The sequence below is a fragment of the Paenibacillus sp. JT22N12 genome, from assembly GCF_056269365.1.
Genome location: NZ_JBWDNU010000008.1, coordinates 230686 through 288356, shown reverse-complemented (window position 1 = coordinate 288356; position 57671 = coordinate 230686). Strand labels below are relative to the sequence as shown.

Below are 57671 nucleotides of genomic sequence, written 5' to 3'. Positions count from 1 at the left end.
GACGATATTCAGTGGTTTGAGGGGGCTGCCGCCGATGAGGCCTTTCTCGAGAATGAACCTGATTCCGGAATGGACGGCGCGCTGGATGGCTATTATATTGTCAATTCCGATAATCAAACCAAAGCGGTCGAGATCGATCCAGACGCGCAGGTAGAGATGCAGATATATGATCAGGATGGTGTGCTGGAAGATCTTCAGCCCGTCTTTAATCAGGCAATTCCGCTCGAGAAGTTTAATGCCATTTTTGGAGATAAGCATATCGTGGATTTGAGCGCTTTTCCTTATCATTTGACGATTAAGGACGGGAAGGTTGTCCGCATCGTTCAGCAGTATATCCCTTAATTGTTAGCTTGCGGCTATACATAGGCCCGCTCGGTTACCGAGCGGGTCTTTTTTTGCCTTATAGAATGTGTAAGTTTCACTTTTATCGATTTGGGCCGGGTGTGAAAGGCCTACGGCTAATCAGGAGAAAATGCAAGGTCCTGCTGCTTCCGAATAGACAATGCCGAGCAATTACCTATACAATGGAAACAGGGCCGTTATCCGGTCCTGTTTTTTCCTCAGTTAGATGAATTATGGGCAGAATAGCATTTTATCTGAACGAAGCAGGTTTTGCGGCGTAAAACTTAAAGCTTCTGTTTGTGAAGCCAGTTTTACTGCACAAAACATACAGGAGGTAACCGTTATGAAAGCACTTGTATGGAACAGACCGGGAAAGCCGGAATCCCTGGAAATGACGGAGCTGCCGGTTCCGGCGGCCGGACCGGGTGAAATCCGGGTCAAGGTAATCGCGGCCGGATTGAATCCGGTTGATTACAAGCTCGCTTTGAACGGCCATCCCGCATGGGTGTACCCTTTTGTCCCTGGCGTGGATGTTGCGGGCGAAGTAGTGGAGATTGGGGATGGCGTGACGAAGTGGCAGATTGGCGACCGCGTTGTTTATCATGGCGATTTTACCAAGCCGGGCGGATATGCTGAATTCAGCGTGACCACCGCACATACGGCTGCGCGAATTCCTGAAGGCGTCTCCTTCGTCGAGGCAGCGGCTTTTCCATGCGCTGGCCTGACCGCTTATCAGGTGTTATTTCGCAAAATGCATATGCAAGCGGGTCAATCGATCCTGATTCATGCTGGCGGAGGAGGCGTAGGCGGATATGCCATTCAGCTTGCCAGACTTGCCGGAGCATCATTGATCCTGACAACGGCTTCCCAGAAAAGCATGGAGCATGTGAGGGCGCTTGGTGCCGACGTTGGGATTGATTATAATAAGGAGGATACGTACAGCCGGATCAGAGAGCTTACTGACGGGGCCGGCGTGGATCTAATCCTGAATTCCGTCAACCGCGCAACCGCGCAGGAGGATCTGTCCGCTTTGAAATTCGGGGGGCAATTAGCCTGCATCGCGGGGGCTCCGGAAACCGTAGCGGATTTTCAGCCCTCCTCCAAGACGTTCACGCTGCACAAAATCATGTTAAGCGGGGCCCATGGATCTGGAAACCGGGAGGCCGAGGAGGATCTGGCAGCCATGGCGGACGAGTTTATGGCCTTGATGCTGGGGAAGAAGATCAAATCGATGGTCAGTGAGATTATCTCGCTGGAGCAGGTGCCGGAAGCGCTGACCCGATTATCGCAAAGACATGTCACTGGGAAAATAGTTCTTCTCCTTCAATAGGAGCAAGGAGCTCCAATACAGCAGGGGGTGCCGGTACGAGCCATTTGATTATGTTTACATCAGCTGATTTGAACCATCCGTTATGGCCAGAGGCGCTGCGGATTTATCACGGAGCTTTTGCGCAGGAAGGCCGGAAATCCGATGCGGTGATCAAGCGGATGTTCGACAAGCATTTGTGTTTCCTGCACATCGGATCGATTAATCAGGAAGCGGCCGCTATGGCGATATCTGCCAGAAGCGATGACGGCAGGGTGCTGGTTATCGATTATCTTGCCGTTCGGGAAGACCTGCGGGGTCAAGGTGCGGGTGCGGACTTCGTCCGGGCCATTTCCCGTTGGGCGCAGGAGGAGCAGGCTCTGGAGGGAATCGTTATTGAGGCGGAAGCGGATGAGACGGCCGTGAACGCCAGCCGGATCCGCTTTTGGGAAAAATGCGGATTTACCTTAACGGATTATGTCCATCAATACAGATGGGTCCCTGAGCCTTACAGGGCCATGTTCAACTGGTTTGAGCCTGGCAGCGGTCTGCCTGTTGATGGAGAAGCTTTATTCCGCTATATCGTTTCATTTCACCAGAAGGCTTATGCCAAATGAATACGAATATATAACGGACTGCCGCGAGGCAGTCTTTTGTCTGATCAGGCCAACCGGCGGTTTCCGGTTGGCCTTTTTTTCTGCCTCACAGCGTTACAGGCCCGCATGCATAATCGAATGAAATAATTGGAAGCCTATCAGGGAGAAGAATATCGATAATGAGCAAGCTTTCTATTCCGGTATGTGAGGGGGAACGGATATGTCCGTCTGGAGATCCATGATTAATAGATCCAAGCAAAAGTCAAATCATATCCAAAGGTCTGATCAGTCACGAAGGAAAATAGAGACGCCCAACAAGATTATGGAGAAGCTGGGGGATGAGCCTACTCATCGGTCAATTGATGAAACGGTTCTTTTCTTGCAGGAATTGCTTAAAGACAGCGATGACTTCATTATCCGTGAATTCGATATTCACGGCCATTATCCGGCGGTTTTGTTCTATTACTTCAGTTTGGCCGACAAAACGCAAATCAATGAGGACGTGCTGCGGCCTTTAATGAGGATTGTGGAGACGCCAGAGGAGGAACGCAAAACCCCCAAACAGCTCGCAAACATGATTAAGCGGCAGACGCTGACTTACAGTCCCATCAAGACGACCTCCAAGATCAGCGAGTTGGTGGATGGCATCTCGAGAGGATCAACGGTCCTTGCCATAGAAGGTCTGGATGAAGTGCTCATTATGGGCTGCAGGGATATTGGCAAGAGAGCGATCGAGCAGCCGCCGACCGAGCAGGTGATTCAAGGCCCCAGGGAAGGGTTCATCGAACATCTGGACGACAACCTGGGCTTGATCCGTTACCGGCTGATGACCCCGGATTTGCGGGTAAAGGTGATTACGCTTGGACGGGTGACCAAAACCGATGTCGCGATTACGTATCTGGACGGGATTGTAAATCCGGAGCTGGTTCAGGAAGTGGAAAAGCGGCTGTCCAATATCGATATCGATGGAATTATGGATGCCGGCTATTTGGAGCAGTTCATCGAAGACAACTATCTGTCCCCGTTCCCTCAGGTGCAGAATACCGAGAAGCCCGATAAAGTCGTTGCCAATCTGCTGGAAGGAAGGGTTTCCATTCTGGTGGACGGAACGCCCTTCGCGCTTATAGTGCCGGCGGTGTTCAACCAGTTCTACCAGGTAACCGAGGATTATACATCGCGTTTTCTGCAGGGCAGCTTCATCAGGGTGGTGCGTGTCATAGCGTTGGTTTTTTCTCTCATATTTCCATCGTTATATGTTGCCATCATCTCCTTCAATCCCGAACTGATTCCTACGGAGTTCGCCGTTGCCGTAGCCGGGGGGAGAGCGGGAGTACCGTTCCCGTCTTTTTTTGAGGTGCTTATTGTCGAGATATCCATGGAGGTGCTGCGGGAAGCTACCATCAGGCTGCCGCAGCAGGTCGGGGGTGCATTATCCATCGTAGGCGTGCTTGTTATCGGCCAAGCGGCGGTTGCGGCCGGATTCGCAAGCCCTATTACCGTTGTCGTTATCGCGCTGACGACAATCGGATCGTTCGCAACGCCCGCCTATAACTCAGCCTTCGCGCTGCGTATGCTTCGGTTTCCGCTTATCATCATGGCCGGTATGTTTGGTTTGTATGGCGTCGTGATTGGCTTGATCGTGATCGGGAATCATATGCTTTCCCTGAAATCCTTCGGTATTCCGTATATGAGCCCGGCAGTTCCGGTTGATATGCAAGGCTTCAAGGATTTGGTTACGCGTGCTCCGATCTGGTCGATGAAGCTGAGGCCCGCGATGCTCCATTCTCCTGATCCGACCCGGGTAGGGGAGAAGTCGCAGCCCAACCACGAACAGCAATCCAATGTGCTTGATCCGATGCAGAATACCGAATCGGAGGAAGGAGGGAATCAGGATGGAAGCTCGTCAGATAACGATGGTTCAGGCGGCAGCAGTTATCGCTAGCACCATCATTGGGGTCGGTGTGCTTGAACTGCCCCGTCTGTCCGTTAATGCCATGGATTCGGGAGCTCCGTTGTTTACGCTTATCGGAGCTCTTATCGGACTAGTCGGATTGATACTGACAACCGTGCTTGGCGTGCGTTTTCCCAGAAAGTCGTTGATTCAATACAGTGAAGATATTTTAGGCAGATGGCTTGCCCTGGTTATCAATATGGCACTCGTCGTTTTCTTCGCCATCCTGACCGCTCTGGCCTCACGCGAGTTTGGAGAGGTGGTCGTGACCTCCGTATTGAAGCGCACTCCGCTGGAAGTGACGGTGATCATGATGCTGCTGCTGGCAGCGGTGATTGTAAGAACGGATATCGCCACATTTACCAGCGTCCATCTGTTCTATTTGCCTTTCATGTTTGTTCCGGGAATTGCCATCGTTATTTTTTCGCTCAAAAATGGTTTTGCCTTAAACCTGCTTCCGATATGGGGAAACGAGCACCATCAGATATTCAGCGGCCTGCTGACGATTGCGGCGCTGTTCCAGTGTTCCTTCGTCATAACGTTGATTATTCCCTTCATGCGTTCCCCCAAAAGAGCCTACGTTTCAATGCTATGGGGATGGGGAATATCTGGCGTGTTATATCTGCTGATTGTGATTGCGGCAGTTGCCGTATTCGGTCCTGAAGAAATAAAAGTATTGATGTGGCCAACACTGGAGCTGGCCAAAACGACTGCTCTTCCCGCCAATATCCTGGAAAGACTGGATGCGGCATTTTTGGCTGTTTGGGTAACCGCGGTTTTCACGACGCTGTTCTCGACCTATTATTTGACGATAAAATCCATTACGCAAATGTTCCGTCTCCGCGATCACAAGATGTTCTCTTATTTTCTGCTGCCATTTATCTTCTTGAGTGCCATGCTGCCGCAAAGCGTGCTGCAAATGTATGATTTTATTGATATTGTTGGCCAAACCGGACTCATCCTTACGATCGGGTATCCGTGTCTGCTATTGATGCTGGCCATGATCCGCAAGAAAAGGGGCGAAGAGAATGTCGGTTCAGAGCATCAAAAGAACCTGTAGCTCAATTCTGCTTGTGAGCATCTTCGTTCCTTTGCTGACGGGCTGCTGGGACCGTCTGGAAATCGAAGAGCGGGCAGTTGTGCTAGCTATAGCGATTGATGTTGCAACTCCCCAAGGGGAGGAGGAGGAACCGGAGGTGGCGCATGTCAAGGACTCCATCCCGGAGCCGGAGGGCATCGGGTACCAGCTTACTGCGCAAATCGCTGTGCCGGGACGTATTCCGCTGGGGCCAAGCAGCGAAGGAGGAGGCGGGTCCGGGGCTTCGCAGAAGCCGGTCTGGATTTTGTCGGCAAGCGGACATACCATGGATGATGCCATGAGTGTGCTGCAGCAGCAGCTGGCGGATAAGCTGTTCCTTGGCCATCTTCGCGTCATTATCGTATCCGAGAAGGTAGCCCGCGTGGGACTTGAGAATTTGAATGATTATCTGAGAAGAAATGCGGAGGTGCGAAGACTCGCATGGCTCAGTATATCCAAAGGCAGAGCCGAGAAGGTGGTAAGGGCGGCTCCGCAGCTGGAAAGGGTTCCTGCGCTTTATTTGCTGGCCATGTTTGATCATGCTGTGGAGATGGGCAAATACCCTAATGAATTTATCGGCATATTCTGGAGCAAGAGTACGAGCAAAGGGGTAGAGCCGATCCTGCCGCTGCTCGATATGAACAGGGAAGGAAGCATTGAAGTCGCAGGACTTGCCTATTTTAAAGGGGATAAAATGGTTGGAAGCACCAAGCCGCTTGAAATCGGGTTTTATATGGCTTTGACCGGCAGGAAGCGGGGAGGTTATACAGCCTTTATTCCAAGGCGCGAGGGGAGCCAGGACTTGATTATGATCAGAGCCACGCAGCGAAGAACCAGAACACAGGTATCTGTGAAGGATGGGAAGCCGCATGTACAGGTGCATGTGCTCCTGGAAGAGGTAATTGAGGAGAATGCGAACGAGAACTCCAGAATCGACAAACAAGCGAGCCTGGAGGAGCTTGCTGTCACCTCGGCTTCCATGACTGTGAAGGGAACCACGGCATTTGTTAAGCAATTGCAGGCAGCAGAGTCGGATATATTCGGCTTTGGCGAACAGTTTCGGGCGAAGATGCCGGGTTACTGGAATCGCAATATCCGGACGGATGAGAAATGGACGGAGACCTTCAAGACCTTGTCCGTCGATATTCAATGCCAGGTGCGGATGCGGAGGGTCGGGATGAAGGCAAGCTGATTTTTATCAAATGAGGTGATGAATTGCTTCAAAATGTGGGGTATGTCAATTTTATTATTTTGACTTTTATTGGCTCGGGTTACTTGATTCTTCGCTTCGATGGAAGAAAGCAGGCCAAGGACAAGCTGCAAAAGGAGCATAAAATTGCACATGTGCTGGGATGGGTAAATATCGGTCTGGGCAGCTTGACGCTTGTTATTAATATTGTCACGGCTATCGTGACCTGAGCGGATTATCACAGGCGGCACGGCCGATCCAGACTGTGAACGAGGGTATTCATGGAGGGAAGGGACTCGGGGATCTGCATGATCCCCGGTCCTTTTTAATGAAATTGCTTTTGAATTCCTTGTGTTAGGTTTATAGTGGATACATCGGAACATCTGTTTTTTGCTGGAAACACAATATGGAAGGATGCGAAAGCCCTTATGACTTATCGGTTATCAAAGCAAGATTATGACCCCTATTTTGGTACGTACATAAGCTTAGTGCCGGATGGGAGTGTCACGAAAATTCTTGAACAGCAGCTGGGGGAAACGCTGGAGCAGTTCAGGAATTTGTCTGAGGATCAGGGGAGTTTCAGATATGCGCCGGGTAAATGGAGTCTGAATGAAGTCATCGGCCACATCTCGGATACCGAAAGAATCATGAGCTACCGGCTGCTGCGGATTGCCAGAGGTGACAAGACGCCGCTCCCCGGCTTCGAGCAGGACGATTACGTGGAGGCAGCAGATTTTGATTCGCGTTTATTGTCTGAATTAATGGAGGAATACACTCTGGTGCGGCGGTCCACTTTATGTCTGCTGAAGGGGTTGTCCGGGGATGCCCCGACCAGAAGGGGGATTGTCAACGGGAAGGAAATCAATGTTCTCGCATTGGCTTATATCATTGCCGGTCATGAGCTTCATCACAGGAAGATCATTAACGAGAGATATGGAATCGAATAGGAGGAAACACGAATGAGCCGAATCACGATCAAGGGAACCGATCTCTCCCTGCTTCCTGTCGCGCTGGGCACGGCGGATTATGGAACGGCTGTAACCCGGGAGCAGTCCTTCCGTCTCCTCGACCAGTTTGTTGATGGCGGAGGCAGCGTAGTGGACAGCGCCCGTGTCTATGCGGACTGGCTGCCTGACGGTCACGGGATGAGCGAGAAAACGGTCGGAGCCTGGCTGAAAGCCTCCGGCAAGCGGCAGCAAATTCAGATCTCCACCAAGGGCGCCCATCCCGATCTGTCGACCATGAACATATCCAGGCTGTCGCCACGGGATATTGTTTCCGATCTGGATGAGAGCCTGGCCGCTCTGGGCGTCGATGAGATTGATCTGTACTGGCTGCACCGGGATGAACGGAACAGACCGGCCGGCGAAATTCTGGAAACCTTGAACCGGCTTGTGCGGGAGGGTAAAATCCGTTATTTTGGCTGCTCCAACTGGCGTTCCGACCGTATAGAGGAAGCTAATGCCTATGCGAGGGATAAAGGAATTCAAGCTTTTTTTGCCAGTCAAATTCAATGGAGCCTCGCCGAAGTCAATGAGGAGGCTATTGGCGACCGCACGATGGTGGTAATGGACAGGGCGGAGCTGAATTTTCATAAGCGATCGGAAATGGCTCTTTTCGCCTTCACGTCGCAGGCCAAAGGTTTTTTTTCAAAAATGGCGGCAGGCGGAGCAGAGTCTCTGCGGGATTCCACAAAACAAACCTATTATAACGATATCAATTTGGGCAGGCTCGGGAGAGCGTTGGAGCTGTCCGGGCAGCTGTCGGTTCCGGTATCCGCCATTGCCCTTGCTTATCTGATCAGCCAGCCATTCCCGGTTATTCCAGTCATCGGCAGCCATACCCAGACCCAGATTGAAGAGGCTCTGCAGGCGGCAGAAGTCAGGCTGACACCCCAAATGGTCAAATATCTGGAAGAAGGCTGCACCAGCTCTGCTCTTGACGGCGGGCTCAAATAAAAGCAAAAACACCTCTTTCAGCAAGAGGTGTTTTTGCTTTTTTTTAGAAGCTTTACAAGCTTAGTAAGCGGTCCAGCCTGCGTCCGCAGTCACCACGGTGCCGTTAATGTAGCTGGCATCATCGGAGGCGAGGAACAGGGCGACGCGGGCAATTTGAGCGGGGTCAGCTGGCTCGGCCCTGTTCAGGCCCATACCGGCCATGGCGTTTTCCATACCATAAGGATCCGGGGTTTGCATGGTGGTGCCGATGTTGGTTGCGACAGAACCGGGAGCAATGGCGTTGCAGCGGATTCCGGCTTTGGCGTATTGGAAGCCGACGTTTTTGGTCAGACCGACGACGCCGTGCTTGGAGGCGGTATAAGCGAGTCCCGCTCTTGAACCAAACAGCCCGCCGATTGAGGCCGTATTGACGATGACCCCTTTGCCTTGCTTGATCATGATGGGCAGCGCCTTGCGGATCGCTCTCATCGGGCCGGTAAGGTTAATATCGAGGACACGGTTCCACAGCTCGTCCGTCAAATTTCCGGCAGCAACCATATTGTCCATAATGCCTGCGTTGTTTACCAGAATATCGAGAGAACCGAAGCTGTCTACTGCCTGATCGATCATCCGCTGTACGTCCTCTTCCTTGGACACATTTGAAATGACCCCGACAGCTTTGCCGCCTGCAGCCGTAATTTCCTGCACAACGCTGTCTACCGCAGCGCCGTTCACATCAGCGACAATGACGCTGGCCCCCTCCTGGGCAAACAAAATCGCCATAGCCCGTCCCATTCCTGACCCAGCGCCTGTGATGACGGCTGATTTGGATTGAAGCTTCATCTAAATCCCATCCCTTCGATTTCAAAAGTTGTTTGTGTTAAGGGTGTTATCTATAATGATAGCAACAGCTTTCAAATGGTCAATGACACAACAAGCGATTCAGTCGTTTTTACGACAGAAGCCGGAAATCTGTCAATTAATGTTTACGGGTGGTTATAGAATGTTGAAGCACGGGAGTGTTTATCCGGATATCCGCGTTATGCGGACGCGCGCGCTGCTAATAGAAGCCCTGCTGGGTTTGATGATGGAAAAAGGATTTCATGAGCTGAAAACAAAGGAAATTGCCGATCGTGCCGGTATCAACCGGGTCACATTTTATGATCATTTCTCCTCCAAAGAGGAGCTGCTGTCAGAGGTAATGGACGGAACTCTGAACGAATACGCGGCAATAATTGATCAAATGTCCGCCATTTCGGCTCCATCCCCGACGGATTTGTTCCTTGCCGTCCAGCTGTCAGTCAGGCATATCAAGGATAATGCGCCTTTCTACAAAGTCATGCTCCTGACGCAGGGGGTCCCGGAGTTTGCATCCAGGTTCCATGAGCGCATCTATCAGGCCATGTACAACAGCTACCGGAAAGCAGCCCCGGTTAATACCAAGGTAAACCCCGAGCTTTATATCAACTGGATTATTGGCGGGGCTATCGGCGTATTTACGTATTGGCTCAAAAATGATCTGCAGCCCTCGGAAGAAGAGATAATGGAGCAAATTCTGATGATTGCCGAATCGACGAGCAGGCTTCTGCTGTAGAATTGCTTATTTCTCGGAGGATGACTGGACCCCTTTCTTCCTGCCGTGAGAAGGTATGGCAACGAAAGGCAGATATAGAATCAGGAACAGCACCAAAGCCACGCCCTCCAGCGAAAGCAGGTACCAGGGATAGGGGCCAAGGAAATCGAGGAGCGACGCGGAATCGGGCTTTCTGGAGAGAAACATGTAATTCCCCCCGGTTGCGGCATTAACGAACAGGACAACAACAAGCAGAGCATTCAGAACGATCATGGTAAGCCCTATGGATTTCAGTGTCGGCCGGAACCGCTCAACCCATACCATATAGAGAACGGCCAGAATAATGGCAATATGGGCGGTGAAAAATTCAATGAAGCGAAAATGGGGGTAGCCGTAATCAAGAGCCGGCGTAAGCAAGGCCTGAATGGCTCCGCCGATTCCCGTAAAATAAGCGATTTGAAAAAGCATGCGGTTTCGGGTCAGCAGCATCAAGATGCACAGATACAAGGTGATGCTGCACAGCTCAAGCGGCAGAGAGCTTTTCACCTGATAAACGGATTCCGCGGTATACCAGATATTCAGCGATGCCTCGCAGATCACTAATACAGCCGCCAGGAAATACCGGCCGTTCCGGCTTCGGCTGCCCTTCTGAAGCCAGCCGCGGAACAGATACAGCAGGATAACGGCCAGGCCGAAAATAAGAAGAGCGAACAGATGCGGCGGAGAGTAGGCCGTGAAGGCCGCTGCCTGTTTGACATCAAGAAATCGATCCATTGGCTTTTCCTCCTGGTTTGAAAAATGTTCCATTACTTTATATTATCTTATGGACGCGGAGAATAGCATCGGGAAACGGTATACTTTTTTCGGCGAAGGGCAGAATGTTAGCGGCAGTATTAATGAAGGAATAACGGATATACAGGCAATGGAGAAGGAGTGGTGGAAAAATGGCGGATAATCAAGATCTGAGGATTCGCAGCATCGTGATCAGCGAAGGCGTCAACCGGGTTCCAAACCGTGCGATGCTCCGTGCTGTGGGATTTAATGATGACGATTTCAAAAAGCCGATGATCGGCGTTGCCAGCACCTGGAGTGAAGTGACGCCCTGCAATATGCATATCGACCATTTGGCCAGGGAAGCCAAGAAGGGCGTCCAGGCCCACGGCGGCGCTCCGTTGATCTTTAATACGATCACCGTGTCAGACGGAATATCGATGGGGCATGAGGGGATGCTGTTCTCGCTGCCCAGCCGGGAAGTGATTGCCGATTCCATTGAAATTGTAACCCAGGCGGAGCGTTTTGACGCGCTGGTTGCCATCGGAGGCTGCGACAAGAATACCCCGGCCTGCCTCATGGCGATCGGGCGCATGAATTTGCCTGCCGTCTATGTATATGGGGGGACGATTCAGCCCGGCAAGCTTGACGGCAAAGACGTCGATATCGTTACGGCCTTTGAAGCGGTAGGACAGCATCAGAACGGTCAAATCAACGATGAGCAGCTGCATCAGGTGGAATGCCGGGTATGCCCGGGTCCTGGCGCTTGCGGGGGCATGTATACCGCCAATACGATGGCATCGGCTGTCGAAGCCATGGGTATGAGTCTGCCCGGATCGTCTTCCACGCCCGCGATTTCGCCCGATAAAGCCCTGGAATGCGCGGAAGCGGGCAAAGCGGTGCTCAAGCTGCTGAAGAAGAATATCCGTCCGCGCGATATCATGACCAAAAAAGCTTTTGAGAATGCGATCACGGTCGTGATGGCGCTTGGCGGCTCGACGAATGCCTTCCTGCATTTGATTGCAATGGCGCATTCCGTCGGGGTTGATTTGAAGCTTGACGACTTTGAGCGCATCCGCTTGAAGGTGCCGCATCTGGCGGATTTGAAGCCAAGCGGCAAATATGTCATGCAGGATCTCAATGACGTGGGCGGCGTCGCCGGCGTCATGAAGCTGCTGCTGGCTGAAGGACTGCTCCATGGCGATTGTTTGACTGTCACGGGAAGAACCTTGGCTGAGAATTTGGCGGATGCCCGGCCATTGGCTGACGGACAAGCCGTCATCCGGCCTTTCGATAATCCGCTTAAGGCGAGCGGTCCGCTCGTCGTACTCCGGGGCAATCTGGCTCCCGAGGGTGCCGTAGCCAAGATGTCGGGACTGAAGAATCTCCGCTTCTCCGGACCTGCGCGCGTGTTTGACAGCGAAGAAGAGACGACGCAGGCCATTATGAATGATGAAATTCTGAAGGGGGACGTCGTGGTCATCCGTTATGTCGGTCCCAAGGGAGGCCCCGGCATGCCGGAGATGCTCTCTGTAACAGCTATGATCGTTGGGAAAGGACTGGGCGGGGAAGTAGCCTTGATGACAGACGGAAGGTTCTCGGGAGGCTCGCACGGTTTCGTTGTCGGGCACGTCTCTCCCGAGGCCCAGGTTGGCGGCCCCATCGGTTTATTGCGGGATGGGGATATGATTACAATCGACAGCGAAACCCGGGAGATTTCGTTTGCGGTTTCCAACGAGGAATTGGAACGACGCGCGCTGACCTGGACCAGGCCCGTACCCAGATTCACCACAGGCGTTCTGGCCAAGTACGCACGCCTTGTTTCGTCCGCTTCGACCGGGGCTGTGACCGATTTGAATCTGGATTAACCAATAGGAAAAGCACATCCTTGCCAACAAGAGCCTTTGGTCCAGTGGACCAGAGGCTCTTGTTATGCCGGGGCTGTCTCTAAGGGCGAAGAGAGGCCATACCGATGCAGGCTTGTTTCCATGAACGGGAACGTGTTACGATTTTGCATATGAAAAGTTTGCGGGGAAGGGGAATTGAGCGTGACCACTTATATTGCTTTGCTGCGCGGCATTAATGTCGGGAAGAAACAGATCAAGATGGATGTACTGAAAAGCATTATGGAATCCCTGCCTGTCCAGAAGGTGCAAACCTATATCCAAAGCGGAAACGTGGTCTTTCAGGCACAAAAGAAGCAGACGAAGCTATTGTCCGAAGAGATCGGGAACAAGCTTGCGGACTCGCTCTCATTCGATGTGCCGGTGATCGTGCGTACCATCGATGAGCTGGACGAGGTCATCGGCAGCAATCCATTTGCCTCCTACGGCAATGACGACGGGGGGAAGCTGTATATTGCATTTCTTGCCAATGAACCGGCTGCAGAGTCCATTCAGCATTTGCTTTCCTTCCAGAACGGGACCGACGAGCTCCGCGTCCAGGGAAAGGAAGTTTACCTCTGGTGCCGCACCAACTATGGAACTACCCAATTCTCCAATATCTTTCTCGAGAAGAAGCTCAAGGTGACCGCAACGACCCGCAACTGGCAAACCGTAAACAAGCTGGCGGCAATGTGCAGAGCTTGATTGGATACCCGTGAATAGGTGGCCTCCGCATGCGCAGGCATGCCGGGATGCCAATAAAGACGGCAAATTGATAGTAAAGGTCCTCTCTTAGAGGATCGCCTCAGAGAACGGAGAATGCCGATGTTCAAGTTATTTATTGTTGAAGATGACAAGGGACTGGTGGGCTTGCTGCAGGAGCATTTGCATAATTTCGGTTACGAGACCAGGGCCGTAATGAATTTTGAAGCGGTTCTGGCTGAATTCGAGCAGTTCGAGCCGCATCTTGTGCTTATGGATGTGAATTTGCCCAAATTCGACGGTTACTATTGGTGCAGGCAGATCCGCAGCAGCTCGACATGTCCCATTCTGTTCATCTCCGCCCGTGAGAGCAAGATGGATCAGGTGATGGCCCTGGAGAACGGTGCGGACGACTATATTACCAAGCCCTTCGATTATGAACTCGCAACCGCCAAGATCCGTAGTCTGCTCCGCCGGGCTTACGGCTCCTATGCCGTTGCCGCTAACGAGCGGACCATTTCCGTTGCCGGACTTACGCTGGATGTAGAGCGGCTGCTGCTTTCCCTGCATGATGTGAAAATCGAGCTCAGCCATACGGAAGCGAAGATCATGGATGAGCTGATGAAGAAAGCGGAGAAAGTAGTCAGCCGGGACCGGCTGCTGGACAAAATATGGGATGAGCAAACTTTTGTGGACGATAATACGTTGAATGTATATGTGAACCGTGTCCGCAAGAAGCTCACGGCTCTGAATATTCACGATTCGCTTCAGACGATTCGCGGCCAGGGGTATCGGCTTTACCCGAACTGGGGGAGTGAGTAAGGCATGAAGCTATTCTTCCGTGAGCAGCTGCCCTTTATCTATTTGTATTTCTCGCAGCTGCTTGTTATCGGTTTTATCTATTGGCTGGACGGTTACCGTCATACGGCTGTCAGCTTATATGCGGGCCTGCTGGGCACCTGCATGCTGATTGGCTATCTGGCTTTCCGGTATATCACAAACCGCAGTTTCTATGAGCGGCTCGAGCAGCCGCTCGCCTCGAATGAAGATTTGTTCAAAGCCCGCCATCAAACCCCTCTGACTGAAAGCCTGCAGGCTCTGCTCAAGAGCCAATTCCGGCACTACCAAACGGATCTGCTGCAGTATAAGCAGCGGATTGAGGATCATATTCAATTCATCAACCAGTGGGTTCATCAAATGAAAACGCCGGTGTCGGTCATTCATTTGATGATCCAAAACGAGGATGAGCCCCGTTTTACAGCTATCGGCGACGAGATGGACAAGCTCAAAAAAGGTCTTGAGATGGTCCTGTACACCGCCCGTCTGGACATGTTCGAGCATGATTTTTATGTGGAGCAGCTTGATCTGGAAGCCGTCGTGCGTGCGGCGGCCAGCAGCCAGAAGCGCTTGTTTATCCGCCGGCGTATTTTTCCGGTCATTCATATCGAGGGGAAGCTTGCAGTCGCCTCGGATGACAAGTGGCTGTCCTTTGTCATCAATCAGATCATTACGAATGCTGTCCGCTATACGGCACAGGACAACCGTCATCTTTATTTTCGGGGCTTTTCCGGCACGGAAGGAACAGTTCTGGAAATACGCGATGAAGGGGTAGGCATAGCCGAAAGCGATCTGCCGCGTGTCTTCGATCCCTATTTCACCGGGGAGAACGGGAGGCAGTTCCAGGAGTCGACGGGAATGGGACTCTATCTGGTGAAGCAAATCTGTGAAAAGCTGGGCCATGACGTGAAGCTTGAATCCACAGTCGGGCTGGGAACGACCGTCCGGATTCTTTTCAAGTCTTACAAAGCTGTAAGCTAATGTAATCTTGAACGATAGCAGTGACTCTCCTGCCTTTATATAATAAGGACATTCCACTGCGCAAGGAGTTATGCCCATTGTCTATTTTGAAGGTTCGTAATCTGTCGAAGCTGTATGAGGGCAAGGTGGCGTACAGGGCATTGGATAATATCCAGTTCGACGTTCAGACCGGCGAATTCGTTGGGATCATGGGCCCGTCGGGCAGCGGAAAAACGACCTTGCTGAATCTTCTGGCGACCATCGACGAGCCGACATCAGGAGAAATCATCATCAACGGCAAGGATCCGCAGCAGCTGAACAAGCAGGAGACCGCCCTTTTTCGCCGACATGAATTGGGTTTTGTCTTTCAGTATTACAATCTGCTCGATTCGCTGACAGTGGAAGAAAATATTCTGCTGACACTGACCCTCGATGGCGTGGCTGTGCCGGAGATGGACCGCAGGCTCCAAGAAGTGGCCGCGAAGCTTGGGATTCAGGCCATATTGAAAAAACGGACCTATGAAATCTCGGGCGGACAGATGCAGCGGACTGCGATAGCAAGGGCGATCATCCATGCCCCTTCGCTTATTCTGGCGGACGAACCGACGGGCAATCTGGATTCCAAGGCTTCCAGGGATGTGATGGAGACCTTCTCGGCTGTTAACGAGCAGGATGGAGCCACAATTCTGATGGTCACTCATGATGTGCTGGCCGCCAGCTTTTGCCGCCGGGTCATCTTCATCAAGGACGGCAGGTTCTACAACGAAATTTACCGCGGGAACAATCGTCAGGCTTTTTTTCAAAAAATCATCGATATGCTGTCGCTGTTAGGGGGGGACAGCCATGACCTTTCGTCAGTTCGCTTATAGGAATGTAATGCGGAACAAGCGGACCTACGCGGCTTATTTTCTGAGCAGCTCCTTCTCGGTGATGATCTTTTGCATCTGCGCGCTGTTCATCTTTAATCCGGGCATTCAGGAGGGCATGATCTTCAATGCCGCGATACAGGCGCTTGTGGCAGCGGAAGGCATTATGTATGTGTTCTCATTTTTCTTTGTTCTGTATTCTGTCAGTTCTTTTCTGAAAATGCGCAAGCGTGAATTCGGCATATTGATGATGCATGGCATGACCAAAGGACAGCTCAACCGGATGATTTTCTTTGAGAATATGCTGATTGGCCTGGGAGCGATTGCCGCGGGGATTGCAGCGGGGCTGCTGACGGGGAAGCTGTTCCTGATGATCGGCTCGAAATTCGTAGGCTTGTCGTCGCTGCCGTTCTATCTGTCGGGTAAGGCTCTCGCGCTCACGGCGCTGTCCTTCATCGTCTTGTTTCTGTTGATTTCCTTATGTACCGCGGTCCTGATCCGCACCAACAAATTAATTGAATTGTTTCAATCCGGCCAGAAGCCCAAAGCGCAGCCGAAGAGCTCTGTTCTGCTGTCTCTGCTTGCCGTCGTCCTGCTTACCGCAAGCTATTATTTATCGGCGTCCGCGAGCGTGTCCACGGTGATCCTGAGGATGATTCCGGTTATCGTGATGACGATAACCGGCACCTATTTCTTCTACACGCAGCTAAGTGTATACACGATCAAGCTGCTGCAGAAGAAGCGTTCCTTTTTCCTGCGGAAAACGAACATTATAACGGTTTCCAGCCTGGCTTACCGGGTGAAGGACAATGCCCGGATGTTCTTTATGGTTACCATCATCTCGACTGTTTCGTTCTGCAGCGTCGGCGCATTCACCTCCCTGCAAACCCTGACCAGTCAATTCGCCGATGATTATCCGGCCGCCATCGGCTACGTGGCCAAGGATGGAAGCGGGCTTGAGGAAGGGCATCTGCAGCAGATCAGGGATGAATTAGCCGACAAAGCTATTCCCTATGAAAGCTACCGCATGCCGGTCAAATATGTCGCGGTTCAGACCCATTCGGCAGCGGATTCCGCTCAAGAAAGAGAGCTGCATCTGATCTCATTCTCGGATTACAGGGAAGTGACCCTTCTGGCGGGCGTGCCCACGGCGGAACAGGCTTTAAGCGGCAATGAAGCCTTGGTTCTGATGAGCTCGCTGCGGGATAAAGCCTATATCCAGGTTCGGGAGCCCTTGACATATACCCTTAAGGACAGCGGTATAAGCCTTCGCGAGACCGGCTACACCAAGCGGGTTGCCATACCGGATTATCTGATGACGGATCTCGACGATGATCGGGATTTGGCCGAGCTGGAGGAGGATATCGATACAGAATTCAGCGGAATGGTCGTAAGCGATCAGCTTTTCAACCAAATCACCGCCTCGGTCCAAACCGATTACTATACCGGTTTCTATGTCAAGGATATTGAACAAACGATCGGGATGCTGGAAGGTCTGGCGGACTTCGGGGTGATGCGCTATGACATGGGCCAGTCTTATGCAATTACAGTAAGCGGAACGCTGCAGGCCGCGCAAAACAGCCTGTACAGCATTATGCTGTTCGTTGCCCTTCTCGTCGGCACTGTGTTCTTTATTGCCGCCGGCAGCTTCCTGTACTTTCGTCTTTATGCGGATCTGGATTATGACCGCCGCCAATTTCTCACCATGGTCAAGATTGGACTCACGGAAAAAGAGCTGTCGAGGATGGTTACGAGGCAGCTTGCCCTGCTGTTCTTCGTTCCGATTATGTTTGCGGTTGTGCACAGCATATTCGCGTTTATTGCTCTACAGAAGTTTTTCTTTCTGTCGATCGCAAATCAAATGGGGATCGTGCTGATCAGCTTTTTCATGGCGCAGATATTATATTTCTTCTTCATCCGCAACCGCTACTTGCGGAACCTGAAGAAGACGCTTGTTTAAAGGCAGGTGAATAACTGGCGGAGCAGGCGGAAATAGTCTGGAGAAGCGTAAGCGTTCGCCTTTGTACCCCGAATTTAACCGATACAGGTATCCACAATAAAAAAATTCAGAGGTACAACAGCGATCGGAAGACGTTTCCACCTGCGCAGCCTGGCTTTCACCTGACTAGTGAGGAGGCTTAAAGAAGATGCAGAACTGGATAACTGATTTTATGGAGCAGTTTGGTTATTGGGGAATCTTGCTGATGATCGCCCTGGAGAATGTCTTTCCTCCCATTCCTTCGGAAGTCATTCTTACCTTTGGCGGGTTTATGACGACCAACACGAGTCTGACAGTACCCGGCGTCATCGCTTTTGCTACGGTGGGATCTGTGCTGGGAGCCGTTGTCCTGTATGGCATCGGGCTGCTGCTTCACGTGGAAAGACTGGAGAAAATCGTCGAACGCTGGGGTCATGTTCTGAGGCTCAGGAAGGCAGATATCCATAAAGCGAATACCTGGTTCGAAAAATATGGATATTGGACCGTGCTATTTTGCAGGATGATTCCGCTAATACGAAGTCTGATTTCCATTCCGGCGGGCATGTCGCGGATGAAATTTTGGCTGTTCCTTCTTTTCACTACCCTGGGGACGTTGATCTGGAACATTATTCTGGTGCTGATTGGAGCAGCTCTGGGAGAGAATTGGGCGGATATTCTCCATTTCATGGACTTGTATTCCCATGCAGCATATGCGGCAATCGGTGCCGGAATGATCGTGTTCATTTTCTTGTTTATCCGCAGACAGAGAAAAGCTAAAGCTTAAGCAGGACGGGAGAGGTGCCAGGAATGGATTTTTTTGAATTGTTGAAAGCACTGCTGCTGGGCCTTGTGGAAGGCGTAACGGAATTCGCCCCCGTCTCATCGACAGGACATATGATTATCGTGGATGATATGTGGCTGCAGTCCGAACAATTTCTGACCAAATATGTGGCGAATACGTTCAAGGTTGTTATACAGTTGGGCTCCGTATTAGCCGTCGTTATTATTTTCTGGAAACGGTTCATGGATCTGCTTGGGCTGCGGCGGCGCATCGAGGGTCAAGCTGCCGTTCCGGGACAGCGTCTGAGACTGTCGCAGGTCATTGTTGGCTTGCTTCCAGCCGGCGTGCTTGGAGTATTGACGGAAAGTTATATTGACGATCATCTGTTCTCCACGGGAACAGTGCTGATCGGACTTGTGCTTGGTGCGGTTCTGATGATTGCAGCCGACCGGTTCGCTCCGGCTGTTCCGAGTATTCAAACTGTTGATCAGATTACCTACAGACAAGCCATCATGATCGGTCTTTTTCAATGCCTGTCGCTTTGGCCGGGATTCTCCAGATCGGGCTCCACGATCTCCGGCGGTGTGCTCCTCGGGATGAGCCACAGGGCGGCAGCCGATTTCACCTTCATTATGGCAGTGCCGATTATGCTGGGGGCGAGCATGGTCTCGCTGGTCAAGAACTGGGAGTATTTCACCATGGATTCCCTGCCGTTCTTTATTGTCGGCTTCGTGAGCGCCTTCGTCTTCGCCCTCATTTCCATCCGCTTCTTCCTGAAGCTGATCAATCGCGTCAAGCTTGTTCCATTTGCAATATACCGGATCGTGCTTGCCGTCATTGTGTATGTTGTTTATTTTTAAATCCAGCTCAGGCCGGATCATCGAGGCGCTAAGGCGCAGGTGGTTCGGCTTTTCTTTCGCAACCTTAAGCGGAGCAATATCGTCTAGAACAGAGAAACACCCTCTCTCGGTGCATCGTCTCATTCAACATGATATAATCGTGTCAGAAACGGATTTTGGAATAAGCAGGACGACCGGCAGACCTGGAGTTGAGAGGACAATCGTGAAAAAGCTATTGATTTCGTTGGTTATTTTCGTCATTAACATAGCTCTGGCGGTCACCGGTGCTATATGGTATGTCTCCCCAAGCCAGAAGCTCGATTTGGCTTATGAGGAAGTGCCGCTCTTGGACAGGGCTATGAGCATGGTCAGACGGTTATCTACGGAATTAATGCTGTCAGAGACGGATATTAACAATTTTGGAAAACAGGCGCTTGCGCAAGCACCCCGGTACGGCAGCGGAATTGTAGTAACGGGTGCAAAATTTCAACTGGCCGGGGACAGGCTGATCGCCGATCTGAACATTCGTGTCAAGGACCGGGTTCCCGCGGCACTGAAGCTGACCTACCGGCTGGAGTGGCGGAATCCGGACCTGACAGCTGTCATCGAAGAGGCCCGGATGAGAGATATCACCCTGCCCATCCGTTACTTCGGGAATGTCGTGATTCCAATCGGGGAAGAACTGCCGGAAGTTCTGGTTGTCCGAAACATCAGGATTCATAATGGAAGCCTTGTCGTAGAGTTCCAGAAACCCAAGCTGGAGGATTTAAGCGGGCTGCTGCCATAGCAGCGCGTCAAGTCGAAACGATATGAAGAGGTTGATACTATGAAGGTTTATGAATTTATTATCCATTCCGAGATTCAACGCGAGGATTTGATTGCGGTTTTTCAGAAGGCTGCACAGTTCACCTCCGACATCCATATTTATTTTGACCATCATTATATCGAGCATGCGGTGGATGCCAAAAGCCTTGTTGGCGTCATGCTGGTGCCAGTTGATTCGGGTACGAAGATCCGGATTGAAACAAAAGGAAATGACGAGGAAGAAGCGATGGCCTTCATTGTCGGTTTACTGGAAGAGCGATAGTGCCTCCATTCGCATGCGGAGCCATATTCTTCACAGGATATCCCTTTTCGGATAAGGAAACAAAAAAAAGGGGACGATCCGATAGGATATCGGATAATCCCCTTTGCGGTACGTGGATTACAGTACGCGGCGTGCAGTTGCGTAGTGATCTTTCCACCAGCCGGAGTTGATGCTGGAGATAGTAACTCCCGGGGCTCCATATGTATGGATGATTTTACCGTCCCCAATGTAAATGCCTACATGGTGGATGGGGGAGTAGAAGAAGACCAGATCGCCGACTTTAAGGTTGCTTTTCGAGACATATTTACCGGCTTTGGACTGGGCTTTTGATGTGCGCGGAATAGTCACGCCGACAGTCGACAATACGCGTTTGGTGAAAGATGAGCAGTCAAAGCGTTTCGTTGTGCTTGTCGAAGCACCAAACTGATATTTTACGCCCAGATACTTTTTGGCGTTTGCGATGATTTTGGATGAAGTTGAGCTTGTGGTAGCGGATGCCGCTGCAACCGGTTTTGGCGGTGCTGCCAATGTGCTGCTTGCCAGGACTGCCAAGCTCAATGTGATGCCGACGATGCTTTTCCGAAACAGGTTTTTCTTATTCAATTTGTTCTGCCTCCCAAGGATGTAATGGATGAATCAAGAATGTAAAGGATTGCATAAACCACTATAACACGTTAATCTTTTCCACTATTTACATAGTGTTATAGATTTTGAGCGATTCTGCGGCTTTTAGGAGTTTATGAGATTTTGATTAGAAAATCTTCATGGTTTGGGTGTGGACAAGGCAGGAAACTATCATTAAAATAATAGATTTATTATGACTGCATGGGATGAAAGCTCCAGGAAATATAATGTTTTGGTTAAATGCGAATGAATGGGAAAATGGAATAATAGAATACATAGAATAAGGGTTATCTGTTTATGAAAGGGGAAAGTTCATCGACATGCATAACGACAAAATTCTGATTTTGACCGGCAATTACGGAGATGGCCATCAACAGGCGGCAGCCGCTGTCAGCCATTCCTTAAAGCTCGGCTATCCGCAGGCCGAAACCGTCATTGTCGATGTGATGGATTTGACGCACCCCTATTTTCATTCCATTGGCCGTTATCTTTTTCTGCAAAGCTTGAAGAAAGTGCCTTCTATGTACGGATATTTGTACCGCAAAACGAGGCATGTGAACTCTTTGTCGGATTTTCTCAAAAAGCTCAACCGGTTCGGCGAGGAGAAGCTGCTGGATTTGATTGAGAGCATGCGTCCATCCGTCGTGGTCTCCACATTCCCCGGTGCTGCCGGTCTAATGTCGCTGCTCAAGTCTCACGGTCTGACGGATGTTCCGACCGTAACGGTGATGACCGATTATACCGTTCACAGTTATTGGGTTTATCCGTTTACGGATCTTTATATTGTGGGCTCCGATGAGGTCAAGCAGGGGCTGATCCGCCATCATATACCGGGTGAAAGCATATCTGTAACAGGAATACCCCTTCGGCTGGAATTCAGCCAAAGGGGTAATTTGGAACTGCTGAGGAGCAAGCATCATCTGGATGCCGGCCGGCCAACGCTGCTGCTTATGGGAGGCGGAGACGGTTTTTTCGGCGAGGGTCCCCATCAGATCGAAGCGCTGGAATCGCTTGCGGATCCCATTCAGGTCATTATTATTTGCGGGCATAACCATAAACTGAAGCAGCAATTAACCGAGAAATTCAAATCTTCCAGCCACAAGGTGCTTATTCTGGGTTATATCGATTATGTACATGAATTGATGGCGATTGCCGATTTATTGGTGACCAAGGCAGGCGGGCTGACAATTTCGGAAGCCTTGAACATGGAGCTGCCGATGATTGTCTTCAAGCCGCTTCCCGGCCAGGAGGAAGACAACGTCAACTACTTGCTCCGATCGGGTACGGCGCAGCTGGCAAACAGTACCAGGGATTTAGGCAGCAAAATCAGGGAATGCTTCAGTCAGCCCTCCATTTTGGGGAGGATGAGGGAGCAGGCAAGACAAATTGCCAAAAGGCAGGCGGCGATGGATGCTGCCGACATGATTTGGAAATTGCACTACCAAAGCATCCAGGTCCAGCACGGATAACGACTGTTAATCCGTACGGGACTTGGACTTGGAATATCAGAAAGTCATACGGTGGCCATTGATTATTGCCCGGTAACGAGCACCGCCCCGTCTCCGTATTTGTCCATATACTGCTCCAGTGTCAAATCCTCGGACGCGACCACTTTGGCTATTTCTTTACCCACGTAGCGGATATGCCAAGGCTCATATTTGTAGCCGGTAATGTCTTCTTTTCCTTCGGGATAGCGAATGATAAATCCATATTCATCTGCATGCTCGGCTAACCATTTGGCTTCGGGCGTACCGCCAAAGCAGTCGGATGCGGCACATTTGCCGTCGCTGCCGGACACGTCGATGGCAAGACCGGTCTGATGCTCGCTTGTCCCCGGCACCGCACTGTAGGTGCGGGCTTTTTCCAATCCGTCTTCGCGGACATAATTATCAAATAGCGTTTTTTGTCTGGAATAGGACCGGTAGGCGGATACGCCGGCCAGCGGAACGCCGTCTTCCTTGGCTCCCGCAAACAATTGAACCAGCGCGTCGGCTGCGACCTGGCGGATTTTGCGTTTTTCGATTTTCTCCGAGAATGTGAACGGAACATCCGGATAGACCAGATCGGCCGGTTCATAGTCCTCGGGCAGCGCAAAGTGTTTGTTTATGAGTGCGGTGACGCTATCGGGCTGTGCAACGACAACGATGGAGTCATCATCGTTAGTTGAATCAGACACAGGCGGCTTGGCCGGAGTCTGGTTCGCGTCAGCAGGCTGCTGATCATCTGCTGGCGGCTCTTCCTGACCTGTATTGGAGGGCTCGTCCGTGCCCGATTGCACGGGTTCGCCGGAGGTGCTGCTGTCCGATGAGCCGGCAGCAGCATTCTCATTCTGGCCCGGGCTCTCATTTGCCGATTGGCCGGTTTTGGCTGAATCCGAGCCTGCTTTAATTTCCTGAATAGTGACAACTGCGATAACCGCACAAATCAGCACAATCAGGACAGCTATACGGCCGCCGGATTTTTTTCTCGTTCTTTTTCTCATCTGTCGATACCTCCCGAATGATCTGTACCCATTATATAAGCCAGATGTTTCGAGACTGGCGAGTAATGTTTCGAGCTTGTAAACATTTGAGCACAAGGATATGAGCAGGATAACGGGCTTATACAACCGCCATCCAATAGAATAGACGCATTATTAATAGAGAAGGTTTCGACCTGATAGAAAAAATCGGGAAAATCATTTTGTGCAAACAGCGGGCACTTCATGAATGGTCCGCAGCTGTAAAGGAGCATATAATAATACAAGTAGAAAAATGGTTTATCTATCCTATAAAGTGGAGGCGGTTGTCATGAATCTGACAGGAATGCCGGAGCTATCCTCTATCAGGCCGATTCCGGTACAAGATCGCTGGTGCGTGCATGCCTACTACACGATTAGTCCGTATGCGCCGGACGGCTCGGGATTGTTATTGCTGGCCGGAGGAGATTTGGACAATGGGCTTGGAGAGGTGCTTGTCGTATCTTCGGATGGAGAGGTAGTCGACAGATTCGGACAAACTGCGCTGCATGCCGGCTTTTTCCATACGGGTCTATGGCAATCCTGGAGCCCCGACGGGAGATATGTATATTATCAGAGCGGCACATTAAACCGGCCCCTTATTGTCAGGCGCGAATTGAAAACGGGAGAAGAGCGAATTCTGGAGGGCGATATGGAAGGAGTTCCGCCGCGCGGCGAGCCGATTATTTCCGGCTTGATGGGGATGCTGTATGCGGCTGGGTACGGAACTGGCGTTTATGAGCCTGGTCTTAGTCCGGTTCCTTTTCAGCGGCGCGGTGAGCATGGACTTTTTCGGTTCTCGTTCGATCCAGACCGGGCATCGCTGGTGATGAGCACGGCCGATATACTCAAGAAGCATCCCCGGCTGGATCGTCTGATGCATTCAGAGCTTGAGCTTAGACAGAAGCTGGGGGACGAAGAAGGATTGACGCTGATGTGCTACTGCGTCCGATGGAATGCGGACAGCAGCCGGTTTTTATTTTATTTTGGCAATCATTGCGTGGACGCGGGCAGGGAAGAGCCACGGCTGGCTTATGTATTTACTTCGGATCAAGATATGAGGGATGTTCATCTGGCTCTCGATTTAAGCTATGACAGATCGGGCGTTCACTGGTCCTGGCATCCTGACGGGGAGCATCTGATCGGATACGGGCAGGACCCGGATGACAGGACGAAGCTGTGCGTGGCTCAGGTCCGATATGATGGGAGCGGTTACAGGAAAATAAGCAAACATAACAGCGGAGGGCATCCGAGCATATCGCCAACGGATTATAATCTGCTTGTTACCGATACAGGAGGAATTCCGGGGGAAGTGGTGTTCATAGATTTGCAGATCGACACGGTTGTGAAAAGTCTATTCCTTCCCCGTACCCTGGGAGAGTCCGAAATCAGCGGCAGAAATCCTCATCGGGTATGCCATCATCCCGTTTTCTCCCGGGACGGCAGCAGGGTTCTGGTCAACACGCTGCCCGGCCGATTGGCGGTTGCCGGCGAAATCGACGTGGCTCGCTTGCTTGGATAAGTCCATAGCATCCAGGGAGAACGATATATACTACACTCATAGGGGCTGCCGCATGGCAGCCCTTGCGTATTAACGATACTTTGTTCCATAACCTATAGAAATTTATCGGGATGAAAGGTCATAAGGCTCCGCCAATACCCAGAATACATAATTTTTGGTCTTGCTGGTCTTGTACGGATAATCCCATTCCGTTACACCGCGCACAATCGTTTGCCCCGGAGACAAATAGCTGATGTAGCGGCGATATTGGCCAATGCGCTCTGAATCGCCTCTGGGCCGGTATGCCCCCTCGAGAAACTCATAGTCATATCCTGCCGGCACATACAGCCAGCTTTCCACGCGTTGATAGCGGTCCGTCGTATTCGTATAGCTGTACCAGTCAAAATCCCATCCCGCAGGATCATCGCTGTTGCCGATATAGCCCATATTAAATTGATTCGATAAAGTGGAACGGACGGCGCCCAGCTCAAATTCATTGCCATAGTCCACCGTTTCCAGAAAGGATTTCGGAATTACGGGGGCCGCAGCCGCGGTTTGTGCCGTCATAAGAACTGCTCCTGTCAAGGCAGCAAGAAGAACGCTTTTGAGCTTCAAAATAATTCCTCCTTCATACTCATGATCAGCTGGCCAGCCTCTTAACAACAGCATGCCATTACATCCATATTTTGTTAATCGGACTAAAGCCTTATTCTTTTGTCGTAATTTACAACTGCACTTTCATGCACAGCCAGCCCTATGGCAAAAAAGTGCAGTGGGGGAGCAGTGAACATTTTTGCCGAAGGAGTTCGTCAGCTCTTGCAACCAGCGGAAAACAAGGGTTTTCTCCTTCAGCACCAGGGCAAAAAAGTCGTCTAGACGGTGAGCTTATCCATCAAGTAAATTGGGTTTACCAAACGTCCGAGCCAGATTCCGCAGCAGAGACCGAACAAGAACAGGAGGACCAATGCTCATGGGTAAAACGCTGGCAACTACAAATTTGGGCAATAAAGGCCATTCACGAATGAAGGTGTTGTTCCGGGACCGTTATTTATATCTGCTGGCTCTGCCCGGATTATTGTTTTTTCTCATTTTCAAATATGTCCCCATGTGGGGCCTGGTCATTGCGTTCCAGAATTACTCGCCATACGCCGGAATTCTGGGCAGCGAATGGGTGGGGCTGGATCATTTTATCCGCTTCTTCAGCAATTCGGACTTCTATATCCTGCTGCGAAATACATTAGCGATCAGTTTCCTGAACCTGCTGCTGTTTTTCCCGGCGCCGATTGTCATCTCCATTATGCTCAATGAAGTACGGCAGGTGATACTGAAGCGTCTGATCCAGACCGTTATTTATTTCCCTCATTTTCTCTCCTGGGTCATCATTGCCGGGATCAGCTTCATTATGCTGGGGCAGTCGGAAGGGGTTATTAACAGCATCCTGGCGCTATTGGGGATTGATAAAATAGCCTTCCTGACCTCGCCCAATCTGTTCTGGCCCATGCTGACCCTGCAAAATATATGGAAGGACGCCGGTTGGGGGACGGTCATTTTCCTGGCGGCGGTCTCCGGAATCGATCCTACCTTGTATGAAGCAGCGAAGATGGACGGCGCCGGCAAATGGAAACAGATCTGGCATGTCACGCTTCCCGGTATCCGGAATGTCATATTTGTACTGCTGATTCTGAAGCTTGGAGATGTGATGGACGTCGGGTTCGAACAGGTATTCCTGATGGGCAGCGCTGCCGTATCGAATGTATCCGACGTATTCGACACCTATGTATACCGCAATGGCGTACTGAACGGGGAGTTCAGCTATACCGCATCAGTCGGTTTGTTCAAATCGATTGTCGGTTTAATCATGGTGATGGCAGCCAATAAATGTGCCAAATTATTCGGTCAGGATGGCCTCTATTAAGAGGATGGGCTCTTGCCTGGCTCAAGCAAATCCATAAGGGGAGAAATCATGATTAAAGAAACCTTTGCCGAAAAAATATATTCCCGGCTTAATGTGCTGCTGCTTCTCCTGCTCAGTCTGGTTATGGTGTTTCCGTTGTATTACGTGCTCAGCGTATCCTTCACGGATCCGAGGGAGTATCTGAAGGGCGGAATCATCTGGTATCCACGCGGGTTCACATTGGAGAATTACCGGTATTTGTTTTCTACACCGCTGTTTATCCGCTCCATCGGCGTATCGACCTTTCTGGCCGTAGCCGGTACGGTGCTTGGGCTGATCGTCACATCGGCCCTTGCTTATACGTTATCGAGAAAGCGCTTACTGGGAAGGAAAACAATTCTCATGGTGATTTTGATTACGATTTTGTTTCATCCCGGCATTATCCCGAACTATTTGCTGATACGGGATCTGAATCTGATGAACTCCTTGTGGGCGCTCATTCTTCCCGCGCTCAGCAGCGGTTGGAATGTGTTTTTGATGAAAAGCTTCTTTGACAGCATTCCCGCAAGCCTTGAGGAGGCTGCTGTCATAGACGGCTGCAATGATCTGCATGTATGGTGGCGCATTATTCTGCCATTGTCTCTGCCGGCCCTGGCGACATTCGGCCTGTTCTTCGCCGTTGCCCACTGGAATGTGTTCTTTAATGCGGTGCTGTATATTAATGATTTCCGCAAATGGCCGCTGCAGCTTGTATTGAGGCAGATGCTGATTGATTCCAACACATCGGCGGGCGGGGGCAATGTGCTCCAGGAAGGGCAAATCATTAATCCCCAATCAATCAAAATGGCAGCCGTCATTATTGCGACTGTTCCCATCATGATGGTATATCCATTCCTGCAAAAGCATTTTACCAAGGGAGTTATGGTAGGATCTGTGAAGGAATGATGACATACAGATAGAATATAATTCAAAGGGAGGAAGCAAATTGAAGAAAAAGAATCGATTATCGATGCGGTCTATGGCTGCGGTGCTTCTGGTTTTTACACTTGCCGGCATGACTCTGCTCAGCGCCTGCAGCAGCGGCAGCAACAGCCCATCGAACAACACACCAAGCACCGGCAATACGGATCAAACGGACAACAACACCGCCAGCCAAACGGATAACCAGACCGGCAATCAAACCAATGAGCCCGCCGTGGAACCCGAGAAGCAGGAAGAGCCAACAAGCATCAGCATTATGACCCAGTTCTTTGGCGAGGAGCCGCCGGGTCCGGATAATGTGGTGATTAAGGAAGTCGAAAAACGGACCAATACCAAGCTGACCATTACATGGGTATCCCCCAACAGCTACAATGAGAAGGTGAATGTCACGCTTGCCTCCGGGGACATGCCGGATCTTACGCTGATCGGGGACAATTTTGCCCAGAATGTCAGAACAATGGTAACCCAGGGTGCTTTTTGGGAGCTTGGCTCATATATTAAAGATTATCCGAACCTTAATGCCTATCCCAAGGAGGCTTGGGAAAATACCAAGTACCAGGATGGTAAAATCTATGCGATTCCCCGGGTCAGGGGGCTGGACGGAGGGATTGCTTCCATCCGCAAAGACTGGCTGGATAAGCTGAACCTGCCCGTACCGCAAACAACCGATGATCTGTATAAAGTGATGCAGGCCTTCACCAACGACGATCCGGATGGCAACGGCAAGAAGGATACCGTGGGACTTGTCGGAAGCATCGGCTCCGATGGCTTGAATCTGGGAAGCTTCGCACCGATCCTGAACGCGTTCCAAGGCGCCAATGACGGCTGGAAGGTCGACGACAGCGGGAATTTGGTGAATATGGTAGGGGATAAATCAACCAAGGATGCGCTTGCCTGGCTGAGCAAGGCCTATAAGGAAGGACTAATCCATAGCGATTTTGCCACCTTGAAGAATACCCAGGCCAGGGAAGCTGTCATGACCAGCAAAGCGGGCATTGCCTTTGAAGCCGTGTCGGCGGCGTGGGTAATGACCGAAGGAATCCGCACCACCAATCCCGCGGGCGATATGCTTCCACTGGTTTCCTTAACCGGACCAGGAGGCACGCCGTATGTGGGCAAAGGCGTTGGATTCAACGGCGTTTTCGCGATTCCGAAGTCTGTGCCCGAAGAGAAAATGAAAAAAATTCTCGCGTTCCTCGATTTTGGTGCGTCGGAGGAAGGGTATGAGCTTGGCGCTTACGGCTTCAAGGATGTGCATTTTACGAAGGACGGGGACTTCTACGTGCAGACGGAGCAGGCAAAGAAGGATATCGTCTCCACCTCCGCATTCGGTCAAGTATTTACCCGCTATGATCAATATGCCTATGCGAAAGCACCGAATATTCCGGCTGATTATTACAACCGCAACAAAGGCATCATTGACGAAATCGGCAAGGTCAGCGTCTCCAATCCAAGCTTTGGGCTGTACTCCGAAACCTGGACCAAGTACCGCAACGATTTTCTCAAGAAGATTACCGATCTGCAGGTGAAAATCATGCTGGGCACGGAGCCGCTGGACAAATGGGATGCCTTAACGGCTGAACTGCTTGCGGATCCGAACTGGAAAAAATCGCTGGAAGAATTAAATGACGCTTACCATAAAAAAGCAGGCAAATAGATAGGCAAGGTTTGATATAATGGGAATATTATGAAGTTGATTAAAGGATGGACGGATTGCCATGAGGAAGCTTAACCTGAATTTTTTCTACAAGAATTTGATCATTGTGTTCATGGTTACCTGCCTTCCCATGGCAATCATTGCGGCAAGCAATTATTTTATCGGGGTCAAACAGATTGAGGCTGAAGTGAAGCGGAATCACCGGCTGCAGCTGGATGAAATATACCAAAGCATGGAGAAGCAGCTGTCCCAGCTTGAGATCATCGGCAATCAATGGGTATTCAATCCGGTATTCAATCAGGAGCTGCTTGAAGGCGATCTGAGGCAGAAGCCGAATACGACACGGGAGCTGCTCGTATCGCTGCGGATCTTGAAGGAATCGAATCCGCTCATCGGCAATGCCGTGCTTTATCTGAACAAGGAACAGCTGCTTGTTTCGGAAGAAGAAGGCATCTACACCATCACAGACGAGGCAGTCAAGCGGACATTCCAGGATTTGCAAAGCGGAAAATCCTCCTTGATGTGGTGGAATGAGCCCATTAGTCCGCTAAAGTATAAAAACAATGTGAACGCTGCGCTTGTCCACAAGGTTCTCGGCGCGGGTGAAGAACCTCTGGGAACGATCATTTTGTACCTCGACAAAAGCCAAATTGACGATTTCCTGTACCCGCTGAATCCTGACGGGGAGGGTGTAGCCTATATCCTCCGGCAGGACGGCGATTGGATCACAAAGGGCAGAAATCAAGGCGCGAAGGCCGTCGATCTGGACGAAGCCGTCCGCAGCGAGGTCATTGACCGCAAGCTTGAAGTAGGCGATTTTATCTTCAACCGCAAAGGTATCAGTTATTCTGTCACAGTAGGCGCATTATCGCGGAACGAATGGAAGTATGTCGTGGCCACTCCGCTCTCCAAACTAACATCCCCTGTCATTCTGGTATCCAAGCTGGGCCTTGTCTTCAGTCTAATAGGCCTTGCGGTTGCCGTCATCCTCTCCTGGCTCGCATCAAGACGTATATACAGACCGGTTAAACATCTTGTCGGTTTGTTTAAGGACACAGTTGGAATACCCTCCACATCCGATAAAAGCGACGAGTTTCAATTTATTGCCGGCAGGTGGCGCAAGCTCATCGATGAAAGCCATCAGCTGGAGACAAAGCTTGAACAAAACAGGCAGTCTCTGAAGGAAGGTTTCCTGCTTCAATTGGTGCAAGGACATCTCTACTTCTTCACCGAAATGGAGCTCAAAGAAAAAATGACGTTTCACGGCTGGAAGGCGAGCGATAAAATCTTCGCCATTCTGCTGGTGCGCATGGACAGATTCGCCCATAACAAAGGAAAGTTTAATGAAGGCGACGAACAGCTGGCAACCTTCGCAGCCGCCAATATCACACAGGAAGTGCTGCAAAGCAGCCGGCAGGACGCCGAAGTGATTAATTTTCATGATCTGTCCCTCGCTGTCATATTTGCCTTTCCGGCAGAGCGGACCAGGGAGCAGGTCAAAAGCGATTTGTTTCACTTCTCCAGCGAGCTCATTCAGATGCTGACTCAATATACGACGATGCGGATAACGGTAGGGGTCGGAAAACTGGTAGATGATCCGCGGGATATTCACAAGTCCCTGGAGGAAACGCGGGCCGCTCTCCAGTTCAGGGATCTGGACAAAAACGAAGAGATTCTGGATATGGACGATCTGCTGCCCCGGCAAACCATTCAAGTAAACTATCCGTTCAACCTTGAGAATGCCATCATCCAATCCATGAAAATGGGGCTCAGAGATGAGGCGGTCAGGGAGCTGGGCCATTTTGCCGAACAAATAAAGCATAATCATTCTAGGGAAATGCAGTTTCAGCAGGGGATGCTGCAGCTGCTTGGAAGCATCATACACGAGCTGCTGAGGTCTGGAGTATACTCGTCCGTTATGCAGAGCGGCAATCTCTATGAACAATTGAGCGGAATCAAGGATCAGGATGAAATGCTTGGCTGGCTGCGCTTTACCATTATCGAACCTTATATCGAGGAGCTATCGGAGACCAGGGAGACGATATTGGAGCAGATTGTCAGCAAGGTGACGGAAGCGATTCAGGTCGATTTTCACACATCGATATCTCTGGAATCATGCGCGGATCAGCACGGTGTTACATCCTATAATCTAAGCAAGGCATTCAAGCAATATACAGGAACGAATTTCATTGATTATTTGACTATTACCAGATTGGAAAAGGCAAAGGAACTTCTGAGCGGCACGGATCTGAAAATAAATACAATTGCAGAGAAAGTGGGCTATCAGCCAACCTACTTCATACGAATTTTTAAAAAAGTCGAAGGAATTACGCCGGGACGCTACAGAGAAACAATGCGAACATGAGAGATGCCTGATGAGATTCCTTCTTCTTTCTTTAAGACAATGTAAGCGCAATCAATACTATAAAAACAAAAATATGGATATTTAAATTGATCAGGACAACAATGATATTTCATGAGGAGTGATCAGTATGTTATTTAAAGGGATAAGCTTACGCAGCACGCAAAAGCTGAAATGGCTGTTGTTAATTGGATTGACCTGTTTGTTTGGGATAATATTATCACCAGGAAACACGCGTGCAGAGGATCCGGTACCCGACATCGTACCGGGAGCAATTCACGTTTCTCCGCAAGGATCCGATTCGGGGGATGGATCGGAGGCGGCGCCTTTTCAGACACTTGAGAAAGCGCGAGATGAAGTAAGGTCTATCCTGGCATCTGGCGATCAGACAGCTGATATTGTGGTCTATCTTCATGGTGGAACGTATAACTTGACCCAGACGCTGCTTTTCACCAGCGAGGACTCCGGAAAAAACGGTCATCAGGTCATCTATCAGGCTTACCCGGGAGAACATCCCATCCTTAGCGGCGGCCAGGAAATTACAGGCTGGGAATCGGTTGGCAGCGGTGTTTTCAAGGCTCCTGTTGGAAATTTGGAATTCCGCCAGCTGTATGTCAATGACAACAGGGCGGTCCGGGCCCGAACGCCAAATATAGGCGAATTCTTCAGGGTCAAGCGGTGGGATAAAACTAACCGGGATATTATCATTAATGCATCGGAAGCGGCCAATCTCCAACATCCGCTCCAAACGGAGATGGTGATCCAGACCTATTGGTCCGATCAGCATATGCTTATTGAATCCCTGAACGTAAACGGCGACGAAGCATCGATCAAGCCAACTAATCCGGGCAGGGACATTATCTTTGACCGGACGGCGCCGCAGTTGGATCCTAAACAGTCCTATCATTTTGAAAATGCGATGGAATTTATGGATACTGCGGGTGAGTTTTATCTGGATGATGAAAATAACATGCTGTATTACAGACCGCGCAACGGCGAGGACATGGCCCGGGCCTATGTTGTGGCCCCTGTCCTGGAAACCTTGATGAAAGTAACGGGAACGCTTGAGCAGCCCGTGAAAAATATAAAGTTTACCGGGCTTTCGTTTGAGCATAGCGGGTGGAATCTACCGACACATCAGGGCTATACGAATACACAAGCGAGCTTCTACCCGATCCTCAGAATCGACGACGGCAAAGTTCCCGCCGCTGTATCGCTTGAGGCTGTAGAGGGCATACGCTTCGAACGGAATTATTTTCAGCATTTGGGCGGAGCTGGACTGGATCTGATCTCAGCCACCAACATGGTGGATATTATCGGTAATGTATTCCGGGATATTTCGGCAAACGGTCTGAATGTGGAGAGCGGATTGGCCGCCCTGAGGCAAATGCCGCTGGACCCGAGAATCATCGTCAAACAAACCAATGTCTCCAATAATTTCATTTCCCGGATCGGGCAGGATTATTATGGCTCCGTCGGAATATTTGCCGGGTTCACACAGGCCCTGACCGTGGAGCATAACGAATTAATGGACCTCCCATACAGCGCCATCTCTGTAGGCTGGGGCTGGACGCATCTTACGACACAGCTCCAGGACAATGTTATTCGTTACAATAATATCCATCATATTATGCAGCAGCTGGTAGATGGAGGCGGTATTTATACCATGTCCAAACAGCCGAACTCCCGGATCAGCGAAAACTTTATCCATGATTACGGGCGGTCGCCCTGGTCCGCTCCACCGCTCGACCCTACGAAGAACTGGTTCCCGGTAGGGGGCGTCTACCTCGATCAGGATTCAGAAGGCTTCACCGTGGAAAAAAATGTTGTCGTTAATGTTCCCACACCTTTGTTCGTGAATCAGTTTAAGCTGGGAGCCAACAGCTTTACCGAAAACTATGGAGATTCAGAAGCAGTGAAAGCAAATGCGGGTTTAACGGCTCCGTACAAGGATTTGGCTAATCTCGTTAAGGAATATGATCCGGTGCGACCAGAACTGCTGCAGGCGATCACAGATGAAGAGGGAACGAGAATTGATTTGACCTTTAGCGAGGCAATTGATCCGTCCTCGCTGCTTCCGGAACGCTTTGTACTAGGTGGAACGGCGGCAACTATCGCTTCGGTTGAGTTTGACACCGCCTATCCCAATAATCGCGTTGTCCATATTCATGTGAATGGTGTGCTCGAATATTTGCATCCTATAACGCTTTCGCTGCTGGAGGGGGCTGTTCAGGATGCCGCATCCAATGACATCCCGCCGCTTGAGCAATTCTCGATTACGAACCAGGTGCAAAATCCATTCCTGATCGATCTGGATCTTAGCGGATCGACGATACTTGGTGTCGGAGAAACGCTTGATCTTCATCCATTCGTCAAGACCCGCGATAATGTCCCCGTAGAAGCGGGACCTGTAGAATGGCTGTATGAGTCCGGCAATCCGGCAATAGCGACTGTGGATGCAGAAACAGGAACCGTTCAAGCGATCGGCGCTGGTGAAACCATCATTACGATTACGACCGTGCATGATGATATTACGGTTACCGGCAAGCTTAATCTGTATATTTCCGCCCTGGGCCAAACGAAACCTGCATTCGTCAATATTGCCAAGCTGAAGCAAACCTTCATAACCGGTACACTAGCAGGTGCGAGTTACGGACCGGAAAAAGCGCTGGATGGCAATAATCAGACATTTTGGGCGATAAATGGGGCAGGAACGCTTACCGTAAATCTGGGTGACTTGTATCATCTTTACAAAATTCAACGGATTGAAGTCGTGACCAGGCAGGATGTGGATCAGCCTGCAACAAGAAGAAATTTCGAAATTCAAGGCTCCAACGCTAAGGATTTTGCGACCTATGAAATACTGGGAAGCCAGGGGCCGATTGCGCTGGCCCATCGCGCTACATTCACGGCAAGTGTAGAACAGCCTGAATCTTATCAATTTATTCGTTTCGTCAAGCCCGTTGAATTTGCTGCGGTTGCAGAAATTCGGATCTGGGCCGAATTTGATACGGGCGAGGATTTATCCTTGAGCTGGCCCGAAGGAAGCGCATTGCAGGCATTCAAGGAGGATGATCCCGGAAAAGTCCGTTTGGAATGGACTCCGCTGCCTTCTGCACTGAATATTGCTTCCTATACGGTAAATGTCGGGGGCCTTGCGCCTGTTACAGTAGCCGGGAGCGTATATTCGGCAACGATAAGCAATTGGCCAGGCGATATTCCTGTAACTGCGAAGGTCGAAGCAGTGGACACCTCCGGCCGTTTCAGCCGGAATGGTCCGTCCGCCACTTTAATGGCCAGTTGGGCTCCTTACCATGTTGAACTTGATATGACAGGATCACCGATTATGAACGTGGGAGATACGCTGCAATTGCAGCCGTCTCTGATGCACAATGATGGAACCGCGATCGAATGGGGAACGGGCACATGGCAGTACGAATCGCTGAATCCGGCAATAGCGGCGGTAGATCCGCTTACCGGAACTGTGACCGCCACCGGCAGCGGCGATACGCAAATAAAAATAACCGGTATTCACGATGACGGCAATTTTATAACGAGGCTTGATGTGTTCATCGTTCCGGCCGGGCAGACAAAGCCCGAGACTGTTAATCTCGCCAAACGAAAACCGGCAACGGCGACTTCAGTAGTAAGCGCTTCGTATGCAGCAGAAAAAGCGGTCGACGGAAATAATGGCACGCTTTGGACGACCAGCATTCCCGGGTCATTGACAGTGGATCTTGGAGAATCCTATCGTCATTATGATATTGCCCGTCTTGAAGTCGTGACGCGGCAGGATACGGATCAGCCGGGAACGCGCAAATTGTTCTCGGTGCAGGGCTCCAATCAAAGCAGCTTCACCGATTTCACAGTTCTAGGCTCCCAGAGTGAAGAAATATTACCCTATCGGTCGACCTGGTCCGCAGATTTGTCTCCAGGGCAGTCATTCCGGTATATCCGGTTCGTCAAACCGGTGAGCTTCGCGGCTGTGGTTGAATTGCGCGTGCTGGTAAAGCCTAAGCAGCAGCTGGAAGCTCTGCAGATGCCGGAGGAGCAGATTGTAGAGGAGAAGCCGACACAAGACCAGCCGGCGCAAAATGAACCGGCGCAGAATGAACCGGTGCAAAATGAACCGACGGAGAATGAACCGCCGCAGAATGATCCGGCGCAGAATGAACCGCCGCAAAATGATCCGGCTCAAAATGAGCCAACGGAGAATGAACCGCCGCAAAATGATCCGGCTCAGAATGAGCCAACGGAGAATGAACCGCCGCAAAATGATCCGGCTCAGAATGAGCCAACGGAGAATGAACCGCCGCAAAATGATCCGGCTCAGAATGAACCGCCGCAAGATGGACCTTCACAGGATCAGCCGGTAAGTACAGTATAGAACCGAATTCTTGCGTAAGGAGAGGAGCCGATGCGGCTCCTCTCCTTACGCTGTGAGTAGGCTTTTGAAATCAATATTTACACAAATGCTACAAGATTGATTACAGAAAGTATGAAACAAATTGTATCCAAAAGTTTAATTTAATGCTACAATTCGATACATAAAAAGCGATAAATTACCAATGTCTTCTTATTGAATGATAGCCGCTCACTGATAAGACTTTGATACATATTTGGATTTGTAAACAGATTAATTTCATAGATCACAATCTTTGATGATTTGAGGGATGCGTATGAAAAGGAAAGCAGCTATATTTTTTCAAAAATGCCGTGGATATTTCCGATTTGGTGGTCTTGGTTATTCCTTTCGAGAAATGCCTAGCATAACAGGTAAAATCTTTCTCAATAAATCGGGAACGCTATCGGTGGGAAAACGATTAAAAGTGCTGGGGAGGCCTTGGGCGACGCAGCTCACGGTTGAGAAAGGGGCGCTGCTTGCACTGGGCGATCATGTTTTTATTAACTCCGGCTGCGGGATCGCGGCTTCGAGTGAAATTAAAATCGGAAACAATGTCTCCATCGGTCCCCGGACGAGCATCCTGGACAGCAATTATCACCGTCTGGATGCGGACGTTCCCTATGATGATCTGAAACGTCCGATTGTGATCGAAGACAATGTTTGGATTGGAACAAGATGCACGATTCTCCCGGGTGTTACAATAGGCAGAAATTCCGTTATTGCCGCCGGCAGCATTGTAAATAAGGATATTCCGCCAAATGTGGTTGCAGGAGGGAATCCGGCCAAGATCATTCGTGAGCTTAATGTTCCTGAGGGCTGGATCAGAAATTAGTGGCGTCATGAAAAAATACATAGAATCAGTTATTCTGATTATCGAAAAGGGGCCCCTCGTGGGCTCCTTTTCTTATCCGGAGATTCAGCGAATGAGACAAAAATTAGTTGTTTCCTTCATGTTCCCGTGCGCCCTGAAATTATAGAATGGGGTTGTAATTCAATCCGGATTGCCAAGGAGGCTAATGATTCGTGAATCCGCTTTATATTTCACAAAAGCTGTATGAACACTATGAGCATGTCGAAGAGGTCAAACACTATTACGGGTTATTGGCCATCTACGCACTGCTGCTGACCGCTGAAGAAAAGCAGGATCCCGTTTTACTCGAAAAGTGCAAAACGGTTCTGTCCCGTTTTCCCGACCGTATTGAACATCCCGCTTATAACTTTCCAAGCTACCGGATCGGGGGAATCCCAAAGGCTTATGCACTGATGAAAGGCCATATGCCTGAAGCGGAGGATCAGGTCAGGCAGTATGCGGAGGAGATGATGACGGCAGCCAGGGATCGCAGCGGCATCATGTCATACCCCTACGCGCCCGAGCGCGAAATGATCTGGATTGACGTTGCGATGGCGGTAACGCCGTATTTGCTTTTCGCTGGCTTGTCGCTTGGCGAAGAGCGATTGATCGATGAGGCGGCCAATCAAAGCTTTCTCATGTATGAGGAGTTTCTTGACCCCGAGAATGGCCTGCTCCATCAGAGCAAAAACTTCGCAGGACCCGGCAAATACTCGCAGGATCATTGGGGAAGAGGCAATGGCTGGGGATTTCTTCCTCTTGCGGAGCTTGTACAGCATCTGCCGCAGCATTCCCGCCACAGGCCGAAGGCGGAGAAATATTTCAGGGATTTGGCCGCTGCCCTCCTTCCTCATCAGTCGGAGAGAGGATTGTGGAGACAGGAAATTCCTTTTGAATATTCTTATGAAGAAACGTCAGGCACCGGGTTGTTCCTTTATGGTATTGGTGTGGGCATGCGATGCGGACTGTTGGACAGGGATACCTATTCGCCCGCCTTCCGCAAGGGAATCGAGGGCTTGAATCAGATCAGCATTAACGCTGACTTCTCAACGGAGCGAAGCTGCCCGGGCTGTCTGTGTCCCGGTGAAGGCGACGAGAAAGGCACGGTCAAATCCTATGTGACGCTGATGCTTCCCCACCGCGACGAGCATCACAGCTTCGCCCCTCTGATGTTTGCGATGGTGGAGGCTTACCGGAACGGTCTGTACGATTTGCCCCGCAAATCTGAAGTGTAACGTCATGTGCCAGGAATGCAAGAAGCTGCACTCAGGAGGGATGAGAGGATGCTGCCACATCTGCAGGAGCGTTTTTTTAGAGATGAGCATGAGTTGAATACCGGTACATGGAGCTTTGAAGCGGCAGATGAGGATGGAATCAGGCAGATTCCCGTGGAGCAAGCATTGAAGAAGGCAGGAGCTGCATTGCCGCTTAAACCGGCGCATATGGTCACAGAGCGGGACGGTATTGAGGTAATCCGTTCGGACGCGGCGGAGCTGTACGGGTACCCGATCATTAAAGCGGAGCGGATCTGGATTACTGCGATGTCACATACCCTGTTTATTATAGACCGCTTGAAGGCGGAGAGGCCGGTCAGGGTCGTCAGTTCATTCATGCTTAACGATGACGACAACCGGATGAAGGTCAAGGCGGCGGCCGAAACGAAGCTTGTTCTGAGGCGGAACGCAGCGGGAATGAAGTTCTTTCAGGTTAGCGCCGCATCCGGAGGGGAAGCCAGCCGGAGCTGTCTTTGGATAGGAGATACGCCCTACAGCGGGCCGGTGGAAATGAACGCATCCACGTTTCGCTTTGCAGGCGATTCCTGCCAAACGGAGCACATCCATGTATATGCCGCTGCCAGAGACGATACGGAGGCTGTGAAGCAGTGGCATATCCTTCCACTGACGGACCGGCAGTTCTATGTGGAGCCGCCCGCCGGATTAACCGGCTATTCACTGGAGCTTGGGGAGAATGATGAGCTTGTCGTCCGAAGCCATCCGGATGGCAATGTCCGGACCATTTGCTATTCCAGCCATTGAATTTTAAATCAAGGCAATAGGCTAGTCCTTCAAGTAGTAGGAAGGGGACGCGCCTGTCAGCTTTTTGAACAGCCTGCTAAAATAATAGATGTCTTCAAAGCCGACGGACCTTGCTGCTTCCGATACATTGCAGTCGCCGCTCAGCAGCAGATCCTTGGCTTTATAAATACGAATTTGATTCTGGTATTGTACGGCTGTCATCCCGATTATTTTCTTGAACAGCAGCCGGAAATGTGAGGAGCTTAACCCGCTTAGCGCAGCCAGCTCGTCTATCGAGAAGTGGTCTCTGTAGCTGGACAGGATGAGGTTGGCGGTTTTCTCAATGGCGTAGTAGTGGGCGCCCCCATGCTCGGCCCGATCCTGTTCCTTGATGATCTGGTACAGGATATCCATCATGATGCTCTTGCATTTGATTGTGAACCCGCTTCGCCTGCCGCTCCAGACCATGCTGAGTTCGGCGAACAGGGACTGCAGCTTGAAGGGATGGGGGCTGCGGATGACATTTTTGAACTGCTTGAAGAAATCATATGTGCTGTCATTCAGAAATTCAATGTCGAAGGAAACCGTATAGAACGACCACGGATTGTCCGGGTTGGATCTTGCGGAGCGGACCAATCCCTTGGGGAAGAAAAGCAGATCACCTTCCTTAACCGGAACTTCACGGTTCAAATAACGATAAACGGCCTCGCCGGAGGAGCAAAATGCGATGACGAAGGTATTATGATAAACAATCTGATCGATGCGCCACTGCGGATCAGGCTCTTTCTCATTGATGTGCTCGATGAACCGTATGTTGAAATCTAAATCATCTTGTACATGGATACCAGACATATACGCATCGCTCCAGCCCAATGGGATCATGGTATTCATTATAATTATGCGGCAGGATTATTGTCTATCTCTAAACAGGAGGAAATCAAATGAATCTGGACGATCTGAAAGCCAAACGCGGCAGGAGGGAACCAAGTGCCCTTCCCATACCGGAGGAAGAACTATGCAATCGCTTCCAGGAGGTGTTTACGGCGGCCGTAAATGATGTATTAAGAGAGCATGGGCTGCTGCATCAGGTGCTGCCCAGCAATATTGAGCCCTTGAAGCCGGAAATGAAAGTATGCGCCGTCGCCTTTACAGTTAAGGGTTCGAAGAATCTGACGATTGAAAGCGAGATGGAGCAGCGCGCCAAGATGCTGGAGGAAATCGGAGATAATTCCGTTGTCGTCTGGGATACGAGCGGGGATGACGAGTCGGCGCAGTGGGGCGAGGTGATGACGATGGCTTCGCAGAAGCGGGGCTGCAGGGGAGCTGTCATTGACGGGGGCGTCCGCGATACGAACAAGGTACTGGAGCTGGATTTTCCCGTCTTCTGCAGGTACCGCACCTCCAACGGCATGCTCGGCCGCTTCCGGATGATCGATTGGCAAATTCCCGTCATGATCGGCCAGGTATTCATCTATCCGGGGGATATTATCTTCGGCGATATCGACGGCGTAATCGTGATTCCAAGGGATATCGCTTATGATGTGCTGCTCAAATCAGAATATATTAAAGAGAATGAGAAAGCGATCAAGCAGATGGTTCTCGAAGGATTGACACCCTCTGAAGTGATCAAAAAAGGCGGGTACTTTTAAGGAATGTGCATATTCATGAAGGGAGGAATTTGATGAAAGCGGCCGTTTTGACAGCGTGGGAAAATATTGAGATTCAGGATGTTCCGGTTCCCGAAATCGGGGAGGAGGAATGTCTGATCAAGGTGAGGTATGCGGGGATTTGCGGCACGGATCTTCATATTTATGGCGGTCACCACCCTACGGCACAAACACCGGTTATTCTGGGACATGAATTCGTCGGCACGATTGAGCGGATCAACACAAAAAGTCCCGTTAACCTTAAGATAGGTGACCGCGTTGTCGTTGAGCCCTTAATCAGCTGCAGCAGCTGCGGTGCGTGCAGAGAAGGGAACTGGCATGTATGTCAAAATCTCAAGCTGCTTGGCATTCATACAGGCGGCGGGTTCGCCGAGTATTTGAGAGCGCCGGTAGGCAAGGTCATCAAGGTGAACGACAGATTGTCTGACCGGATCGCAGCAATGGCCGAGCCCTTTGCGGTAGGCTTTCATGTCAACCAGCGGGCCGGGGTCAAGAACGGCGACCGTGTATTGGTGATCGGCGCAGGGCCGATCGGACTGATCGTGGGACTTGTTGCCCGTGAAGGCGGAGCCGCACAGATCGTGTTCTCGGAGATCAACCCGATCCGGATTGATCAGGTGAGGTCCTTTGGCTTTACGGACATCATTAACCCGATCGAGAATGATGCCGCCGCAGAGGCTGCTCTGCTGACAGAGGGAGAAGGGTTCGACGTTGTCATCGAGGTTTCGGGCTCCCAGGCAGGCCTCCTGTTGGCGACGCAAGCCTGCAGAATCAGAGGGACGGTTGTTTTTGTCGGTTTTCCCGGAAGCATTCCGCAGTTTAACGTGATGCAGGGGATTTTCAAGGAATTGACCATGGTGGGCAGCCGCGTGTATACCTACTCCCATTTTCAGAAAGCCGTGAGACTTCTGGAGAGTGTGGAAGCGGCGGGTCACTATGATTTGGAGAAGCTTATCAGCGGTGTTCATTCCCTGGAGGAGCTCGCGCAGTCCATCCAGACGATGAAGGAAGGGACAGTCCCCGGAAAAATATTGATCGAATTTTAGGACTGGCATGATTAGAGAAAGGAGACGTTTGACGTGCAGGATGAGCGGTTGAAGGATAAAGTGATCGTAATCATAGGCGCTGCCGGAGGGATGGGGCAGGCGGCCGCAAGAGCGCTTGCCTCGCAGGGAGCAAGGGTAGTGCTCGGTTCACGGAACGAGCTGGCTTTGCAGACTCTGGCCGAAGAATTGATAAGCAGCGGCGCCCAAACGGCGTACAAGAAAGTGGATGTGACAAACGAGCAGGAGGTAGAGGCATTCTTCGGGCATGCGGCCGCGGCGTTCGGACAATGCGATGCCCTGCTCAATTTGGCCGGCCTCAGTATACCCTCAGCCATCTCGGAGATGACGATCCAGCAGTATGAACAGTCGATGGATGTCAATTTGAGAGGTACCTTTCTTTGCTCGAAGCATTTTATTCCCTTCGTGGATCAGGAAGCGGGGGGATTGATCGTCAATGTCGGATCAATGGCGGCCAAACGCGCGAATGCCAATGCTCCTCTGTACTGCACGGCCAAGGCAGCGGTCAATATGTTCTCGCAGGGGCTCTCCCTGCAGCTGATCGAGCGGAATATTCGCGTCACGACCCTGAATCCGGGGGCAACGGATACCGGCTTCTGGGGAACGCGCCAGGTCCCGAGGGAGAAATTCATGACAGCCGAAGATGTGGCGGAGGTGCTGCTGTTCGTTCTGCAGATGGATCCGCGACTTGTGATCCATGAGATTAACTTCGAGTCTTTTGCATTCTACAAATAATTCCGCATATGAAGAAGCAGTTGCCGTCATTTGGCGGCGAGCCTGCATGTTAACGATCAGAAGCCTGCGACAGCCGCAGGCTTCTTCTTATTGCATCCGATAATAATGGCTCAATTTGGGAAAATGAATGGTCACTGTTGTCGATATGCCTTCTTCCGATTGAATGGATAGATCATGTCCCAGCTTGAGAGCCATCTGCCTGGCAAGATACAGTCCCATTCCCGTCGATTTGGCATGGCTTCTTCCGTTTGCTCCCGTAAAGCCTTTCTCAAACACGCGGTGGATATCCTCCATTTTGATGCCGATTCCCGTATCCTTGATCAACAGCCGCTTCTCTTTGCCGTCCTCCTCGAAGCCGAAGACGATGCTGCCGCCCTCCGGCGTATATTTCAAGGCATTGGAGGTGATCTGGTCGATGATAAAAACAAGCCATTTGCTGTCACTTTGTACAAACTGCTGCACATCGTTCATTTGCAGGCCGATATCCTTGTTGATAAACAGCTTGGCATATTTTTTTACGCTTTCTTTAACCCTTTGACCCAGTTGAACCTCCGTGATGAAATAATCCCTGGAGAAGGAATCGATCCGGGAGTAATAAAGCGCCTGCTCCACATAATTGTCGATTTCAGCTAATTCATCCTCCAGCTTGTCAACCAGATAATCGACCGATTTGCCTGAACTGTTATCCATCAGCAGGCGGCTTGCCGCAATCGGCAGCTTGACTTCATGAATCCAGGACATAATAAAATCCTGATGATCCCGCTGCTCGTCGACCGAGCGCTGCAGCTGCCGGGAATGGGCCTCATAAAGCGTCTTCACAAGCTCAAGGTAAAGCGCCTGCTGATGATTTTGCGGTTCGGAGAGGGTTGCAATCGCCTGCTCCGAATCATTTCCGGTCAGCGCCTTCAGCTCCAGGAAGAAGGCTCTGCGGTAAAAGTAGCCGATTACGATGTACAATGCCATGAAGAAGAAGCATCCCGCATTGGCATACATGATATTATGATAGATAGGCTGGCGTTCCCCGACGCTCACGAGCATAAGGGAGCTGACAAACAGCATGATGATTACATAGAAGCCCAGAAAATATCGCTTGTCCAGCATATAGGCGAGAAAGCTCATGAGATGATATATCCCTCTCCTTTTCGGGTGGCGATGAAGGAATCCTTGCCAAGCTCCGCAAGTTTTTTGCGAACCCGGGTGATATTGACCGTAAGCGTATTATCGTCCACGAAGCTTTCATCTTCCCATAAACTGCGCATAATTTTTTTGCGGTGAACGACTGTACCTTTCTGCTGCATCAGCAGCTTCAGAATGGTAAGTTCGGTCTTGGTCAGCTCCACCCGCTGTCCCCCGGCCGCGATCGTTCCGTCGCCCAGATGCAGGACAATGCCGTCATGCTCCAGCACGTTCAGGGCATTTTCGGTATAGGAGTAGGTTCTGCGCAGCAGGGCATTGATTTTGGCGATCAGAACCTCGGTAAAGAAGGGCTTCTGGATAAAGTCGTCTCCGCCCATATTCATCGCCATTACCATATCAATTGGCGTGTTCCGCGAGGAAATAAACAGGATCGGAACCTTCGAGATTTCCCTGATTTGACTGCACCAGTAGAAGCCGTCGAACGCCGGCAGATTAATGTCCATCAGGACAAGCTGTGGATTTTCTTTGACAAACAGCTGCAGAATATGATCAAAGTCATCGGCCAGGGCAACCTCGAAGCCCCATTTGATCAGCGTCTCCGCTACCAGATCGCCAATTACGCGGTCATCCTCCACAATCATTATTTTCACGCCTGCACCTCCCTGGATAAAGCCTGCTGTATGAAGAAACATACCATTTTACCGGATTTGAAAGCAATCCATGTGACAGTTTTGTAAGGTTAAGCGGGGATGTTGTAAGTCCGCATGCGGTTTGAATCTTGTAGAATAAATCCATAAGCATGACAAATGATAGCAATGGAGGCGCCGCAGATGAGCAGAACCATCGTGGAAGCGAAGCAAATCAAAAAAAAATACGGAACCAAAGGAAATGTGTTTACGGCATTGGACGGCATTGATCTTACAGTACAGGAAGGGGAATTCGTCGGGATTATGGGTCCGTCGGGCTCGGGGAAATCGACGCTGCTCAACATGCTGGCCACCATCGATCAGCCGACTTCAGGGGACATTGTCATTGACGGAACCAGCATTCTGAAGATGAACGAGGAGCAGCTGTCGGTTTTTCGAAGGGATAAGCTGGGCTTTATCTTCCAGGACTTTAATTTGCTCGATACGCTGACGGTCAAAGAAAATATTCTGCTGCCGCTCGCGCTGGCCAAAATGAATGTAAAGGAATTGGAGCGGAGAGTGGACGAGATCGCCGATAAGTTCGGCATCAGGCAGCTCCTGGACAAATACCCTTATCATATATCCGGCGGTCAGAAGCAGCGCACGGCGGCATCGCGCGCGATCGTGGCAAGTCCGAGCCTGGTTCTGGCGGATGAGCCGACAGGCTCGCTCGATTCCAAATCGGCCACCGATTTGCTGGAGAGTCTCAGAGATTTGAATGAGCAGGCGAAGTCGACCATTCTGATGGTCACGCATGACGCTTTTGCCGCAAGCTACTGCAAGCGGGTGCTGTTCATCAAGGACGGCCGTATGTTCACGGAGCTGGTGAAGGGGCAGGCCGCCACCCGCAAGGAATTTTTCAATAAAGTGCTCGATGTGCTGTCCGTGCTCGGGGGTGGCGTAAGTGACGTTATTTGATATCGCGAAGAAAAATGTCACCGGGAACTTTAAAAGCTATTTGCTCTATTTTGTTTCCATGATCTTCAGCGTTGTGATTTATTACACCTTCGTTTCCCTGCAATATTCCGAAGAAATCCAGGCAACGATGCAGTCGTCGCAGGTCATGAGCTCGGTATTTATGGGGGCATCCATTGTATTGATTCTGTTCGTAGCTGTATTTATCTGGTATTCGAACTCCTTCTTCACGAGGAAGAGGAAAAAGGAGGTAGGGCTGTATTCGCTTCTTGGCATGAGAAAACGGACAATCGGCAAAATGCTTTTTTATGAGAACCTCATCATGGGAGCAGTCGGTGTGGCGATTGGCGTCGTGTTCGGGACATTATTGTCCAAATTGTTTACGATGATTTTCCTGAAGCTGCTGGATTCAGCCGTCAATGTAAGCTTCAGTATCTCCCTGCTGGCGATTCTGAATACGGTCATCGTATTTGCGGTACTGATTCTGTTCACATCGGTTCAGGCTTATCGCCTAATTTACCGCTTCAAGCTGATTGAATTATTTCAGGCCGAAAAAGAAGGCGATCAAGCGCCTAAAGCCTCGGTTATAGTGGCGTCTCTTGCCGTTCTGCTGCTCGCCTTCAGCTACTGGCTTGTGTTCCAGCCGATGACGACCAATGAACAAATGGGAAGAAATATGTTGTTGTTCATTGTGGCGCTCATTGCCGGAACCTATTTCCTGTTCCACTCGGCCATCGTCTGGCTGCTGCGCGCATCGCAAAGCAACAAGTCGCGTTACTATCGCGGGATGAACGTTATCGCCACCTCCCAGCTGCTGTTCCGCATCAAGGGAAATACGCGTACGCTGACTATGATCGCCCTGCTCAGCGCGATCACCTTGAGCGCGGTTGGCGTGGGCTACAGCATGTACTACAGCAATGAGAACAATGCGGATGACGCCGCTCCCTTCAGCTACAGCTATATCTCGGATGGGGGCGCGTTGGATAAGCAGGTAGAGCAAATTCTGGCGGCGGATACGGAGCATCCGGTCAGGAAGAATTTTGCCATTCCGGTTATAAGGCTAAAGGCGAATACAGCAGCGCTGGCATATAATCCATCGAATTTCCCGCCTGATGACACGCCTTTGAAATTGATTGCGGCAAGCAAATACAATGAGGTTTCCGAGGCAATCGGCCGGAAGGGACGGGCTCAGCTGACAGATAATCAGGCAGCCGCTATCCGTCCAAGGTATGCGACTGATTTGACTTCTTCCGATTATGCTGGCCGGTCCGTCACGATTAAAGCTCCTCAGGGGGATAAGGATGTCTCCTTTGTTCAATTCCTTGAAAGCAATGTGCTGCGCTGGACTTTCCCGGATGTGACCATTGTCGTCAGCGACCGATTGTTTGAAGAAATTGCCGGGCAAGTGCCTCCGGATATCTATAACGTGTATCAGGTTGAGGATCAACAGACAGCGAAAGCTTCTTCGGAACAATTAACCGGGCTTGCGACGGAAGAGAATCAGATGTCCTCCTATTATGCGGTATACCGGGATGGACTCGAAGATGCCGCCTTGAATATATTTGTCCTTGGGTTTTTGGGCCTGGTGTTTCTGGCGGCAACCGGCAGCATCATTTATTTCAAGCAGCTGACCGAAGCCCGTTCGGATCAGGGGCGTTATGATATTTTGCGGAAAATCGGCGTCAGCCGGAAAGACATCCGGATTTCTGTCGCGAAGCAGACCTTTTTCGTATTCGCGCTTCCGCTTGCCATAGGCATTCTGCACAGCTCCATGATTCTGAAAGCCTTGTCCAGCATTAATCTCATCAACGGCAGCCTGACCACGCCCATTATGACTTCCATGGCTGTTTATGTTGTTATTTATCTGATCTATTATGTGCTGACCGTGCAGTCCTTTAATAAAATCGTGAACAAGTAAGAAAGAAGAATCACGCCGGGATATAAAAAGAACGCCCGCGACCCCCTTCACGATGAAGGGCGGCTGCGGGCGTTTCTTCTTGCTGAAGGTTTAATCCGCCGCAGATCCATTCGCCGGGGATTTCCTCCGGTTGGCCAGAACAAGGACAAGCGGGAGCAGGATTGCGGTGAGTCCAGCCAGCAAGTAAAGACATAACAGATAGGCGTCGGCATACGATTGTGCGAATATCTGCGGGCTGACGTTAGCAGCCGGGCTGCCCAGCGCGTTCAACCACACGATGCCGATCAGGCCGATGCCGATTGCGAAGGCGACCTGCATGCCAGTCGTCAGAATCCCGGAGGCGGAGCCAATATCGCCAGGACGTATTTTGGAGAGCACGATATTCGTAATCGGAGCAGCGACGAACCCCTGTCCGATACCAAGCACGGCTAGCGCGGGTATCCACTCATAGCCGTTGAAGCCAATTCCGGTTGCATGGACGGACAATGCAAGGGTCAGGAAGCCGAGAACTGTCAAAGCAGAGCCGATGGTCAGCACATGAGGGCCGATTCTGGCGGAAATTCTGGAAGACATAAGGGATGCGGCAAAATACCCGAGTCCCATCGGCAGAATAACGGATCCCGCTTTCAATGCGCTGAAACCGAGTCCTACCTGCAGGAGATAAGCGGTGACCAGGAAAAATGCAGCCTGCGAGCACAGCAGAATAAAGACAATCAGCATGCCGACCGTAAACATTTTATGACGGAACAGCTGTACATTCATGAAAGGCACCCGTCCGCGTTTCAACATCCTTTTCTCGAACCAGGCGAATACGGCAAGCACGGGTACAGACATAATAAGGCTGATGATCAGCAGGGCCGGCCAGCCTTCTTTTTGTCCTTGAACGAGAGGGTAAACGAGCATCAGCAAGCCGGCTGCGACAAGCACGGCACCGGAGAGATCAAGCCTGGTCTTGACCGGCTCCTTCGATTCCTGAATGAAGGGAATCATGGACAGGATGATCAGACCAAGCGGAACGCTGAAGAAGAATACCATACGCCAGTCCAGGTCCCACGGGTTCCAGTACAGCAGAAGTCCGCCGACTAATTGACCGCTTGATGCCGCTATTCCCTGCGAGGCGCCGTACAGCCCGAAGACGGAGGCGCGTTTCTCGGCCGGATAATTGACCTGGATCAGAGACAACACCTGCGGCGAAATCAATGCGGCGCTCAGACCCTGAATGATACGGGCCAGTATAAGCATGTTGACACCGGAAGCGGCACCGCACAGCAGCGATGCGAGCGTAAACCCCGCAACTCCAATCATTAGCATCCGTTTCCGTCCGTAGCGGTCACCAAGTCTTCCGCCAATTATCAGGGCGATAGCATAAGCCAGCGTATAGCCGGTTATGACGAACTGCACGCCGGAAAAGCTGGAATGAAGTCCGCTTTGAATGGCAGGCGTAGCCACATTGACAACAAAAATATTGGCGACAGCCATAAAGACGGACAACAGCATCACGCTCAGCATAATACGGGGCCGCGGACGCATTTCTTTCGCCGGGGCAGGGTGAGTTTGTGCGGCTGTTTTTACTAACGTTGACATGGGATCTGCTCCTTTATATCCGTATCCTTGCTTGACGAGGGCCGAAATCATGACCCAGGTTGACAGCAGACGGGTTTATTCATAATATGAAAGAGACAGTTCCGTCTCATTCCGTAAATTGAATAATACAGACAGATCTGTACCATGTCAATATTTAAATTTGCCGCGGACGTCTCTGGGGCACGGGGAATGGAGATGTAAATGCATGGAAAAAAAAGAATCAGCCAAGGAGCGCATCCTGCGGACGGCTTCCGCCTTATTTTACAGCGAGGGTGTGCGTGCGGTAGGGATTGATCGTATTATAGAGGAATCCGGCGTGGCCAAAGCCAGCTTCTACCGCAATTTTGCGTCGAAGGACGATCTTGTCGTCGCTTATCTGGAATATCGCCACGGGATCAATATGGACAATATGGACAAGGCGAAGCGCCATTACCCGGATAATCCGGTCAAACAGCTGTATGAACTGCTCCATGGTCTGGTCGTACGGGCGGAGAATATAGTTTACCGGGGATGTTCGCTCATGAACACCTCTGTGGAGTTTCCGGACAAGGAACATCCCGGCAACAGGAAGGCTGCCGCTTTCCGGCAGGAGCTGTGGGATGGAATTGAGGCGATCGCCCGTGAAGCCGGCGCGAAGGATGCCAAAGCGCTGTCTGCGCAGCTTCGTATGCTAATCAGCGGAGCGATAATGGTATCGTCGATGGACAGATCGGTCTTTAATGCGGAGGAATTCTCAAATACACTGCGTTTGTTGATCAATCAACAAATAGACGGAGCAGATACCGCCATGCGGAAGCTGAGCGTTTAATCTTTCCGGTCAACAAGTTGAACCCGGTCCTCAGGGAAATCCCTGGCGGCCGGGTTTATTTTTTGCTCTTATAGAATTATTAGGCTTGAGGGAAAAAGCTAACTCTGCCGCGAAAGGACGACGAAGCGGTTTCTTCTTGTTCATTATTAACGCCGCGCCGCACGCAGCCTGGGAAGAAGTGGCCGCAGGACCGGAATCAGGATAACCGCGATGACAGTTTTGATCGTATCGCCTGTCAGGAACGGGTAACAGCATGCCGCCAAGGCTTTGGCGAGGGAGACATGGGCAAAATGCGCATACCATAAAACACCCGACGCATAGACAAACAGAACGCCAAAGACGATAATGCTGATTATAAGAGCGATCCATTTTACGGTGGTTAACTTATTGCCGCTGCGGAACACAAGATCGCTGACCCAGCCGATCAGAAGAGCGGCGAATGGAAACATCCAGATAAAACCGCCAGTGGCTCCCAGAAGCACGGACATGCCTCCGCTGCCATGAAGCAGCGGCAGTCCGGTGGCAGTCAGGAGCACGACAAGAGCGATACTCCAGAATCCGTACACGGCTCCGAGCAGTCCGCCAGCCAGCATAACGGCAAGTGTCTGAAGCGTGATAGGGACCGCCGTGTACCAGAGTGGAATTTGAATAAAGCTGAAGGCAATGAATAACGCGGCGAACAGCGCGGTGAATACGATCCCGCGTATCCGGTAGATTGTCCCGGGTTGGGATGCTGAAGCAGGTGAGATTGGATTCGATGTGGACATTGTTTAATCCCCTTTCATATGTTAACTTATTATTTGTTCGAGGTTAACAATTCGCATTTTATCATGGGATCATCAACTTGGGAAGAGTGAATTTTGTGAATGAGCAATTAAAGAATGGATATTTTAAGCTTTCAGGCATTAAGGTCTCAGGGGATCCGGAGGCTGAGGGAAGCACGGCAAGACTGGAACAAATCGACCTGCTCCTGGCGCCCGGCGAGTGGTTGAATCTGGTCGGCGTGAACGGGAGCGGCAAGACGACACTTGCCCGTCTACTGGCAGGACTCACGATGGAAGGCGTCTATGGAGAGATGGACCGCGGATTCGCCGGCTTCGGACCATCGCCTTATGTGATGCAGCATCCCGATGCGCAGCTGTTCGGCGAGAATCCGAGGGAGGAGGTCAGTTTCGCTCTGGAGTGGCGGGGCGTACCGGCTGATGAAATTCCGGGCAGGTCTGAACATATTCTATCCTGGACGGGACTGCTGCCAATTGCGGACTGGCCATGGGATCAGTTGTCGGGTGGACAGCGCCAGCTCGCGGCGGTCGCGGCTTCGGGCGCGGCGGAAACGCCGCTGCTGGTGTTCGATGAAGCGACTTCGATGCTGGACGATGCCTCCCGTGGACGCGTGCATCAGGTTGCTGACCGTCTATGCCGCAGCGGAACGGCGGTTGTCTGGGTTACTCAACGGCTGAATGAACTGGATCCTTACTCGCGCGTGATGGCCTTGGCCGGAGGCAAAATCGTCTATGACGGAGCAGGTCGTCAGTTCCTGCTTGGCGACGGACTTGGCGGCAAGGGTCAAACACCCTGCGAGCAGTGCGGGCTGCGCTTGCCGTACCTGGCTTCGCTGGCCATTGAGATGAACCGGCTCGGCAAGCTGGATCCCCATTCACCTCTTCCGGTTACAGCGGAAGAATGGCGGGAGGTATTGAAGCGTCCATGAGCGAACAGCTGCTGCCTTTAACGATAGACGGGATTAGAGTAACCGGAGATAATGACGGGTTGAATCCGCAGCATTCTCCGGGAACAGGGCTGAAATTAAACCAAGGAACAATTACGCTGGTAATGGGACCAAATGGCGCAGGGAAGACGAGGCTGCTGGAGATGACTGCAGGCTTGAGATTCACGGAAGAATGGATTATTTCCTATGGAGACGAAAAGATGTGGCTCAGGGGCAGGAAGAGCAAAAGAAGGCGCCGGAATCCAGCCGCGCTTCTTGCATACGGATACGCATCCCAATCGCCGGAGGAGCAGTTATTTGCCCGTTCCGTCGGGAGCGAGCTGCGTTATGTACTCAAACCCTATAACCTGTCTGAGCCGGAAGAGCGCCGCCGTATAGCTGCAGCCCTGCACGCGGTCGGCTGGGATCATACATGGCTGGAGAAGGACCCGTATGCCATGAGCGGCGGGGAGCGCAGGCGGACGGCTCTCGCTTGCCTGTTCGCCGTTCCCGCCCGATGGCTGCTGCTGGATGAACCGACAGCCGGTCTGGATGCCGCCGGGCATGAGCTGCTGGCAGAGCAGCTGAAGCAGCGGGCTGCCGCAGGCCAGGGAATTCTGCTGATTTCTCATGAAAGCGATTGGGCGGCGGCACTAGCGGACAATATTCTGATCATGAGCAGCAGCGGTACACCCAGGTTATGCGGCAGGAATGATATAATCGCTCATCCGGAGTGGCTGTTTCAAGCCGGGATACCAATCCCTGCTTGGCTTGAAATCGCACATGAATGGTGGAAAAGAGGCGTGCCGGCTGACAAGCTTTGGTCTCCGGCCGATCTGGCGGACGTACTTCCGGCTCTCGGCCGGAAGATGCAGGGTAGCGTTGAAAGCGAAGAGCTGCCGCAAATAAATCTGCCGCTGCAAGCAGATGAAGCAGATCAAGCAGATCAAGCAGATCTGCCGCTTGCATTTGCTGAGAGAGCAGGGGCAGCTGCCAGATCAAAATCGCGGCTCTCTTTATTCGATCCCCGATCAGTGTGGCTGTCCTATATACTCGTTTCCAGCGGCATATTTATGCAGAAATCCTGGTCCGGAACCGGATGGTCATTGATCTTGGTGTTAGCAGCAATTATCTTATTTCGTATTCCGCTGGCCCGCTGGCGCATTCCGATTATAAGCTTCGGATTCTTTATGATCATGATCTCGATATTGTCGGGTGCGGGGAACACGGCTGGCGGCGGCTGGTGGAACACGGATGCCTTCCTGGTATCGCTCCAATCGCTGGCGCGTCCGTGGCTTGTCATGCTGCTTGGCCTTGGCCTGCCGCTTGCCATAACGCCGCTGCGCCTTCGCCGCTCGCTGGAACAATTATTTGCCTGGGCGGGACGTGTTCCGCCCTGGGCGCAGCGCCTGATTCTGACGATAACGCTGCTGCTCCGTTTCGTGCCGATTCTGCTGGAGGAATGGGAGAGATTCTCCCGTATCGCCGTTGCCCGGGGCAAAGCCCCGCGGGTAACAATCCTTGGAGCTGTCAGCCAGTTAAGAGACACTGCTATTCCTTTCATGCTTGCCCTGTTCCGTCTGGGCGAGCATGCGGCGGATGCGCTGGAGAGCCGGGGAATCGGCATACGCCAGCCGACCTTTATCCGCAGCCAGTTCTGGAAGCGGAGGGATACGTATCTACTTATCGGATGTTTATTGATTTTCGGATTTTTATGGCTTTGGGCCAAAGGTCTTTTTAACATTATGTAATAAAACCTTACATGAACATTGACACGCCGATTTTCTCCTCCTATAATACGGATATCAACACTCAACAATTGCATATCGGTTCTCATCCATATGAGGAATGGAGAACGATAAACTGTCTAGGGTTCCGTTGATTAGGGGTTTCACCGATTTATCGGCCGCTGCCTGCTAGTCAAGTCTGGTCCAAGAGATAGTGTACAGAGGATGTCAGCGCAGCTGCCTCTTTTGTATAACACGGAAGGATAAAAGCCTGGGAGATTGATCTCCCAGGCTTTTTTGTTGTAAATCCGGGGCTTTCAACCGGATAACAGGATGAATATGGGAGGAAATCACACATGGACAAACAATGGAGCAAGACCCTGCCTGCCGGGGGGAAGTGGTCGGCCGTGATAGGCAAGGGCAAGCTGATCCAGCTGACTGCCTTGGGCGAAGGCGCTAATCTATCCATGCTGCTGTACAACGCCAGAGACCTGACCGAGCGCTACAATATGTCCGATACCCTCAAGGCGCAGCATACCTCGCATTTAAGCAAAGGACATGTGCTGATGAGCGACAATGGACTCGCCATGGCAAGTCTGGTCGAGGACGAACTGGGATGGCATGATCCCATCAGCGGTTACACCACACGCCAGCAGACGGATATGAAATATGGAGTCACCACCTATCAGGAGCTGCGCAACGACTGGCTGCGCAGCGGGCAGGAGAACTTTGCAGTCGAGCTGCTAAGGAACGGATTGGGCACGAGGGATCTTGTGCCTGTCGTGAATCTGTTCTCGAAGGTATCCTGCGACGCGAATGGCGATATGCGCTTCAGCTCCGGTCATTGCGCGGCGGGGGCGAGCGTCACGCTCCGCACGGAGATGGATGTCCTGCTGCTCTTGTCCAACACGCCGCATCCGCTTGATCCTGCTGCCGTCTATCCATCCGTACCGGTTGAAATTAATGTCAGAGCGGCCAGTCCGCTGGAAGCCGATGATTGCTGCCTGAATTTCCGGCCGGAGAACCGCCGCGCATTCGAGAATACCTGGGACTATTACGTTCTTTCCACATAAGCTTGAACAGGTTAAAGATCCACATTCAAGGAGGAGGAAATCTTATGACTGGTTTTAACCGCGCAGAAAGCACGCTTCTTGCTGAAGATGCCATTTATAGTCAAATTATACCCGCAGGTGAGGGCTGGATGCATGAGCTGCTCCCTGGACAGGTGCTGCGGATTGTCGATCTGGAGGGCAACCAGGCTGCAGATACGCTGTTCTATGATGCAGATAACCCGGAGGACCACTACAGCGCTGTCGCTACTATAGCAGGGCAAAGCAACATCTATCTCACAACGGGATCTATCCTGCGTTCCGAGTCCGGCAAGGAGCTGCTGTCCATCGTGGCGGACACCTGCGGGCGGCACGATACGCTGGGCGGGTCCTGCTCGGCGCAGAGCAATACTGTCCGTTACGCCCACGACAAGCTTCCGATGCACAACTGCCGCGACACGTTTATGCTGCAGCTTTCCCGGCATGGGGGAGCTTCCTACTCGAAGAGGGACCTTGCCCCCAACATCAATTTCTTCATGAATGTGCCGGTGACGCCTGACGGGGGGCTGGAATTCGCCGATGGAGTCTCGGCGCCCGGTTGTTATGTGGAACTGATATCGCTGTGCCGAACAATGGCGCTCATCAGCAACTGTCCGCAGTTGAATAACCCCTGCAATGCCTATAATCCGACGCCGATTCAGCTCATGATCTGGGACAGCGGATTACAGCAAACAGAGATGACATTGAGGAGTGGACAGTATGTTCAAGAAAATATTAATCGCCAACCGGGGAGCTATCGCAGTCCGTATTGAACGAACGCTGCGCAAGATGGGAATTAGCTCCGTTGCTGTATATACGCAAGCCGATCAGGACAGCCTGCATGTCGAATTCGCGGATGAAGCGGTTTGTATTGGAAGCGGGCCAGCCAAAGAGAGCTACCTGAATGCGGAGCTTATTCTGCAAACCGCTATCGAAACCGGCGCAGAGGCGATTCATCCCGGTTACGGTTTCCTCAGTGAGAACGCTGAATTCGCCCGCGCCTGCCGCGAGCGCGGGATCGTATTTATCGGTCCTACACCCGAACAGATGGAGATGTTCGGACTGAAGCATTCCGCCCGGGAGCTGGCAGAGCGCTCCAAGGTTCCTCTGCTGCCGGGAACCCCGCTTATCCAGGAGCTTGAGGAAGCGGTCCGGGAAGCGTCCCGCATCGGGTATCCCGTTATTTTGAAAAGCACCGCGGGCGGGGGCGGCATCGGGATGCGCGTTTGTGCGGATGAGAACGCGCTGCGCTCCGCTTATGACGGTGTGCGCCATCTGGCCGAGACGAATTTCAAGAACGGCGGTATTTTTCTGGAGAAATATATAGCCCGGGCCCGTCACGTGGAGGTGCAAATCTTCGGCAACCGCTTTGGCGAGGTGGCAGCGCTTGGTGAGCGCGACTGCTCTATCCAGCGCAGAAATCAGAAGGTTATCGAGGAAAGCCCCGCACCTCATCTGCCGGAGCATGTGCGTGAAGAAATGTTCGCTTCGGCGAAGCGTCTGGCGGCCGAGACCGGATACCGCAGCGCAGGCACAGTAGAATATCTTTACGATCCGGAATCCTTTGCCTTCTATTTTTTGGAGGTGAATACCCGTCTGCAGGTCGAGCACGGCGTTACCGAGGAGGTGCTTGGCATCGATCTGGTGGAATGGATGGTCCGGGAAGCGGCGGATGAGCTGAAGGAAATCCATTTGCTGGTCCGGGGGCCGGTGGGACACAGCATTCAGGCGCGTATTTACGCCGAGGATTGCTTGCAGGGTTTTCGTCCGAGCGCCGGCAAGCTGGATAAAGCCGTGTTCACGGAGAATGCCCGCATCGAAACCTGGCTCCGGGACGGTATGACGGTTACGACCCTTTATGATCCCATGCTCGCCAAGATCATCGTTACTGGCAGAGACAGGGTGGAAGCGATCGACAACCTGATCCGTGCGCTGGATGAGACCCGGATCTACGGCATAACGACTAATTTGTTTTATGTGCAGGAGCTGCTGAAAGAAGAGGAAGTGCGGGATGGCCATGTATATACCCAACTGTTAAATGCCTTCCAGCCGTCCGAGCGCGCGGTTGAGGTTCTGGATGGCGGCATACAGACGACCGTTCAGGACTGGCCGGGCAGGGTCGGGCACTGGGATGTGGGCGTACCGCCATGCGGCCCTATGGACCCGCTGGCTTTCCGGACCGGCAACAAGCTGCTTGGCAATCCGGACGACGCATCCGGCCTTGAGCTGACGCTGCGCGGAGGATCGTACCGTTTCCGCGGCGGCATGTGGTTTTGTGTGACCGGCGCCGACATGGATGCGCATCTTGATGAAGAGTCTCTTCCTTTGTACCAACCGGTATATGCCGAGCGGGGCCAGGTGCTCAGCTTCGGAGAAGCAGCCGTTGGCATGCGCGGATACTTGCTTGTCTCAGGCGGCTTCGATATGCCCCGCATCCTTGGCAGCTCTTCCACCTTCACGCTTGGCGGTTTCGGCGGTCATGGCGGCAGGGCGCTGCGCACCGGCGATGTGCTGGCAGTCAGGCAGGCAGCGGATGCCCCTCTCAACCGGGTTGAGCTGGCAGAGAGCCACCGCCCGCAAATGACACGGGAGTGGACGATCGGGGTTATTCCCGGCCCGCATTGTACGGAGGAGTATTTGCGGCCCGATTATTTGCAGGAGCTTGCCGCTACAAGCTACGAGGTGCATTTCAACAGCTCGAGGACCGGCGTCCGTCTGAGCGGACCTGCGCCATTGTGGGCAAGGGAGGACGGCGGTGAAGCAGGGCTGCATCCATCCAATATTCATGATAATGCCTATGCTGTCGGAACTCTGGATTTAACCGGGGATATGCCGATTCTCTTGGGGCCGGACGGTCCCAGTCTTGGGGGCTTCGTCTGCCCGGTGACGACGGCCTCGGCCGAGTTCTGGAAGATTGGCCAGCTTCATCCGGGCGACCGGGTCCGATTCCGGCTGCTTACGCTGGAGCAGGCTGATGAGCTGCGGAGGCTGCAGGACCGGAATCTTGGGTTTATCGGCAGCGGCAGCCGGGAGAAGCTTGTCCCGGCAGAGCTTCCGCTCCAGGTTGAGGGGCTGTCTGCGGACTATCCACTGCTGGTGCAGGAGAAGGGGAACCGCCGCTTTCCGATCACGATCCGCTGCAGCGGCGATGAGAATGTGCTGGTGGAGTACG

General features: G+C 51.5%; 51 protein-coding genes and 1 riboswitch (2 of these 52 only partly in view). Of the genes, 41 read left to right on the top strand and 10 right to left on the bottom strand.

Annotated elements, in window-relative coordinates; all coding sequences use genetic code 11:
- From AC0YOA_RS26490 to AC0YOA_RS26450, 9 genes are all read left to right on the top strand, one after another.
- A protein-coding gene (locus AC0YOA_RS26490) for a hypothetical protein (RefSeq protein ID WP_475789178.1) crosses the window boundary here: on the top strand, positions 1 to 342 show its 3' portion. The gene continues 174 nt to the left of window position 1, outside the view; the window shows 342 of its 516 coding nt (coding positions 175-516); its start codon lies off the left edge, out of view; its stop codon occupies positions 340 to 342.
- Between the two features lie 343 nt (positions 343 to 685).
- A complete protein-coding gene (locus tag AC0YOA_RS26485; protein ID WP_475789177.1) occupies positions 686 to 1672 on the top strand; it encodes a zinc-binding dehydrogenase in 987 nt (328 codons plus the stop codon).
- Positions 1673 to 1722: 50 nt separating this feature from the next.
- On the top strand, positions 1723 to 2265 hold the full coding sequence (locus AC0YOA_RS26480; RefSeq protein WP_475789176.1) for a GNAT family N-acetyltransferase: 543 nt from the start codon (positions 1723 to 1725) through the stop codon (positions 2263 to 2265).
- Positions 2266 to 2464: 199 nt separating this feature from the next.
- Entirely contained in the window at positions 2465 to 4186 is a 1722-nt protein-coding gene (locus tag AC0YOA_RS26475) for a spore germination protein (RefSeq protein WP_475789175.1), read from the top strand.
- On the top strand, positions 4137 to 5255 hold the full coding sequence (locus tag AC0YOA_RS26470; RefSeq protein WP_475789174.1) for a GerAB/ArcD/ProY family transporter: 1119 nt from the start codon (positions 4137 to 4139) through the stop codon (positions 5253 to 5255). The genes AC0YOA_RS26475 and AC0YOA_RS26470 overlap by 50 nt, the downstream gene beginning before the upstream one ends.
- The gene (locus AC0YOA_RS26465; RefSeq protein WP_475789173.1) at positions 5224 to 6465 is read left to right on the top strand and encodes a Ger(x)C family spore germination protein; all 1242 of its coding nucleotides are present in this window, start codon (positions 5224 to 5226) and stop codon (positions 6463 to 6465) included. The genes AC0YOA_RS26470 and AC0YOA_RS26465 overlap by 32 nt, the downstream gene beginning before the upstream one ends.
- 23 nt (positions 6466 to 6488) lie before the next feature.
- On the top strand, positions 6489 to 6692 hold the full coding sequence (locus AC0YOA_RS26460; RefSeq protein ID WP_210039772.1) for a CLC_0170 family protein: 204 nt from the start codon (positions 6489 to 6491) through the stop codon (positions 6690 to 6692).
- Positions 6693 to 6890: 198 nt separating this feature from the next.
- Positions 6891 to 7409 (top strand): DinB family protein, encoded by a 519-nt coding sequence (locus tag AC0YOA_RS26455; RefSeq protein WP_475789172.1) that lies wholly within the window; start codon positions 6891 to 6893, stop codon positions 7407 to 7409.
- Positions 7410 to 7421: 12 nt separating this feature from the next.
- Positions 7422 to 8420, top strand: coding sequence for an aldo/keto reductase (locus tag AC0YOA_RS26450; protein ID WP_475789171.1), 999 nt, complete (start codon positions 7422 to 7424; stop codon positions 8418 to 8420).
- Between the two features lie 60 nt (positions 8421 to 8480).
- Here the strand turns inward: AC0YOA_RS26450 and AC0YOA_RS26445 are convergent, their stop codons facing one another.
- On the bottom strand, positions 8481 to 9242 hold the full coding sequence (locus AC0YOA_RS26445) for an SDR family oxidoreductase (RefSeq protein WP_210039775.1): 762 nt from the start codon (positions 9240 to 9242) through the stop codon (positions 8481 to 8483).
- Between the two features lie 160 nt (positions 9243 to 9402).
- On the opposite strand from AC0YOA_RS26445, the gene AC0YOA_RS26440 reads away from it, so the two are divergent.
- Positions 9403 to 9993 carry a TetR/AcrR family transcriptional regulator gene (locus AC0YOA_RS26440; protein WP_475789170.1) on the top strand — a complete coding sequence of 197 codons (591 nt, stop codon included), beginning with the start codon at positions 9403 to 9405 and terminating at the stop codon, positions 9991 to 9993.
- A gap of 6 nt (positions 9994 to 9999) precedes the next feature.
- Here AC0YOA_RS26440 and AC0YOA_RS26435 read toward each other — a convergent pair whose 3' ends face one another.
- Positions 10000 to 10746: a YwaF family protein gene (locus AC0YOA_RS26435; protein ID WP_475789169.1), complete on the bottom strand. Its 747-nt coding sequence runs from the start codon at positions 10744 to 10746 to the stop codon at positions 10000 to 10002.
- 170 nt (positions 10747 to 10916) lie between these two features.
- Here AC0YOA_RS26435 and ilvD point away from each other — a divergent pair, with 170 nt between their 5' ends.
- From ilvD to AC0YOA_RS26385, 10 genes are all read left to right on the top strand, one after another.
- Entirely contained in the window at positions 10917 to 12611 is a 1695-nt protein-coding gene (gene ilvD / locus AC0YOA_RS26430) for a dihydroxy-acid dehydratase (RefSeq protein ID WP_475789168.1), read from the top strand.
- A gap of 180 nt (positions 12612 to 12791) precedes the next feature.
- Entirely contained in the window at positions 12792 to 13331 is a 540-nt protein-coding gene (locus AC0YOA_RS26425) for a DUF1697 domain-containing protein (RefSeq protein ID WP_475789167.1), read from the top strand.
- 120 nt (positions 13332 to 13451) lie between these two features.
- Entirely contained in the window at positions 13452 to 14150 is a 699-nt protein-coding gene (locus AC0YOA_RS26420) for a response regulator transcription factor (protein ID WP_475789166.1), read from the top strand.
- 3 nt (positions 14151 to 14153) lie between these two features.
- Complete coding sequence (locus AC0YOA_RS26415) at positions 14154 to 15146, top strand: sensor histidine kinase (protein WP_475789165.1); 993 nt, start codon at positions 14154 to 14156, stop codon at positions 15144 to 15146.
- Positions 15147 to 15223: 77 nt separating this feature from the next.
- Positions 15224 to 15994: an ABC transporter ATP-binding protein gene (locus AC0YOA_RS26410; protein WP_475789164.1), complete on the top strand. Its 771-nt coding sequence runs from the start codon at positions 15224 to 15226 to the stop codon at positions 15992 to 15994.
- Complete coding sequence (locus AC0YOA_RS26405; protein WP_475789163.1) at positions 15969 to 17951, top strand: ABC transporter permease; 1983 nt, start codon at positions 15969 to 15971, stop codon at positions 17949 to 17951. Before AC0YOA_RS26410 ends, AC0YOA_RS26405 begins: the two co-directional genes overlap by 26 nt.
- A 187-nt stretch (positions 17952 to 18138) precedes the next feature.
- Positions 18139 to 18753, top strand: a complete 615-nt coding sequence (locus AC0YOA_RS26400) for a DedA family protein (RefSeq protein ID WP_475789162.1) — start codon at positions 18139 to 18141, stop codon at positions 18751 to 18753.
- Positions 18754 to 18776: 23 nt separating this feature from the next.
- Positions 18777 to 19610 carry an undecaprenyl-diphosphate phosphatase gene (locus tag AC0YOA_RS26395; RefSeq protein WP_475789161.1) on the top strand — a complete coding sequence of 278 codons (834 nt, stop codon included), beginning with the start codon at positions 18777 to 18779 and terminating at the stop codon, positions 19608 to 19610.
- Between the two features lie 202 nt (positions 19611 to 19812).
- Positions 19813 to 20376 carry a hypothetical protein gene (locus tag AC0YOA_RS26390; protein ID WP_475789160.1) on the top strand — a complete coding sequence of 188 codons (564 nt, stop codon included), beginning with the start codon at positions 19813 to 19815 and terminating at the stop codon, positions 20374 to 20376.
- A 39-nt stretch (positions 20377 to 20415) separates the two neighbouring features.
- Positions 20416 to 20676 carry an HPr family phosphocarrier protein gene (locus tag AC0YOA_RS26385; RefSeq protein ID WP_210039787.1) on the top strand — a complete coding sequence of 87 codons (261 nt, stop codon included), beginning with the start codon at positions 20416 to 20418 and terminating at the stop codon, positions 20674 to 20676.
- Positions 20677 to 20793: 117 nt separating this feature from the next.
- Here AC0YOA_RS26385 and AC0YOA_RS26380 read toward each other — a convergent pair whose 3' ends face one another.
- Positions 20794 to 21279, bottom strand: coding sequence for a C40 family peptidase (locus tag AC0YOA_RS26380; protein ID WP_475789159.1), 486 nt, complete (start codon positions 21277 to 21279; stop codon positions 20794 to 20796).
- Between the two features lie 341 nt (positions 21280 to 21620).
- Here AC0YOA_RS26380 and AC0YOA_RS26375 point away from each other — a divergent pair, with 341 nt between their 5' ends.
- The gene (locus tag AC0YOA_RS26375) at positions 21621 to 22769 is read left to right on the top strand and encodes an MGDG synthase family glycosyltransferase (RefSeq protein ID WP_475789158.1); all 1149 of its coding nucleotides are present in this window, start codon (positions 21621 to 21623) and stop codon (positions 22767 to 22769) included.
- A gap of 62 nt (positions 22770 to 22831) precedes the next feature.
- Here the strand turns inward: AC0YOA_RS26375 and AC0YOA_RS26370 are convergent, their stop codons facing one another.
- Complete coding sequence (locus AC0YOA_RS26370) at positions 22832 to 23782, bottom strand: M15 family metallopeptidase (protein WP_475789157.1); 951 nt, start codon at positions 23780 to 23782, stop codon at positions 22832 to 22834.
- A 307-nt stretch (positions 23783 to 24089) separates the two neighbouring features.
- Here AC0YOA_RS26370 and AC0YOA_RS26365 point away from each other — a divergent pair, with 307 nt between their 5' ends.
- Positions 24090 to 25319 carry a hypothetical protein gene (locus AC0YOA_RS26365; protein WP_475789156.1) on the top strand — a complete coding sequence of 410 codons (1230 nt, stop codon included), beginning with the start codon at positions 24090 to 24092 and terminating at the stop codon, positions 25317 to 25319.
- Between the two features lie 102 nt (positions 25320 to 25421).
- Here AC0YOA_RS26365 and AC0YOA_RS26360 read toward each other — a convergent pair whose 3' ends face one another.
- Positions 25422 to 25913 (bottom strand): hypothetical protein, encoded by a 492-nt coding sequence (locus tag AC0YOA_RS26360; protein ID WP_475789155.1) that lies wholly within the window; start codon positions 25911 to 25913, stop codon positions 25422 to 25424.
- 355 nt (positions 25914 to 26268) lie between these two features.
- Between AC0YOA_RS26360 and AC0YOA_RS26355 the strand changes: the two genes are divergently transcribed.
- The 8 genes from AC0YOA_RS26355 (at position 26269) to AC0YOA_RS26320 (ending at position 39483) form a co-directional block, all read left to right on the top strand.
- Complete coding sequence (locus AC0YOA_RS26355) at positions 26269 to 27213, top strand: ABC transporter permease (protein WP_210039793.1); 945 nt, start codon at positions 26269 to 26271, stop codon at positions 27211 to 27213.
- Between the two features lie 48 nt (positions 27214 to 27261).
- Positions 27262 to 28137, top strand: a complete 876-nt coding sequence (locus AC0YOA_RS26350; protein ID WP_475767420.1) for a carbohydrate ABC transporter permease — start codon at positions 27262 to 27264, stop codon at positions 28135 to 28137.
- Positions 28138 to 28177: 40 nt separating this feature from the next.
- A complete protein-coding gene (locus tag AC0YOA_RS26345) occupies positions 28178 to 29830 on the top strand; it encodes an extracellular solute-binding protein (protein ID WP_475789154.1) in 1653 nt (550 codons plus the stop codon).
- A 61-nt stretch (positions 29831 to 29891) separates the two neighbouring features.
- Positions 29892 to 32195: a helix-turn-helix domain-containing protein gene (locus AC0YOA_RS26340; protein WP_475789153.1), complete on the top strand. Its 2304-nt coding sequence runs from the start codon at positions 29892 to 29894 to the stop codon at positions 32193 to 32195.
- Between the two features lie 127 nt (positions 32196 to 32322).
- Complete coding sequence (locus tag AC0YOA_RS26335) at positions 32323 to 36579, top strand: discoidin domain-containing protein (RefSeq protein ID WP_475789152.1); 4257 nt, start codon at positions 32323 to 32325, stop codon at positions 36577 to 36579.
- A 424-nt stretch (positions 36580 to 37003) separates the two neighbouring features.
- Positions 37004 to 37429 (top strand): acyltransferase, encoded by a 426-nt coding sequence (locus tag AC0YOA_RS26330; RefSeq protein WP_475789151.1) that lies wholly within the window; start codon positions 37004 to 37006, stop codon positions 37427 to 37429.
- A gap of 191 nt (positions 37430 to 37620) precedes the next feature.
- Positions 37621 to 38682 carry a glycoside hydrolase family 88 protein gene (locus AC0YOA_RS26325; RefSeq protein ID WP_475789150.1) on the top strand — a complete coding sequence of 354 codons (1062 nt, stop codon included), beginning with the start codon at positions 37621 to 37623 and terminating at the stop codon, positions 38680 to 38682.
- Between the two features lie 48 nt (positions 38683 to 38730).
- Positions 38731 to 39483 (top strand): hypothetical protein, encoded by a 753-nt coding sequence (locus tag AC0YOA_RS26320; protein WP_475789149.1) that lies wholly within the window; start codon positions 38731 to 38733, stop codon positions 39481 to 39483.
- Positions 39484 to 39504: 21 nt separating this feature from the next.
- Here AC0YOA_RS26320 and AC0YOA_RS26315 read toward each other — a convergent pair whose 3' ends face one another.
- Positions 39505 to 40314: a helix-turn-helix domain-containing protein gene (locus tag AC0YOA_RS26315; protein WP_475789148.1), complete on the bottom strand. Its 810-nt coding sequence runs from the start codon at positions 40312 to 40314 to the stop codon at positions 39505 to 39507.
- 89 nt (positions 40315 to 40403) lie between these two features.
- Between AC0YOA_RS26315 and AC0YOA_RS26310 the strand changes: the two genes are divergently transcribed.
- The 3 genes from AC0YOA_RS26310 to AC0YOA_RS26300 are packed head-to-tail and all read left to right on the top strand — an operon-like array spanning position 40404 to position 42928.
- Positions 40404 to 41111 carry an RraA family protein gene (locus AC0YOA_RS26310; protein WP_475789147.1) on the top strand — a complete coding sequence of 236 codons (708 nt, stop codon included), beginning with the start codon at positions 40404 to 40406 and terminating at the stop codon, positions 41109 to 41111.
- Positions 41112 to 41143: 32 nt separating this feature from the next.
- Entirely contained in the window at positions 41144 to 42175 is a 1032-nt protein-coding gene (locus tag AC0YOA_RS26305) for a zinc-dependent alcohol dehydrogenase (protein ID WP_475789146.1), read from the top strand.
- A 33-nt stretch (positions 42176 to 42208) separates the two neighbouring features.
- Positions 42209 to 42928 carry an SDR family oxidoreductase gene (locus tag AC0YOA_RS26300; RefSeq protein WP_475789145.1) on the top strand — a complete coding sequence of 240 codons (720 nt, stop codon included), beginning with the start codon at positions 42209 to 42211 and terminating at the stop codon, positions 42926 to 42928.
- An 87-nt stretch (positions 42929 to 43015) separates the two neighbouring features.
- On the opposite strand, the gene AC0YOA_RS26295 is transcribed toward AC0YOA_RS26300, so the two are convergent.
- The gene (locus tag AC0YOA_RS26295) at positions 43016 to 44047 is read right to left on the bottom strand and encodes a sensor histidine kinase (protein WP_475789144.1); all 1032 of its coding nucleotides are present in this window, start codon (positions 44045 to 44047) and stop codon (positions 43016 to 43018) included.
- Complete coding sequence (locus AC0YOA_RS26290; RefSeq protein ID WP_475789143.1) at positions 44044 to 44715, bottom strand: response regulator; 672 nt, start codon at positions 44713 to 44715, stop codon at positions 44044 to 44046. The genes AC0YOA_RS26295 and AC0YOA_RS26290 overlap by 4 nt, the downstream gene beginning before the upstream one ends.
- Positions 44716 to 44895: 180 nt before the next feature.
- Between AC0YOA_RS26290 and AC0YOA_RS26285 the strand changes: the two genes are divergently transcribed.
- Together AC0YOA_RS26285 and AC0YOA_RS26280 are read left to right on the top strand one after the other, a co-directional pair.
- Entirely contained in the window at positions 44896 to 45669 is a 774-nt protein-coding gene (locus AC0YOA_RS26285) for an ABC transporter ATP-binding protein (protein WP_475789142.1), read from the top strand.
- Positions 45656 to 47584, top strand: coding sequence for an ABC transporter permease (locus AC0YOA_RS26280; protein WP_475789141.1), 1929 nt, complete (start codon positions 45656 to 45658; stop codon positions 47582 to 47584). The genes AC0YOA_RS26285 and AC0YOA_RS26280 overlap by 14 nt, the downstream gene beginning before the upstream one ends.
- Positions 47585 to 47674: 90 nt before the next feature.
- Here the strand turns inward: AC0YOA_RS26280 and AC0YOA_RS26275 are convergent, their stop codons facing one another.
- Positions 47675 to 49168, bottom strand: a complete 1494-nt coding sequence (locus AC0YOA_RS26275; protein WP_475789140.1) for an MFS transporter — start codon at positions 49166 to 49168, stop codon at positions 47675 to 47677.
- 205 nt (positions 49169 to 49373) lie between these two features.
- Here AC0YOA_RS26275 and AC0YOA_RS26270 point away from each other — a divergent pair, with 205 nt between their 5' ends.
- Complete coding sequence (locus AC0YOA_RS26270; protein ID WP_475789139.1) at positions 49374 to 49976, top strand: TetR/AcrR family transcriptional regulator; 603 nt, start codon at positions 49374 to 49376, stop codon at positions 49974 to 49976.
- A gap of 146 nt (positions 49977 to 50122) precedes the next feature.
- On the opposite strand, the gene AC0YOA_RS26265 is transcribed toward AC0YOA_RS26270, so the two are convergent.
- A complete protein-coding gene (locus tag AC0YOA_RS26265) occupies positions 50123 to 50743 on the bottom strand; it encodes a biotin transporter BioY (RefSeq protein ID WP_475767392.1) in 621 nt (206 codons plus the stop codon).
- A gap of 95 nt (positions 50744 to 50838) precedes the next feature.
- On the opposite strand from AC0YOA_RS26265, the gene AC0YOA_RS26260 reads away from it, so the two are divergent.
- From AC0YOA_RS26260 to uca, 5 genes are all read left to right on the top strand, one after another.
- Positions 50839 to 51687 carry an ATP-binding cassette domain-containing protein gene (locus AC0YOA_RS26260; protein ID WP_475789138.1) on the top strand — a complete coding sequence of 283 codons (849 nt, stop codon included), beginning with the start codon at positions 50839 to 50841 and terminating at the stop codon, positions 51685 to 51687.
- A complete protein-coding gene (locus AC0YOA_RS26255) occupies positions 51684 to 53435 on the top strand; it encodes an ATP-binding cassette domain-containing protein (protein WP_475789137.1) in 1752 nt (583 codons plus the stop codon). The genes AC0YOA_RS26260 and AC0YOA_RS26255 overlap by 4 nt, the downstream gene beginning before the upstream one ends.
- Positions 53436 to 53540: 105 nt before the next feature.
- Positions 53541 to 53691: riboswitch (guanidine-I (ykkC/yxkD leader) on the top strand.
- 76 nt (positions 53692 to 53767) lie between these two features.
- Entirely contained in the window at positions 53768 to 54484 is a 717-nt protein-coding gene (locus AC0YOA_RS26250) for an urea amidolyase associated protein UAAP1 (RefSeq protein WP_475789136.1), read from the top strand.
- A gap of 44 nt (positions 54485 to 54528) precedes the next feature.
- On the top strand, positions 54529 to 55272 hold the full coding sequence (locus AC0YOA_RS26245; protein ID WP_475789135.1) for an urea amidolyase associated protein UAAP2: 744 nt from the start codon (positions 54529 to 54531) through the stop codon (positions 55270 to 55272).
- A protein-coding gene (uca, locus tag AC0YOA_RS26240; protein WP_475789134.1) for an urea carboxylase crosses the window boundary here: on the top strand, positions 55220 to 57671 show its 5' portion. The gene runs 1193 nt beyond the window's last position; the window shows 2452 of its 3645 coding nt (coding positions 1-2452); it begins with the start codon at positions 55220 to 55222; its stop codon lies off the right edge, out of view. Before AC0YOA_RS26245 ends, uca begins: the two co-directional genes overlap by 53 nt.

Coding starts and splice junctions, on each gene's coding strand:
- AC0YOA_RS26385 (WP_210039787.1), top strand. CDS start 20,416: ATGAAGGTTTATGAATTTATTATCCATTCCGAGATTCAACGCGAGGAT.
- AC0YOA_RS26355 (WP_210039793.1), top strand. CDS start 26,269: ATGGGTAAAACGCTGGCAACTACAAATTTGGGCAATAAAGGCCATTCA.
- AC0YOA_RS26485 (WP_475789177.1), top strand. CDS start 686: ATGAAAGCACTTGTATGGAACAGACCGGGAAAGCCGGAATCCCTGGAA.
- AC0YOA_RS26395 (WP_475789161.1), top strand. CDS start 18,777: ATGGATTTTTTTGAATTGTTGAAAGCACTGCTGCTGGGCCTTGTGGAA.
- AC0YOA_RS26255 (WP_475789137.1), top strand. CDS start 51,684: ATGAGCGAACAGCTGCTGCCTTTAACGATAGACGGGATTAGAGTAACC.
- AC0YOA_RS26435 (WP_475789169.1), bottom strand. CDS start 10,746: ATGGATCGATTTCTTGATGTCAAACAGGCAGCGGCCTTCACGGCCTAC.
- AC0YOA_RS26400 (WP_475789162.1), top strand. CDS start 18,139: ATGCAGAACTGGATAACTGATTTTATGGAGCAGTTTGGTTATTGGGGA.
- AC0YOA_RS26310 (WP_475789147.1), top strand. CDS start 40,404: ATGAATCTGGACGATCTGAAAGCCAAACGCGGCAGGAGGGAACCAAGT.
- AC0YOA_RS26305 (WP_475789146.1), top strand. CDS start 41,144: ATGAAAGCGGCCGTTTTGACAGCGTGGGAAAATATTGAGATTCAGGAT.
- AC0YOA_RS26455 (WP_475789172.1), top strand. CDS start 6,891: ATGACTTATCGGTTATCAAAGCAAGATTATGACCCCTATTTTGGTACG.
- AC0YOA_RS26365 (WP_475789156.1), top strand. CDS start 24,090: ATGAATCTGACAGGAATGCCGGAGCTATCCTCTATCAGGCCGATTCCG.
- ilvD (WP_475789168.1), top strand. CDS start 10,917: ATGGCGGATAATCAAGATCTGAGGATTCGCAGCATCGTGATCAGCGAA.
- AC0YOA_RS26370 (WP_475789157.1), bottom strand. CDS start 23,782: ATGAGAAAAAGAACGAGAAAAAAATCCGGCGGCCGTATAGCTGTCCTG.
- AC0YOA_RS26265 (WP_475767392.1), bottom strand. CDS start 50,743: ATGTCCACATCGAATCCAATCTCACCTGCTTCAGCATCCCAACCCGGG.
- AC0YOA_RS26440 (WP_475789170.1), top strand. CDS start 9,403: ATGTTGAAGCACGGGAGTGTTTATCCGGATATCCGCGTTATGCGGACG.
- AC0YOA_RS26420 (WP_475789166.1), top strand. CDS start 13,452: ATGTTCAAGTTATTTATTGTTGAAGATGACAAGGGACTGGTGGGCTTG.
- AC0YOA_RS26405 (WP_475789163.1), top strand. CDS start 15,969: ATGACCTTTCGTCAGTTCGCTTATAGGAATGTAATGCGGAACAAGCGG.
- AC0YOA_RS26350 (WP_475767420.1), top strand. CDS start 27,262: ATGATTAAAGAAACCTTTGCCGAAAAAATATATTCCCGGCTTAATGTG.
- AC0YOA_RS26295 (WP_475789144.1), bottom strand. CDS start 44,047: ATGAGCTTTCTCGCCTATATGCTGGACAAGCGATATTTTCTGGGCTTC.
- AC0YOA_RS26340 (WP_475789153.1), top strand. CDS start 29,892: ATGAGGAAGCTTAACCTGAATTTTTTCTACAAGAATTTGATCATTGTG.
- AC0YOA_RS26250 (WP_475789136.1), top strand. CDS start 53,768: ATGGACAAACAATGGAGCAAGACCCTGCCTGCCGGGGGGAAGTGGTCG.
- AC0YOA_RS26480 (WP_475789176.1), top strand. CDS start 1,723: ATGTTTACATCAGCTGATTTGAACCATCCGTTATGGCCAGAGGCGCTG.
- AC0YOA_RS26375 (WP_475789158.1), top strand. CDS start 21,621: ATGCATAACGACAAAATTCTGATTTTGACCGGCAATTACGGAGATGGC.
- AC0YOA_RS26270 (WP_475789139.1), top strand. CDS start 49,374: ATGGAAAAAAAAGAATCAGCCAAGGAGCGCATCCTGCGGACGGCTTCC.
- AC0YOA_RS26470 (WP_475789174.1), top strand. CDS start 4,137: ATGGAAGCTCGTCAGATAACGATGGTTCAGGCGGCAGCAGTTATCGCT.
- AC0YOA_RS26275 (WP_475789140.1), bottom strand. CDS start 49,168: ATGTCAACGTTAGTAAAAACAGCCGCACAAACTCACCCTGCCCCGGCG.
- AC0YOA_RS26245 (WP_475789135.1), top strand. CDS start 54,529: ATGACTGGTTTTAACCGCGCAGAAAGCACGCTTCTTGCTGAAGATGCC.
- AC0YOA_RS26445 (WP_210039775.1), bottom strand. CDS start 9,242: ATGAAGCTTCAATCCAAATCAGCCGTCATCACAGGCGCTGGGTCAGGA.
- AC0YOA_RS26415 (WP_475789165.1), top strand. CDS start 14,154: ATGAAGCTATTCTTCCGTGAGCAGCTGCCCTTTATCTATTTGTATTTC.
- AC0YOA_RS26465 (WP_475789173.1), top strand. CDS start 5,224: ATGTCGGTTCAGAGCATCAAAAGAACCTGTAGCTCAATTCTGCTTGTG.
- AC0YOA_RS26315 (WP_475789148.1), bottom strand. CDS start 40,314: ATGTCTGGTATCCATGTACAAGATGATTTAGATTTCAACATACGGTTC.
- AC0YOA_RS26335 (WP_475789152.1), top strand. CDS start 32,323: ATGTTATTTAAAGGGATAAGCTTACGCAGCACGCAAAAGCTGAAATGG.
- AC0YOA_RS26450 (WP_475789171.1), top strand. CDS start 7,422: ATGAGCCGAATCACGATCAAGGGAACCGATCTCTCCCTGCTTCCTGTC.
- AC0YOA_RS26320 (WP_475789149.1), top strand. CDS start 38,731: ATGCTGCCACATCTGCAGGAGCGTTTTTTTAGAGATGAGCATGAGTTG.
- AC0YOA_RS26475 (WP_475789175.1), top strand. CDS start 2,465: ATGTCCGTCTGGAGATCCATGATTAATAGATCCAAGCAAAAGTCAAAT.
- AC0YOA_RS26285 (WP_475789142.1), top strand. CDS start 44,896: ATGAGCAGAACCATCGTGGAAGCGAAGCAAATCAAAAAAAAATACGGA.